This is a genomic window from Nocardia pseudobrasiliensis NBRC 108224 (assembly GCF_001613105.1).
In the GTDB taxonomy this organism is placed as follows: Bacteria; Actinomycetota; Actinomycetes; order Mycobacteriales; family Mycobacteriaceae; genus Nocardia; species Nocardia pseudobrasiliensis.
In genome coordinates this window covers 57507-115177 of the sequence record NZ_BDBS01000033.1, presented here as the reverse complement: position 1 = coordinate 115177, position 57671 = coordinate 57507, and the positions used below count along the sequence as shown (strand labels likewise).

At 67.9% G+C, this 57671-nt stretch carries 50 protein-coding genes and 1 riboswitch (1 of these 51 only partly in view); of the genes, 31 read left to right on the top strand and 19 right to left on the bottom strand.

Features of this window, described 5'->3' with window-relative positions:
* Positions 1-434, top strand: partial view of a class I SAM-dependent DNA methyltransferase gene (locus NP4_RS25630; protein ID WP_245998423.1) — the 3' portion only. 211 nt of this gene lie to the left of the window's left edge; only the last 434 of its 645 coding nucleotides appear in the window; the start codon falls outside the window, past its left edge; its stop codon occupies positions 432-434.
* A gap of 18 nt (positions 435-452) precedes the next feature.
* Positions 453-1988, top strand: coding sequence for a phytoene desaturase family protein (locus NP4_RS25625; RefSeq protein ID WP_068002818.1), 1536 nt, complete (start codon positions 453-455; stop codon positions 1986-1988).
* Positions 1989-1991: 3 nt separating this feature from the next.
* Here NP4_RS25625 and NP4_RS25620 read toward each other — a convergent pair whose 3' ends face one another.
* From NP4_RS25620 to NP4_RS25610, 3 genes are all read right to left on the bottom strand, one after another.
* Positions 1992-2771 (bottom strand): class I SAM-dependent methyltransferase, encoded by a 780-nt coding sequence (locus NP4_RS25620; protein ID WP_068002816.1) that lies wholly within the window; start codon positions 2769-2771, stop codon positions 1992-1994.
* A gap of 32 nt (positions 2772-2803) precedes the next feature.
* Positions 2804-3364 carry a dihydrofolate reductase family protein gene (locus NP4_RS25615; RefSeq protein WP_068002812.1) on the bottom strand — a complete coding sequence of 187 codons (561 nt, stop codon included), beginning with the start codon at positions 3362-3364 and terminating at the stop codon, positions 2804-2806.
* 92 nt (positions 3365-3456) lie between these two features.
* Positions 3457-4083: a DUF459 domain-containing protein gene (locus NP4_RS25610; RefSeq protein ID WP_068002809.1), complete on the bottom strand. Its 627-nt coding sequence runs from the start codon at positions 4081-4083 to the stop codon at positions 3457-3459.
* A gap of 109 nt (positions 4084-4192) precedes the next feature.
* Between NP4_RS25610 and NP4_RS25605 the strand changes: the two genes are divergently transcribed.
* From NP4_RS25605 to NP4_RS25595, 3 genes are all read left to right on the top strand, one after another.
* The gene (locus NP4_RS25605; protein ID WP_068002806.1) at positions 4193-4927 is read left to right on the top strand and encodes a 2OG-Fe(II) oxygenase; all 735 of its coding nucleotides are present in this window, start codon (positions 4193-4195) and stop codon (positions 4925-4927) included.
* Positions 4914-5651: an SDR family NAD(P)-dependent oxidoreductase gene (locus NP4_RS25600; protein ID WP_245998421.1), complete on the top strand. Its 738-nt coding sequence runs from the start codon at positions 4914-4916 to the stop codon at positions 5649-5651. The genes NP4_RS25605 and NP4_RS25600 overlap by 14 nt, the downstream gene beginning before the upstream one ends.
* A 131-nt stretch (positions 5652-5782) precedes the next feature.
* Entirely contained in the window at positions 5783-8155 is a 2373-nt protein-coding gene (locus tag NP4_RS25595) for a lysylphosphatidylglycerol synthase transmembrane domain-containing protein (protein ID WP_068002800.1), read from the top strand.
* Here NP4_RS25595 and NP4_RS25590 read toward each other — a convergent pair.
* Positions 8152-8769: a cysteine hydrolase family protein gene (locus tag NP4_RS25590; RefSeq protein WP_068002917.1), complete on the bottom strand. Its 618-nt coding sequence runs from the start codon at positions 8767-8769 to the stop codon at positions 8152-8154. The two genes, NP4_RS25595 and NP4_RS25590, sit on opposite strands and share 4 nt — an antisense overlap.
* Before the next feature lie 32 nt (positions 8770-8801).
* A complete protein-coding gene (gene fadD5, locus NP4_RS25585; RefSeq protein WP_068002794.1) occupies positions 8802-10364 on the bottom strand; it encodes a fatty-acid--CoA ligase FadD5 in 1563 nt (520 codons plus the stop codon).
* Between the two features lie 280 nt (positions 10365-10644).
* Here fadD5 and NP4_RS25580 point away from each other — a divergent pair, with 280 nt between their 5' ends.
* A complete protein-coding gene (locus tag NP4_RS25580; protein WP_068002791.1) occupies positions 10645-11619 on the top strand; it encodes an NAD(P)H-dependent flavin oxidoreductase in 975 nt (324 codons plus the stop codon).
* A gap of 52 nt (positions 11620-11671) precedes the next feature.
* A complete protein-coding gene (locus tag NP4_RS25575) occupies positions 11672-12499 on the top strand; it encodes a GNAT family N-acetyltransferase (RefSeq protein ID WP_082876222.1) in 828 nt (275 codons plus the stop codon).
* On the opposite strand, the gene NP4_RS25570 is transcribed toward NP4_RS25575, so the two are convergent.
* Positions 12489-13313 (bottom strand): EamA family transporter, encoded by an 825-nt coding sequence (locus tag NP4_RS25570; RefSeq protein ID WP_068002785.1) that lies wholly within the window; start codon positions 13311-13313, stop codon positions 12489-12491. The genes NP4_RS25575 and NP4_RS25570 overlap by 11 nt on opposite strands.
* A gap of 238 nt (positions 13314-13551) precedes the next feature.
* Positions 13552-14490, bottom strand: a complete 939-nt coding sequence (locus tag NP4_RS25565) for an MBL fold metallo-hydrolase (RefSeq protein WP_245998419.1) — start codon at positions 14488-14490, stop codon at positions 13552-13554.
* A 149-nt stretch (positions 14491-14639) separates the two neighbouring features.
* Here NP4_RS25565 and NP4_RS25560 point away from each other — a divergent pair, with 149 nt between their 5' ends.
* The 4 genes from NP4_RS25560 (at position 14640) to NP4_RS25545 (ending at position 25486) form a co-directional block, all read left to right on the top strand.
* Complete coding sequence (locus NP4_RS25560; RefSeq protein WP_068002782.1) at positions 14640-18518, top strand: SDR family NAD(P)-dependent oxidoreductase; 3879 nt, start codon at positions 14640-14642, stop codon at positions 18516-18518.
* Positions 18519-18761: 243 nt separating this feature from the next.
* Positions 18762-21368: an ATP-binding protein gene (locus tag NP4_RS25555; protein ID WP_147288066.1), complete on the top strand. Its 2607-nt coding sequence runs from the start codon at positions 18762-18764 to the stop codon at positions 21366-21368.
* Positions 21369-21403: 35 nt separating this feature from the next.
* On the top strand, positions 21404-24265 hold the full coding sequence (locus NP4_RS25550) for a tetratricopeptide repeat protein (protein ID WP_068002777.1): 2862 nt from the start codon (positions 21404-21406) through the stop codon (positions 24263-24265).
* A 51-nt stretch (positions 24266-24316) separates the two neighbouring features.
* The gene (locus tag NP4_RS25545) at positions 24317-25486 is read left to right on the top strand and encodes a cation:proton antiporter (RefSeq protein ID WP_068002774.1); all 1170 of its coding nucleotides are present in this window, start codon (positions 24317-24319) and stop codon (positions 25484-25486) included.
* Here the strand turns inward: NP4_RS25545 and NP4_RS25540 are convergent.
* From NP4_RS25540 to NP4_RS25530, 3 genes are all read right to left on the bottom strand, one after another.
* The gene (locus NP4_RS25540) at positions 25463-25849 is read right to left on the bottom strand and encodes an RNA-binding S4 domain-containing protein (protein WP_373863867.1); all 387 of its coding nucleotides are present in this window, start codon (positions 25847-25849) and stop codon (positions 25463-25465) included. The two genes, NP4_RS25545 and NP4_RS25540, sit on opposite strands and share 24 nt — an antisense overlap.
* A 50-nt stretch (positions 25850-25899) precedes the next feature.
* Positions 25900-26562, bottom strand: a complete 663-nt coding sequence (locus NP4_RS25535; protein WP_068002768.1) for a C40 family peptidase — start codon at positions 26560-26562, stop codon at positions 25900-25902.
* An 18-nt stretch (positions 26563-26580) separates the two neighbouring features.
* Positions 26581-26745: riboswitch (cyclic di-AMP (ydaO/yuaA leader) on the bottom strand.
* Between the two features lie 223 nt (positions 26746-26968).
* Entirely contained in the window at positions 26969-27232 is a 264-nt protein-coding gene (locus NP4_RS25530; RefSeq protein ID WP_068002766.1) for a hypothetical protein, read from the bottom strand.
* A gap of 154 nt (positions 27233-27386) precedes the next feature.
* Between NP4_RS25530 and NP4_RS25525 the strand changes: the two genes are divergently transcribed.
* Both NP4_RS25525 and NP4_RS25520 read left to right on the top strand, forming a co-directional pair.
* Positions 27387-28574, top strand: coding sequence for a DUF8462 domain-containing protein (locus NP4_RS25525; protein ID WP_068002764.1), 1188 nt, complete (start codon positions 27387-27389; stop codon positions 28572-28574).
* A gap of 122 nt (positions 28575-28696) precedes the next feature.
* On the top strand, positions 28697-30652 hold the full coding sequence (locus tag NP4_RS25520) for an acyl-CoA dehydrogenase family protein (protein ID WP_068002761.1): 1956 nt from the start codon (positions 28697-28699) through the stop codon (positions 30650-30652).
* A gap of 66 nt (positions 30653-30718) precedes the next feature.
* Here NP4_RS25520 and NP4_RS25515 read toward each other — a convergent pair whose 3' ends face one another.
* Positions 30719-31813 (bottom strand): epoxide hydrolase family protein, encoded by a 1095-nt coding sequence (locus NP4_RS25515; RefSeq protein WP_068002758.1) that lies wholly within the window; start codon positions 31811-31813, stop codon positions 30719-30721.
* Positions 31814-32119: 306 nt separating this feature from the next.
* On the opposite strand from NP4_RS25515, the gene NP4_RS25510 reads away from it, so the two are divergent.
* Entirely contained in the window at positions 32120-33082 is a 963-nt protein-coding gene (locus NP4_RS25510) for an alpha/beta fold hydrolase (RefSeq protein WP_068002755.1), read from the top strand.
* Between the two features lie 100 nt (positions 33083-33182).
* Entirely contained in the window at positions 33183-33473 is a 291-nt protein-coding gene (locus NP4_RS25505) for an Rv0250c family protein (RefSeq protein WP_068002911.1), read from the top strand.
* Between the two features lie 89 nt (positions 33474-33562).
* Here the strand turns inward: NP4_RS25505 and NP4_RS25500 are convergent, their stop codons facing one another.
* Entirely contained in the window at positions 33563-34750 is a 1188-nt protein-coding gene (locus tag NP4_RS25500; protein WP_082876214.1) for a thiolase family protein, read from the bottom strand.
* A gap of 345 nt (positions 34751-35095) precedes the next feature.
* Here NP4_RS25500 and sdhC point away from each other — a divergent pair, with 345 nt between their 5' ends.
* The 3 genes from sdhC to NP4_RS25485 are packed head-to-tail and all read left to right on the top strand — an operon-like array spanning position 35096 to position 38645.
* Positions 35096-35923, top strand: coding sequence for a succinate dehydrogenase subunit SdhC (gene sdhC / locus NP4_RS25495; protein WP_068002752.1), 828 nt, complete (start codon positions 35096-35098; stop codon positions 35921-35923).
* A 35-nt stretch (positions 35924-35958) separates the two neighbouring features.
* Positions 35959-37896, top strand: a complete 1938-nt coding sequence (locus NP4_RS25490; protein WP_068002749.1) for a fumarate reductase/succinate dehydrogenase flavoprotein subunit — start codon at positions 35959-35961, stop codon at positions 37894-37896.
* A gap of 2 nt (positions 37897-37898) precedes the next feature.
* Positions 37899-38645: a succinate dehydrogenase/fumarate reductase iron-sulfur subunit gene (locus NP4_RS25485; protein ID WP_068002746.1), complete on the top strand. Its 747-nt coding sequence runs from the start codon at positions 37899-37901 to the stop codon at positions 38643-38645.
* Between the two features lie 46 nt (positions 38646-38691).
* Here the strand turns inward: NP4_RS25485 and NP4_RS25480 are convergent, their stop codons facing one another.
* Positions 38692-38889: a hypothetical protein gene (locus NP4_RS25480; RefSeq protein ID WP_062504620.1), complete on the bottom strand. Its 198-nt coding sequence runs from the start codon at positions 38887-38889 to the stop codon at positions 38692-38694.
* 356 nt (positions 38890-39245) lie between these two features.
* Between NP4_RS25480 and NP4_RS25475 the strand changes: the two genes are divergently transcribed.
* The 9 genes from NP4_RS25475 (at position 39246) to NP4_RS25440 (ending at position 45848) form a co-directional block, all read left to right on the top strand.
* Positions 39246-39449, top strand: a complete 204-nt coding sequence (locus NP4_RS25475; protein WP_062504618.1) for a hypothetical protein — start codon at positions 39246-39248, stop codon at positions 39447-39449.
* The gene (locus NP4_RS25470) at positions 39446-39757 is read left to right on the top strand and encodes a hypothetical protein (protein ID WP_068002743.1); all 312 of its coding nucleotides are present in this window, start codon (positions 39446-39448) and stop codon (positions 39755-39757) included. Before NP4_RS25475 ends, NP4_RS25470 begins: the two co-directional genes overlap by 4 nt.
* Before the next feature lie 145 nt (positions 39758-39902).
* Positions 39903-40718 (top strand): DUF4190 domain-containing protein, encoded by an 816-nt coding sequence (locus NP4_RS25465; RefSeq protein ID WP_068002741.1) that lies wholly within the window; start codon positions 39903-39905, stop codon positions 40716-40718.
* Between the two features lie 10 nt (positions 40719-40728).
* Positions 40729-41481: a 3-oxoacyl-ACP reductase FabG gene (gene fabG / locus NP4_RS25460; RefSeq protein WP_068002737.1), complete on the top strand. Its 753-nt coding sequence runs from the start codon at positions 40729-40731 to the stop codon at positions 41479-41481.
* Positions 41482-41610: 129 nt separating this feature from the next.
* Positions 41611-41760, top strand: coding sequence for a hypothetical protein (locus NP4_RS41180; protein WP_156524942.1), 150 nt, complete (start codon positions 41611-41613; stop codon positions 41758-41760).
* A gap of 205 nt (positions 41761-41965) precedes the next feature.
* Entirely contained in the window at positions 41966-42856 is an 891-nt protein-coding gene (locus NP4_RS25455; protein WP_068002734.1) for a Sco1979 family transcriptional regulator, read from the top strand.
* Positions 42857-42905: 49 nt separating this feature from the next.
* Complete coding sequence (locus tag NP4_RS25450) at positions 42906-43769, top strand: carbohydrate ABC transporter permease (RefSeq protein WP_068002731.1); 864 nt, start codon at positions 42906-42908, stop codon at positions 43767-43769.
* Entirely contained in the window at positions 43759-44580 is an 822-nt protein-coding gene (locus tag NP4_RS25445; protein ID WP_068002729.1) for a carbohydrate ABC transporter permease, read from the top strand. The genes NP4_RS25450 and NP4_RS25445 overlap by 11 nt, the downstream gene beginning before the upstream one ends.
* The gene (locus NP4_RS25440; RefSeq protein ID WP_068002727.1) at positions 44577-45848 is read left to right on the top strand and encodes an extracellular solute-binding protein; all 1272 of its coding nucleotides are present in this window, start codon (positions 44577-44579) and stop codon (positions 45846-45848) included. Before NP4_RS25445 ends, NP4_RS25440 begins: the two co-directional genes overlap by 4 nt.
* A 6-nt stretch (positions 45849-45854) precedes the next feature.
* Here the strand turns inward: NP4_RS25440 and NP4_RS25435 are convergent, their stop codons facing one another.
* The 3 genes from NP4_RS25435 to NP4_RS25425 form a co-directional block, all read right to left on the bottom strand.
* Complete coding sequence (locus tag NP4_RS25435) at positions 45855-46781, bottom strand: DNA-3-methyladenine glycosylase family protein (protein WP_245998417.1); 927 nt, start codon at positions 46779-46781, stop codon at positions 45855-45857.
* Between the two features lie 261 nt (positions 46782-47042).
* Positions 47043-49901 (bottom strand): FAD-binding and (Fe-S)-binding domain-containing protein, encoded by a 2859-nt coding sequence (locus NP4_RS25430; RefSeq protein WP_068002723.1) that lies wholly within the window; start codon positions 49899-49901, stop codon positions 47043-47045.
* 15 nt (positions 49902-49916) lie between these two features.
* Positions 49917-50819 (bottom strand): NADP-dependent oxidoreductase, encoded by a 903-nt coding sequence (locus tag NP4_RS25425; protein WP_068002721.1) that lies wholly within the window; start codon positions 50817-50819, stop codon positions 49917-49919.
* 137 nt (positions 50820-50956) lie between these two features.
* Here NP4_RS25425 and NP4_RS25420 point away from each other — a divergent pair, with 137 nt between their 5' ends.
* Positions 50957-52837: an ABC transporter ATP-binding protein gene (locus tag NP4_RS25420; RefSeq protein ID WP_068002906.1), complete on the top strand. Its 1881-nt coding sequence runs from the start codon at positions 50957-50959 to the stop codon at positions 52835-52837.
* Between the two features lie 6 nt (positions 52838-52843).
* Here NP4_RS25420 and NP4_RS25415 read toward each other — a convergent pair whose 3' ends face one another.
* Complete coding sequence (locus NP4_RS25415) at positions 52844-53482, bottom strand: HD domain-containing protein (protein WP_068002718.1); 639 nt, start codon at positions 53480-53482, stop codon at positions 52844-52846.
* Positions 53483-53630: 148 nt separating this feature from the next.
* Between NP4_RS25415 and NP4_RS25410 the strand changes: the two genes are divergently transcribed.
* The 3 genes from NP4_RS25410 (at position 53631) to NP4_RS25400 (ending at position 55755) form a co-directional block, all read left to right on the top strand.
* Entirely contained in the window at positions 53631-54218 is a 588-nt protein-coding gene (locus NP4_RS25410) for a TetR/AcrR family transcriptional regulator (RefSeq protein ID WP_068002713.1), read from the top strand.
* Positions 54219-54310: 92 nt separating this feature from the next.
* Positions 54311-55513 (top strand): cytochrome P450, encoded by a 1203-nt coding sequence (locus NP4_RS25405; RefSeq protein WP_068002710.1) that lies wholly within the window; start codon positions 54311-54313, stop codon positions 55511-55513.
* Positions 55514-55524: 11 nt separating this feature from the next.
* Positions 55525-55755 carry a ferredoxin gene (locus NP4_RS25400; protein WP_068002708.1) on the top strand — a complete coding sequence of 77 codons (231 nt, stop codon included), beginning with the start codon at positions 55525-55527 and terminating at the stop codon, positions 55753-55755.
* Positions 55756-55815: 60 nt separating this feature from the next.
* Here NP4_RS25400 and NP4_RS25395 read toward each other — a convergent pair whose 3' ends face one another.
* On the bottom strand, positions 55816-57003 hold the full coding sequence (locus NP4_RS25395) for a Cmx/CmrA family chloramphenicol efflux MFS transporter (RefSeq protein WP_068002705.1): 1188 nt from the start codon (positions 57001-57003) through the stop codon (positions 55816-55818).
* 86 nt (positions 57004-57089) lie between these two features.
* Complete coding sequence (locus NP4_RS25390; protein ID WP_068002702.1) at positions 57090-57665, bottom strand: TetR/AcrR family transcriptional regulator; 576 nt, start codon at positions 57663-57665, stop codon at positions 57090-57092.
* Between the last annotated feature and the right edge of the window lie 6 nt (positions 57666-57671).

Sequence of the window (57671 nt, the reverse complement as noted above, 5' to 3'; positions counted from 1 at the left end):
CGCTGGGAGTCGAGATATCCGGCATCGATCTGTCGCCGGAAATGATCCGACTGGCTCGGACCGCCTATCCCGGATTGAGCTTCGGAGTCGCGGCCATGGAAGACCTGGACCTGCCCGACGGCTCGCTGGGTGGAATCGTGGCCTGGTACAGCATCATTCACACCCCACCGGAGCACGTGCCCGCGATCCTGTCGAAATTCGCCCGGGCTCTCACCGAGGGCGGACATCTGCTGCTGGCGTTCCAGACCGTCGACGAACCCGTCACCGTGATCGCGCGCGAGCACACGGTGGCTCGGGCGTACTGGTGGTCGGTACCCGGCCTGGAGGAGGTTCTGCGCGACAACGGCTTCAGCACCGTCGCGCGAATGGCCCGCGCGGCCGATCCGGACGAAAAGGGACCGCAGGGATATCTGCTCGCCACCAAGGCGCGCTGAACGTGGTATCCAGGGCAGATGCCAACTAGCTACGACGTCGTCATCGTCGGTGGCGGCCACAACGGACTGGTGGCGGCGACCTATCTGGCCCGCGCCGGGCGCTCGGTACTGGTCCTCGAGCGCGGATCGCACACCGGCGGCGCGGCGGTCTCGGAGCGGGTGTTCCCGGATTTCGACGCCCGGTTGTCGCGGTACTCGTATCTGGTGAGTCTGCTGCCGCGACAGCTCGTCGGGGAGTTGGGACTGCGGTTCGAGACGCGGCGGCGGCGCATATCCTCCTATACCCCCGTCGGCGAGGGCGGACTGCTGGTGGATACCGCGGACGCCGATCGCACCCGGACGAGTTTCGCGCGGCTCACCGGTTCGGACGCGGATCATCAAGCGTGGCAACGGTTCTACGCGATGACCGCCCGGCTGGCGCAGCGGGTGTTCCCGACCCTGACCGAACCGTTGCCGACCCGCGCCGAACTGTCGCGCGTCGTCGACGACGCCGTGGCGTGGGAGGCGATCTTCGAACGGCCGCTCGGCGAGACGATCGAGGCGACCTTCACCGACGACACCGTGCGCGGGGTGGTACTCACCGACGCGCTGATCGGCACCTTCACCTCGGCGCACGATCCAGAACTGCGGCAGAACCGCTGCTTCCTCTATCACGTCATCGGCGGCGGCACGGGTGACTGGGATGTGCCGGTCGGCGGCATGGGCGCGCTCACCGACGCACTCGCGGCGGCCGCTCGCACCGCGGGCGCGGAATTGGTCACCGACCGCGAGGTGACCGCGATCGAATCCGACGGCGTGCGCGCGGAGGTGCGCTACGACGGCGGCGCGGTCGGCGCGGGCCATGTCCTGGTCAATGCCGCTCCGCACGAGTTGGCCCGGCTGCTGGGCACGCCCGCGCCGGTGAAGCCCGAAGGGGCACAGCTCAAAATCAATATGCTGCTGCGGCGGCTGCCCCGGTTGCGCGATGCGGTGGATCCGCGCGAGGCCTTCGCGGGCACCTTCCATATCGGCGAGGGTTACGACGCGCTGGAGCGGGCCTATCGCGAGGCCGCGACCGGTGCGCCGCCGAGCGCACCACCGTCGGAGATCTACTGCCACACCCTCACCGATCCCTCGATCCTGTCCCCCGAACTCGCCGCGCAGGGCATGCACACCCTGACCCTGTTCGGTTTACACACTCCCGCAAGACTTTTCGCCGATGACCCGAACAGAGCTCGGGACAGGCTCGTGGAATCCACTCTCGCCCAATTGGATTCGGTGCTGGCCGAACCGATCAGCGAATGCCTCGCGGTCACCCCCGACGGCCGCCCCTGCCTGGAGGCCAAATCGCCGATCGATCTGGAGCACGAACTCGGCCTGCCCGGCGGGCATATCTTCCATCGCGATCTGAGCTTCCCGTTCCGCACCGATGACGATCCGACCCCGGCCGCGCGCTGGGGTGTACGCACCGAGTACGCGAATGTCTTCCTGTGCGGCGCGGGCGCGGTGCGCGGCGGCGGTGTCAGCGGAATCGCCGGGCACAATGCGGCGATGGCGGTGCTGGAGTCGCGCTGAGGGTCAGCGCCGAACGGCGCGAATGACCGAGGCGCGCAACGGCAGTTCGAACTCCCCGTTGCCGGTTTCCGGCCGGGCGTGCAGGAATTCGGAGATCCGGCCGAGCACCTCGGCCCGCTCGGCGGGCGTGATCACCAGGGTGTGCGAATGAGTTCCGATCGTCGCCGTGAGGTCGTCGGCGGTCTGCCGCTGGGAGTGCCGGAATTCGGCGCGCTCGAACGGCTCGAACCGGGGATGCGCGGGCAGGCGATCGTCGTCCGTGGGCGGGGCCGAGGCGTGCGACCAGGCCACCCGGCGCAGCTGGACGACCCAGTCGACGCTCGGATCATCGCCGTTCGACAGCGCGGCCAGGACACCGCCGGGCCGCAGCACCCGCGCGATCTCCGGGAACGCGCGCTCCTGATCGAACCAGTGGAAGGCTTGCCCGACCAGTACCGCGTCGACCGAATCATCCGGCAGCGGAATGGTTTCCGCGCTCCCGTCGAGTGCGGGCAGATCCGGATGATGCCGAGCGAATTCGGCGCGCATCGCCGCATCCGGTTCCACCGCGATCACCCGCGCACCCGCCGCGACCAGTCCGGAGGTGAGCTTGCCGGTGCCCGCCCCGAGATCGACGACCTCGGGATTCACCGTGCCGCCCAACGGCTCCAGTGCCCAGCGGATCGCCGCGAGCGGATAGTCGGGCCGATATCTGGCGTAGTCGGCGGCGCTGGGCCCGAACGAACTCGCTCGCCGGGCTTTCAACTCGGGATCGCCGCCATGCCAACCACTCGGGTGCGTCACCGACCCATGCTAGCCAGGCGACCCCGCCCGGTTCAGCCGAAATTCGGCCGGGTGACGGTATTCGAGCTCACCCGGTAGGTCGCGAGCACCACACCGTTGTCCAGCATCTCGGATTCGGCCACGGTCAGGGTCGCCTCGGCCTCGGTGGTATTGAACAGCCGCAGTCCGCTGCCCAGCAGTACCGGATAGATCACCAGGCGGTATTCGTCGACCAGTTCGTGCGCGCGCAGATGGTCGACGAGCGTGCCGGATCCGGCGACCAGCAGATTCGCCTCCGAGCGCAGTTTCGCGATACTCGCGGCGACATCGCCCTCGATACGCTGGGCATTCCAGTCCAGCTCGGTCAGTGTCGTGGTCGCCACATGTTTGGGCATGGTGTTCATCTTGTCTTTGAACTCACCCGTCTCCGGGTGATCCGGCCAGGACGCCGCGAACATCTCGTAGGTCGAGCGGCCCAGCAGCAGCGCGTCGGCATCCTGGAGTTCGGCGAATTTGTACTCGCCGATCCGGTCGTTCCAGAACGGGGCCGTCCAGGCCGGGTCCTGAATGAATCCGTCGAGCGAAACGAATTCGGCGACAACGATCTTCCCCATGAGCGAACCTCTTTTCCGTACTGCGATCAACCAACTCGCCGATACAGACGAGACAGCACACGGTAACTAATCGGTCGCCATATCGGCGCAGGTCAGCCAACCACCGGCAGGCCGGATCCGGGTTCGGACAGCCACAGCAGCCACAGCGGGACGATCATTGCGGCGAATTCCTCGTAACCCGCGGCGCTGGGATGGAAGCCGTCACCCGCGCGTACCTCGCGCATCCAGATCTCGCTCTGCCGCAGCGGCTGGTGGACCCGGACGTACGGAATCTCCTCGGCTTCGCAGACTTCGGTGAAATGCGCGTCCAGCTTCTCGATGCGGGCGTTCTGTTCGGCGTCGTCGACCGGCGGCGGGGCCACCACCATCGTCTCCCAGCGCCGGTCCTTGGCGCGTCGCAGGATCGCGGTCAGATCCGCGATGGACTGTTCGGTGGGCACCCGCGCCTTGCCCGCGTCGATCAGGGTGTCGTTGATGCCGAAGGAGAACACCACGCGCGCATCGGTGCTCTCGGGTAGCCGCTGTTCGCATTCGGGCTCCCAACGCGCCGCGATATCGGCGGAGGTCTGTCCGCGCACCCCGAGGTTGTAATAGGTCACCGGCCGACCGGCATTGGCCGCCCGCGCGGCCAATCGTCCCGCCCAGCCCAGATATTCGCGGTCACCATGTCCCGCCACCAGCGAGTCACCTACGAAGCAGATTCGGACATCTCGGCTCACCGTGTGATGGTTGCATGATCAAGCAAGTCCGCACGGTGAAATCGTCGCTACCGGTCGGTCGCCCACTACCCAATAAGATCTCCCGTGGCTTGTTCGGGAGGGAGTTGGCATGGAAACCGAGGGGTTGCCGGGGTGGTTCACCGATCTACTGGCCCATCGGCGATGGATCCGGCGGACTCGTCCCTTCCCCCACATCTACGTCCGCGATGTCTTCGTCCCGCAATTCCATCGGCTGCTGACCGAGCAGTTCGAGCGGGCGCACGCGGACAGCGCCACCGACGTACCGCTGACCGCACTGCCCGACGGTCCGCTGGCATTGTTCCTGTCGCGTCCCTGGCACGATCTGATCACCCGGGTGAGCGGGGTCGAGACCTGCGGTGATGTCGAGGTTTCGCTACATCGCCACGCCGCGAACAGCCCGCGTGGGCGGCCGCGTCACGATCTGTCGCCCGCCTGGTTCCCGGCGCGATCGCCCGCGCCCGGTGCGATCGGCCTGCCCGATCCCGCGATCGAACCCCGCACCGGCGCACGGCCGGACGGGATGGACGCCCGCGAGCTGGTGCGCGCGGTGGCGGTGCTGTTTTATCTCGGCAATCCGCCGTGGCGACCCGGCGACGGCGGAGAGACCGGGCTGTTCGCCGAGAGCGGCGGCCGGGATCCGCGTCCGGCGGTGATCGTTCCGCCGCTGAACAATTCGATGCTCGTCTTCGAATGCACCCCGCGGTCGTGGCACAGCTTCCTGGGCGCCAACGCCGCCGCGCGCACCAGCGTCGCGATGTGGCTGCATCAGCCGCGTGAACAGGCGGCGCGTCGCTGGGGAGGAGATCGCATTGCCGAATGGTGACCGACGGGTGTGCCTGCTGACCGGGGCGGGCGGAACGCTGGGCGACGCCTTCTGCCGGGCCTATCGCGACCGCTACGACATCGTGGCCGTATGCCGGACCCGGGTGCCGGCCGTGCCCTCGCAGGAGGAATGGTTCATCGATCCGCTCGCGCCGGATGAATCGTTGCCGGAGAACGACTTCCGGGTATTCGTGGTGCGCGCCGATCTGACCCGTGCCGGTGAGGCGGAACGGGTCGTGGATCTGGCGCTGGCCCGTTACGGCGCGGTGGATCTTCTGGTCAACGCCGCCGCGCACGCCCGAATGCTGCCGCGCGGGGTGGTCGACGGCGAGGCGGCGCTGGCGGAATTCGATCCGCATTTCGCGCTGAACGTCGGTGTGCCGCTGCGGCTGGCGACCCGGCTGGCCCAGCGCTGCTGGCTGCACGCCGACCGCGACAATCGCGAGCGCAATCGCAATATCGTGAACATATCCAGCGTCTCGGGCTCGCGGGTGTATCAGGGTGGGCAGGCGATCTACTCCGCCTCCAAGGCCGCACTGGACCAGCTGACCCGGCATCTGGCCGCCGAATTCGCCGAATTCGGGGTGCGGGTGAACGCGGTCGCGCCCAATTCCTTTCCGGATTCGGTACCCACCGAACAGGTGGCGGCGGCGATCGCCGAACTCGACGCGGGACCACGGACCGGCGCGGTGTACGGCGTCGGAGCGATCGAGCAGCCGGGGTGAGGGCATCTACCACGCGCGGCGCACGGCCGCGACGGCGTGTTGCCGTCGGGGCGCTCGAGGCACTCCTGCATACTCACACCCGAGCCGACCCCGGGACCGACGCCGCTCCCTCGATCCGAAAGCGATACGACATGCGAGTCGACGGACGGGAAATTCCCGTCTCCGGCAGCCTGCTGCAGCCGAGGATCCGGCGCACCAGCGATATTCTGCGCGTGGTGCTGTCGGCCCTGCTGGTCGCGCTGGTCGTCGCGGGCTCGCTGATCACCCGGCCGCGCTGGGAGGCGCTGGAGAAATCGGTCTCCGGCATTCTCGTGATCCTCACCCCCGAGCAGTCCAATATCGTCTATCTGCTCTACAGCACCGCGATCTGCGCCCTGCCCTTCGCGATCCTCGTCCGCCTGATCTTCCGGTGGCAGTGGAAACTGCTCGCCGGTTATCTGGCCGCGGGACTGCTCGCGGTACTGGGACTTTCGATCACCGGCACCGGAATCTCCGCACCGCAATGGCATCTGGCGGTGCCCAAACAGCTCGACACCTTCCTGTCGCAATTCCTCGACGATCCGCGGTGGATCGCCATGCTGACCGCGATGCTCACCGTCGCCAGTCCCTGGCTGCCCGCCTCCTGGCGGCGCTGGTGGTGGGCGCTGCTGGGCGCGTTCGTGCCGCTGCATCTGTTCGTGAGTTTGGTGGTGCCCTCGCGGGCGATGTTCGGACTGGCCATGGGCTGGCTGGTCGGCGCGGTGATCGTGCTGCTGGTCGGCACGCCCGCACTGGAGGTGCCGCTGGACGCCGCGGTGCGGGTGCTGGCCGTACGCGGTTATACGGTCACCGGTTTCACCGTGATCCGCCCGGCCGGACCGGGTCCGCTGCTGCTGTCGGCCGAGGCCGGACCGCACCATCAGCTGGTCGTGGAGATGTACGGCCAGAATCAACGCAGTTGGGGCATGCTGCGACAGTTGCGGCGCTGGTTGACCTTCCGCAGCAGTGAGCGGCCCGCGGCCTTCGCCTCCATGCGCCGCGCGGTGGAACATCGCGCGCTGATGGGTATCGCCATCGGCGATCTGGGCCTGGCGAGCAATAAACCGCTCACCGTCGCCGCGCTCGATCGCGGATGGACCCTCTACGCGCACACCAAACCCCGCGGCTCGGCGCTATCGACCACCGACAACGAGGTGGTGCTCGCCAATGTCTTCCGGGCCCTGCAGAACATGCACCGCTCCCAGATCTCACACGGCGATCTGCACGCCGAGGAGATTCGCGTCGCCGACGGGCGAATCCTGTTCGGCGGGTTCATGTGGGCCGAATTCGGGGCCTACGAATCGCGCTTCTCCACCGATATCGCGCAGCTGCTGCTGACCGCCGGCGCGCTGTTCGGCGCGGAGACCGCGGTGCGCACGGCTATCGCGGTCCTGGGCGAGCAGTCGGTGCTCAATGCCTCGCGACGCCTGACGAAATCGGCCATGTCCTCCTCGGTGCGCAAGTCCGTGCCCGACGCGGGCGCGCTGATGAAGGCGGTGCGCGCGGAGGTGCTGCATCAGACCGACGCCGATCGCATCGAATCCGCGCGCATCACCCGCTTCTCGCGCAATCAGATCATTCAGCTGGTGCTGCTGATCGGCCTGGTCTACGTGGCCTATCCCTATATCAGCCAGGTGCCGACCTTCATCACCGAACTGCGCACGGCCAATTGGTGGTGGGGTCTGCTCGGGCTCGCGGTATCGGTGGGCACCTATCTGGGCGCGGCCATGGCGCTGTGGGGCTGCACCTCCGAGGCCGTGAACTTCCCCCGGCTGCTGCTGGCCCAGGTGGCCAACACCTTCGCCGCCACCACCACGCCCGCGGGCGTCGGCGGTCTCGCGTTGAATGTGCGCTTCCTGCAGCGGAACGGGCTCGGCGCGGTGCGCGCCACCGCGGCGGTCGCGCTGCAGCAGGCGGTGCAGGTGATCACCCACGTGGTGCTGCTGGTGTTCTTCAGTGTGGCCGCGGGCGTTTCGACGAATCTCGCGCATATCGTCCCCAGCGCCACCGTGCTGTATCTGGTGGCCGGTGCGCTGCTGGGCCTGCTGGGCGTGGCCATGTTCGTACCGCAGGTACGGCGCTGGCTGCGCACCGAGGTGCGCCCCCAGCTGGCCGAGGTCGTGAACGAACTGCGATCGCTGGGCCGCAGCCCGAGTCGACTGGCCATGATCGTGGGCGGCTGCGCGGCCATCACGCTCGGCGCGGCCGGGGCGCTGTGGGCCAGTATCGAGGCCTTCGGCGGCAGTACGACATTCGTGACGGTCACCGTGGTCACCATGATCGGCGGCACGCTCGCCTCGGCGGCGCCGACACCCGGCGGCGTCGGCGCCGTGGAGGCCGCGCTGATCGGTGGTCTGGCCGCCTTCGGCGTGCCCGCGGCCATCGGCGTGCCCGCGGTTCTGCTCTATCGCGTGCTGACCTGCTGGCTGCCGGTGTTCTGCGGCTGGTGGATCATGCGCTGGCTCACCCGCAACGATCTGATCTAGGGCCGCACCGCACCCGGTTCGGGCAGGACCTGCTCGACGGAAACGCTACCGGCGGTGGCCAATTCGAGATTCGCCAGCGAGGCGATATGCGCCTCGACGGTCGCGGCCGTGACGCAGTCGGCGACGACATGGACGACGAAGCCGAGATCGGTGGCGTGGCGGGCGGTCTGCTCGACGGTGAGATTGGTCGCCACGCCGGTGATGAGCAGCGTGGTCACCCCGCGCGCGGCCAGCCAGCCCGCCAGCGCGTTACCGGCCAGGCCGGACAGTTTCTGATTGTCGAATACCGCGCCGACGGTGATCTGATCGCGCATCTCCGGAATGATCTGCGCGCCCGGCGCCTCCGGCCGGAATTCGGTCTGCGCCGCGGCCACCGACCGCATGAAACCGGTGTTGCGCACCAGCTCTCCCTCGCCCACCGGCACGGTGAACCGGGTGAACAGCACCGGAATCCCCGCCGCCAGGGCGGCCTGATGGAACCCCCGGGCGCGCTCGATCACCCCGCTGGCCTCGACGGGTCCGGCAAGCATTGGCCCGAAGAACCCCTCCGGCTTGACGATATTGACCTGCCAATGCAGGGCCAGGACGGCGGTACGGGCGTGATCGAGCAACATGAATTCCATACTGCCCGATCGATCGCGACCGCCTAGTCCGAATACTCCTTGCGCAGTTGGACTTTCACAACCTTGCCGCTGGCGTTGCGGGGCAGTTCGGCGACGACGACCAAATCCTTGGGGTGTTTGTAGCGGGCCAGATTCTCGTTCAGATACGGTTCGAGCTCGGCGAGGGTGAGTTCGGCGTCGGGATCGACCAGCGCGACGACCGCCACCGGTACCTCGCCCCACTTCTCGTGCGCACGCCCGATGACCGCGGCCTCGCGAATTCCGGGATGGCCGAACAGCACGTTCTCGACCTCGGCGCAGTAGATGTTCTCACCGCCGGAGATGATCATGTCCTTCTTGCGGTCCACCACCCAGACGAAACCCTCCTCGTCCTGGCGCACCAGATCTCCGGAGTGGAACCAGCCGCCCGCGAACGCGTCGGCCGTGGCCTGAGGTTTGTTCCAGTAGCCCTGCATGAGAGTCGGTCCGCGATAGACGATCTCGCCGATCTCGCCGGGGGCCACATCGTTCATCTCGTCGTCGACGATGCGCGTCTGGATGGTCGGGATGGGCCTACCGACCGAGCCGAGTTTGCGCAGCGCGTCGCGCCCCTCGAGCACGCAGGTGATCGGCGACATCTCGGTCTGGCCGAAGACCGCGACATTCTCCGCGTCCGGAAAACAGTCGGCCATGGCCCGCAGCACGGTGTCCGAGGCGGGCGCGGCGCCCCAACTGAGTACGCGCAGCGCCAGTTTGCGCTGTTTGACGGTCGGCTCATCGCAGATCAGCTGCCACTGCGCGGGTACGCAGAACGCCGAGGTCGCCTGTTCCGCCTCGACCGCGTCGAGGAATTCGGTGGCGTCGAACGCGCCGAGCGGATGCAGTACGGTTTTGCAGCCGAGCAGGAATGCCGGTGCGAGACTGCCCAATCCGGCGATGTGGAACAGCGGTGAGGTGCAGAAGCCGATCGCGTCCGGGGTCAGATTCAGTGCCCGCAGGCAGGTCAGGGCCTGGGCGTACATATTGCCGTGCGACAGCACCGCACCCTTGGGGCTACCGGTGGTGCCCGAGGTGTACATGATCAGGCACGGCGTGTCCTCCGGAATGTCCAGTGGCGCCGGGGTTTCGCCGTCCTCGGCCAGGGCGTCGTCGTAACCGAGCGTCTGCTCGTCGCTGCTCGCGCCGATCACGACGCAGAGCCCGAGCGCCGGGGACTGTGCGAGCGCGCCGAGCGCCAGCGGCCGCAGCGCGGTGTCGGTGACGATCGCCTTCGCGCCGGAGTCGGCGACGATATAGGCCAGCTCGGGCGGGGTCAGCCGGAAGTTCACCGGGACCGCGATCGCGCCGAGCGCGTTGATGCCGAAGACGGCCTCGAGATATTCGGTGTGGTTCAGCGCGAGGATGAGCACCCGATCGCCGAATCCGACCCCGCGCCGAGCGAGCGCGGCGGCGAAGCGCAGCGAGCGCTCGTGCAGTTGCCGCCAGGTGGTGTCGCGCCCGCGGAACCGCACGGCCACCGCGTCGGGACGCATGAGCGCATGGGTGGCCAGCTGATTGTTCCAGTGGTTGCGCCGCGACCGAATCGGTTCGTCGAGCACCTGCGTCATCTGAACTCCTCTCGAACGCAGGTGAGAATATCAACTAACTTTTCACCGTGACAAGGGTTACAGAGAAGGATTGGGCAAATTCTTCTCATTTGATCATTTCGCAGCTCAGGTCCACTTACGGGAGCGTAGGGGAATCGCTATCGATCCGACCGATTTACGCCATGGTTGAAGCGATCAGCAAACTGTGACTTACATGGAGGTTGTCGCCGCGGAGACCGCCGTGCCACTATCGACGGCAACGAGGCGCAGGCGCGTCCGCGCAGGCAGGAGGACAACACAGATGTTGCGGACCAGGTTCACCGAACTGTTCGGGGTCGAGCATCCGATCGTGCAGGGCGGCATGATGTGGGTCGGTCGGGCCGAGCTGGTCGCGGCCGTCGCCAATGCGGGCGGCCTGGGCTTCATCACCGCCCTCACCCAGCCCACCCCCGACGATCTGCGCCGCGAGATCGAGCGCGCCCGCGAGCTGACCGATAAGCCGTTCGGCGTGAACGTCACCATCCTGCCGTCGATCAATCCGCCGCCGTACGAGGAGTACGTCCGGGCGATCATCGAGTCCGGCGTGAAGATCGTCGAGACCGCGGGCAGCAACCCGGAGCCCTTCCTTCCTTATTACAAGGAGGCCGGGATCAAGGTGCTGCACAAGTGCACCAGCGTCCGGCACGCGCTCAAGGCGCAGAAGATCGGCGTCGACGGCGTGAGCATCGACGGCTTCGAATGCGCCGGTCACCCGGGCGAGGACGATGTGCCCGGCCTGATCCTGATCCCCGCGGCCGCCAAGGCGCTGACCATCCCGATCATCGCCTCCGGCGGTATCGCCGACGCGCGCGGCCTGGTCGCGGCGCTGGCGCTGGGCGCGGACGGGGTGAATATGGGAACCCGCTTCATGTGCACCCAGGAGTCGGCGATCCACCAGAAGGTCAAGGAACAGATCGTCGCCCATTCCGAGCGCGACACCCAGCTGATCTTCCGCACCCTGCACAACACCGCGCGGGTGGCCAACAACGAGATCAGCCGCAAGGTCGTCGAGATCGAGCGGGCCGGCGGCGCCACCTTCGACGATGTGCGCGATCTGGTCGCGGGCGCGCGCGGCCGCCGGGTGTTCGAGGAGGGCGATCTGGATGCGGGCATCTGGAGCGCCGGGCAGGTCCAGGGCCTGATCGACGACATTCCGACCTGCGCGGAACTGATCTCGCGCATGGTCTCCGAGGCCGAGGCGCTGATCAACCAGCGGCTCGCCTCGTTCGTGGCCTGAACATACGGAATTCGCTGGACAGGGCCGATATAACTGCCTTGTGACCGAATCGCTGTTCTGCGGTACCGAGTTGGCCGCGCGGATCGAGCGCGCCGAGGCGGAGCTGATCACCTCGAGCGCCGCGCGGGCCCGCGACAGCCGGCCCGGCGACGGCGGTTTCGTGCGGCCGATCGCCGGTGGCGCGGCCTGTTACGGCGGGCCCGGCTCACCACTGAACAAGGTGGTGGGCCTGGGTTTCGGCGAGTCGGTCTCGTTCGCGGAGCTGGACGAGATCGAACAGACCTATGCCGCACGGCAATCGCCCGTACAGGTCGAACTGGCTCATCTCGGCGATCCCGGCCTGGCCACCCTGCTCACCGAGCGGGGCTATCGGCTGGCCTGGTTCGAGAACATCCTGGGCCGGACCATCGAATCCGGCTACACCCGAGAAGCCGCGCCCGATATCGAGATTCGGCTCAGCGGCGACGAGGAGTTCGACACCTGGCTCGACGCGGTGGTCGACGGTTTCGCACATCCGGACGAGCAGGGTATGGCCTCCCCGGAGGAGTTCACGCGCGAGGTGCTCGCCACGGTCATGCGGGATATGACCGAGGCGAGCGGCGTGCTCCGCTATCTCGCCCGGCGCGGCGGAGCGGCGGCCGGTGGCGCGAGTATGCGGACCTGCGACGGCATCGCCCAGCTCACCGGCGCCGCGACCGTGCCAGCACATCGCCGCCACGGCGTGCAGACCGCGCTGCTGTCGGCGCGTTTGGCCGATGCGGCGCGGGCGGATTGCGAACTGGCCGTGATCACCACGATGCCCGGCTCCAAATCCCAGCAGAACGCCCAGCGCAGCGGTTTCCAGTTGCTCTACACCCGGGCCGTGCTCGTCAAAGCATGACCGCGATACCGGCGAATACCGCACAGGTCGCCAAAACCCGTGCGGCGCCGAAACTTTCCTTGAACCAGATGGTGCCGATCAGCGCGCCGATGATGATGCTGGTCTCGCGCAGCGCCGCGACATCGGCCAGCGCGCCGCGGGTCTGGGCCCACAGCACCAGCCCGTAGGCGAGTACGGCCATCGCGCCGCCGAGCAGGCCGATATGCCAGATCGGGCGGCTGCGCACCCACATCCCGCGGCCCCGCACCACGGTGGCGAACGCGACGATGGTGACCTGTTCGAGCAGCATCAACCAGCCGATGTAGCCGAGCGTGCTCTCGGCCCGCCGCACACCGACGCCATCGATGGTCGTGTACGCGGCGATCATCAGTCCGGTGCCGACCGCGGCCGCGATCGTGGCCGGGCGGCTCGGGTTTTCGCGATATCCCCAGAACACCAGGGAGGCCAGGCCCGCCGAGATCAGCAGCACGCCGCAGAGTTGGCGGGCGCTGGGCGTCTCACCGATCAGCGTGGCCGCGAGCACGGTGACCACGAGCGGGGAGGTGCCCCGGGCCAGCGGATAGGTCTGACTCAGATCGCCGAGCCGGTAGGAGGTCATCAGCAGCGCGTTGTAGGCCAGATGCACCACCACCGACGCGATCAGATACGGCCACGCGGCCGCGGCGGGCGGATCGGCCAGGAATACCAGCGGGGTGACGCAGATCAGTCCGCCCAGACTGATGATCGCGACCGAGGTGGTCTTATCGGGAATCCAGTGCGCGATCGCGTTCCAGCTCGCGTGCAGCAATGCGGCCAACAGTGTCGCGACGATCATCGAAAACTCCTCGAGGACATGCCGATAGAAGTCCTCGAGGCTTTTATCCCGTCAGATGTCGACGCCTCCGGGTGGCTACCGGATCCGCCGTGGTGTAGCTCGGTCCAGTCCGCCCGGATCTGGTTGTTTTGGGGACCCGGCTCATGGGAGCCGGGCGCGACCCGGGCGCGGAACCCTATACACAATCCACGTACCGAACCCGACAGTAGTCGCGAGTCGTGGGACCCGCCAGTCGGTTTCAGGCCCGCGAGGCGACCGCGGCGAAGTCGTGGCTGGCGATGACCTCGATACCGTCCGGCAGGGCGTGCAGGCGCTGAATGGTTTCGAAGGCGCGATCGCGATCGGCGTCGAACAGCTGCCCCGGCAGCGGCGCCTTCTCGCGAACGAGCCGAATCTGCAGCGTGTTCCAGACCGAATCGCCCGCCAGCAACACCCGAGTGCCGTCGTCGACCGCGAGCAGCACGCCGACGCTGCCGGGGGTGTGCCCGGCCAGATCCACCAGCACCACCGCGCCGTCGCCGAAGACGTCGTGGCTGCGCGGGAAGGTGAGCACCGGCGGGCCGTCGAGCTCCACATGGCCGATCGCGCGGTCGCGCAGCGGGGCGCGCACGACGCCGTAGGGCGCCTCCGCTCCGGTCATCGCCCATTCGTATTCGATTGCCGGAACGCGCAATTCGAGCGAATCCGGCAATTCGAGCAGGCCGGACACATGATCCCAGTGCAGATGGGTGGCCAGCGCGAAATCGATGTCCTCGCCGGTCAGATCGCGAGCCGCGAGCGCGTCGGCCAGGCCCAGCACCGGTTTCTTCGGCGCGACCAGCACGCGCACCGGCAGCGGCATACCCGGCAGCACCCGATCGTGCACGCCCGCGCACAGCGCCGGATCTACCAGGAATCGGGCCTGCGGATGTTCGACCAGGAAGGCGCCCATGGCCATCCGGGTCTCGCCCAGGCTGCGCGCGCCCTCGGCGATGATCGTGGTGGGTGCGGACAGGCGGCCCTGCATCAGCGCGGTGAAACGAACGGTATTGCGCGCCTGCGGAATCGCGGCGACCGTCAGGTCCGCCAGAAATGTCCGATCCGGTTGGCGGGGACGCAATAGCTTGGCGGGTGTGGCGGCGAGCGCGGCACAGCAGCGGGCGAGGGTGATCAGCGTGCCGGGCCGTCCATCGGTCACGTCTGTCCGTTTCGATGACACAGCGCAACCGTAGGGCATCCACCGGCACACCGAAAGGACTTCTCCGCGGGGCGCGGACTCGGCATAATCGCTGGGGGTTACCCGACTGTCGGCGCTTGTCGCCGGAGGCAGCGAGGGAGAACGCAGCGATGATCGAGCCCGCGCCAGCGCCGCCGGTATCGATCATCGGCATCGGCTGCCGGATGCCCGGCGTGGCGGGGGTGCGGCGACTCTGGGGGATGTTGCTCGAGGGTGGGTCGGCCGCTCTGCTGGAGTCCGAATTCGATCACGACTGGTTCGGGATCGATCCGGATACCGCCGCGGCGATGGATCCGCGCGAACGGCTCAGCCTGACCGTGGCGATCGAGGCCCTCGACGATGCCGGAATCGGCTATCGCGCCCGCGGCTCGCCCGCCGCGGTACTCGTCGGGGCGGGCGGGTCGAACATGATCGCCAATCGGGTGTCGCAGGTGCTGGATCTGCGCGGCCCGAGTCTCGTACTGGACAGCGCCGGTTCGTCGTCGCTGGCCGCGGTCGACCTGGCCGTGCGCCTGCTGTCCGACGGGACGGTGCCGTGGGCGCTCGTCGGCGGGGTCGACGCGCATGCGGGCACGGTCGTGGTGCTGCAGCGCACCGCCGACGCGCGGCGGGAGGGGAACCGAGTGTATGCCGAAATACTCGGCACCGCAGTCGGTTCGGACGGTCGATCGGAACGGGACGGGTCGGCGCGACGACGGGTGATCCGCACGGCCTGGGAGCGGGCGGGGCTCGATCCGCATGCGGCAGGTTACTTCGAATGTCACGGCGGCGCGGCGACTTCCGGCGATTCGGTGGAGATCGACGCCCTCGCCGCAGTGCTGCGGTCCGGCGGCGCGCCCGCGGCGAAGATCTGGGTGGGATCGGTGACGGCCGATCTCGGACCGCTCGACGCGGCGGCGGGCGTGACCGGGCTGGCCAAGGCGGCGCTGTGCATTCAGCGGGGAATCATCGCGCCTGCCAGCATTTTTCGGCAGCGCAGCGCGGCGTTGCGACTCGACGAGCGAGGGCTGCGGGCGCCGACGGAGCCGATCGGCTGGCAGGAGATCGCGACGGCGCGGCGGGTAGCCGGGATCGGTTCGGTCGGGGTCGGCGGCACCACCGCGCACGCGGTGCTGCGCGGTGCGACCGAGGAGCCGGATCGCGGCGGGGATCCGCCGGTGGTGATCGCGCTGAGTGGGGCCGATGAGGGCAGGGTGCGCGAGTTGGCCGGGGTATGGGCGGATGCGCTGCTGGCGGAGCATCCGCCACTGCGCGACTTCTCCTCGGCGGCAGGGCGTTTGCTGCCGGAGCGGGTGCGGGCGGCCGTTGTCGCGAACAACCACGCCGTCGCTGTGGCGCGGCTGCGGGGGCTCGCGCGCGGTCATATGAGCGACGGGGATCGGCGGGTGGTGTTCGGGCCCGAGGCCACGCGGCGCGATGGTGGTGTGCTGCTGCTGTTTCCGGGACGCGGGGGTGAGCACGCGCGGATGGGACGGGCGCTGGCGGCTCGGTATCCGGTCTTCGCGCGGGCGGTGGCCGAGGCCACCGATGCGGTGGTGCGAGCGGGTGGGCCGCGGGTATGGACGCCGCGGCACGGATTCGACACGCGGGCGCAGGCGATATTCGTCTTTCAGCTGGCGATGGCGGAGTTGGTGCGGGCCTTCGGAATTCGAGCCGACGGAGTGATCGGAACCGGCGCCGGTGAGATCGCGGCGGCGGTGGTGAGCGAGGCGATTTCGCTGCGGGACGGGGCGCGGCTGGCGGTGGCGCGGGCGGAATTCGAGCGGGGGCGGCTGCGGGCGGTGTTGTTGGAGACCACTCTCGATGAGGTCGGGCGGCTGGTGGAGCCGATGCGCGGGGAGGTCGTTGTCGCGGCGGTGCACGGGCCGGATGCGGTGGTGATCGCGGGTCCGACGCGGCGGTTGGATGCGGTGGTGCGGCGGGCGCGGCGGCGGGGTGTGGTCGCGCGGGCCGTCTCCGATGATCTCGTGTCGATCGGCACGGTTGATGTTTCGCCGCTGGACGGGTGGGGATCCGCTGAGCCGCGGGTGCCCATGTATTCGACGACGCGGCGGGGCGAGGTGATCGGCGAGGCGGGGCCCGGGGTGGCGTACTGGGTCGAGAATGCCGGTGGTCCGGTGCATTTGGATGCGGCACTGGAGGCCGCCGCGGCGGACGGTATGACCACCGTCCTGGAGATGGCTCCGGATGCGGTGCTGTCCGAGGTGGTGCGCGAGTATCCGGACTTTCGGGATTCGGCGTTCGCCATGGCCGGGCGGGAGGATGAGGCGGCGGCGTTTCTGGGTGGAGTCGCACGGTTGTATCTCGAAGGGCGGGGAGTGGATTGGGCGGCGCAGGGGGCGTTTTCGGGTCAGATCTGTGAACGGTATTGGCGTAAGCCGGATTTCGACGCGGAAGCGCGATCGGATTCGGATTTCGAGACCGCGGGTCGTTCTCCATCGGCCGGTGATGCTGTCGAATGGCATTCTGGTGCAACGGCTTACGGCCCCACGGTGGCCACCGCGCTCGACTGGGCGGAGTCGGTGTTGCGGACCGAGAACTGGATTCGGGTCGAGCCGCCGCTCGGTGAGTCCGTGCTGCCGAACCGGGCGCTGGTCATCGGCGAGTCGCCATTGGCCGTCGGGCTCACGCGGGTGCTGGATCGCAGACTTCCCACGCAGCGGGTGGCGCGTGAATTCGACGGCGTACTGGCGCGATTGCGGGAACCGACCGCGGTGGTGGTCATCTGGTCCGGCCGCGACGAGGATCCGGCGACGGCGGTGGCGCGGGCCGTCGACCTGCTGACCCGGCTGCGGGAGTGTCCGGCGGTGGTGGCGTCGACGGTGGTCCTGCGCGACCATGCCGATCTCGCCCAGAACGGCGTCGCCGGGGTGGTCCGGGCCCTGCGGCGGGCTGCGACGCCGCACCGACTGCTGTGGTCCCCCGGCGACGACGCGCGGTCCGTCGCCGCGGCAGTGCTCACTTACGATGCGGCCGAAGAACTCTCGATCGACGGATCCATCCTCACCGCCCGCCGCTTCCGGCCCGTACCCGCTACCGCGCAGCCCCGGACGATCTCGCCGGACGGCACCTACGTGGTGACCGGCGGCCTCGGCACACTGGGCGCGGTGGCGGCCCGCTGGCTGCTGCACGCGGGCGCCCGCGACGTGGTCGTCCTCACCCGCACGCCGCGCCCACTCCCCCCACTGCTGGACGGCCTCGACGACCGAATCGTGGTGGCCCGCTGCGACGTCGCCGATCGAGCCGACCTGGCCAGCGCACTCGAAGACATCCGCGCATGCGGTTCCACCATCCGCGGCCTCATCCACGCCGCGGGCGCGGGAGCCACCACGGCCCCCTTCCTCCCCCACCTGTTCGCCCCCACGGTACGAGCCGCCACCGACCTCCTCACCCTGACCACAGCCGACCCCATCGACTTCACCCTCCTGTTCACCACCACCTCCGACGACATTCCCCGATCCGCCATAACCGCCACCCTCGACACCCTCGCCCGCGCCCACCCCCGCACCACCACAATCACCTGGGGCGCTTGGCAATCCGCCCCCTCCCCCGACACCACACCCCTCGACGCTGCCCGAGCCACCGCCATCCTCACCCAATCCCTGACCCACCAATCCCCCACCCTCCTGGCCCTCGACCCAACCCCTCCACCTCGCTCCGCTCGGCGAAGGGATAGTGGGGACCCGCCCACTCGACAAGGAAACGGGTCGATCACGCCCACCCGCCGACGGGGCGAAGCGACCAGGCCCGCTGGAAGAGAAAACGATGCGCTCCCACCCCCTCAGCGATGGGTCAGCGCAACCTCATCTGCTCGGCAAGAGGGGGAGGGGACTTCGGGCACTCGGCTAGGGGGTGAGGCGATCGCTTCTACTCGGCATGGGGACGGGGCGATCACGGCCGCTCGGCCTGGGGGTGAGGCGATTTCGGACGGCGGGGGTGGGGGAGGGGTGGGTTCGTCGGGTGGGGGGTTGGGGTGGGTGGGTTCATAGGATGGGGGTATGGGTAGGGCGGCAGAGGGTGAAGTCGGGTCGGCTCGTGGGGTTTTCGCTGATCGGCTGGGGGAGCTGTTCGTGGCGGCGGGGAAGCCTACGTTGGAGCAGGTTGTTCGGGGGACTTCGGAGCGGATGCGGGGGGCTCGGGGGGTGGGGGCGCGGCCGGGGGTTTCGGCGCAGCGGATCAGTGACTGGCGGACGGGGCGGAATGTGCCGCATACGTTCGATGCGGTTGCGCCCGTGTTGGTTACGTTGTTCGGGTTGGTCAAGGGGCAGCGGAAGTCGGTGCGGGGGGATCTGGTCGATCGGCGGGCGTGGGAGCGGTTGTGGGCCGCTGCGGTCGCGGAGGCCCCGGGTGAGGCGGCGCGACCGGTCGCGACCATGGCCCTGCCCCGGGATGTGGATACGTTGGTGGGACGCACGCAGCAGTTGGATCGCATTGTTCGGGCGGCCGAGTCGGGGCGGGTGGTATCGATCCACGCGATCGATGGGATGCCGGGAGTCGGCAAGACCGCGTTGGCGATTCGCGCGGCCCACGAAATGGCGGCCCGATTTCCCGACGGGCAGTACTTCGTACCACTGCACGCGCACACCCCGGGACAGTCGGTCGCGGATCCGTCCGAAGTGCTCGCGGGGCTGCTGACCGATCTGGGGATGGATCCCCGTATCCTGCCGGACACCCTGGAGGGGCGGCGCGACCTGTGGCGGGATCGGCTGGCGGACAAGCGGGTTCTGCTGGTACTCGACGATGCCGCCGGGCCCGAGCAGATCGAACCACTCCTGCCCACCGGCGCCGAATGCGTGACACTGGTGACCAGTCGCCGTCGCCTGGTCGCCCTCGACGGCGCGGCTCCGCTCGCCCTCGACGTCCTCGATCCCGATTCCGCGGCAACCCTTTTCGCCGCCCTCTCGCACCGCGACGACATCGGTGCCGCGGATCGAGCGGCCGTGGATCACCTGGTGGCCCTGTGCGGGCACCTGCCGCTGGCCATTGTGCTGCTGGCCGGACAGCTGGCCCACCATCCGGCCTGGAGCGTCGCCGATCTCGCCGCGATGTTCACCGCCGCGACCGACCGACTGGCCGAACTCGAGACCTCGGATCGGGCGGTGCGCGCGGCGTTCGAGCTGTCCTACCGGGACCTGTCGATCCAACAGCAGATCGTATTCGGGCTACTGGGTCTGCATCCGGGGAGCGAGTTCGATCTGTGGGCGGTGGCGGCGCTGGCCGACCTCCCGCTCGACACCGCGCGACGGCATCTGACGGCCCTGTACACCGACCACCTGATCGACGAAATCGGCCCCGGCCGTTACCGATTACACGATCTGCTCCGCGAATTCGCCCGCACCCTCGCCGCCGTCGCATCCGCCGAGGACAATGCGCGAGCGGCGAATCGCCTGCTGGACTACTACCGCCACACCGCCGCGAACGCGGACCGCTGGCTGGCCCGCCACACCCGGCCCGTCGACCACACCGCCCGCATCGAAACGAAAAGTGGTGTCGCGACACAGGATTTCGACGATCAGATGCGGGCGCTGACCTGGCTGCGCACCGAACGGGCGAATCTGCTGGCCTGCCTGGAATACGCCGTCGACCACGCACCCGAGGGAGCGGCCGCCTCGACCGCGGTGCTGGCCGGGCTGCTGGAACGGGACGGACCGTGGCCGCTGGCGGCGCATCTGCATCGCCGGGCGGCCGAGATCGCCAGCCGACTCGGCGACCAACTCGGAAAGGCCAACGCCCTCAACGATCTCGGGCACGTCCTGTGGATCGTCGACGATTACGAGCAGGCCGCCGACTGGCATGTGCAGGCCCTGGACCTCTACCGCGGCCTCGGCAACGACCTCGGACAGGCGCACGCCCTCATCCACCTCGGTGTCGTGCACCGGCTCACCGGCGATCACGAGCGAGCCGCCACCCTGTTCCAGCAGGCCCTGGCCCGCTATCGCGATCTGGGCAACCGCCGCGGGGAAGCCAACGCCCTCGGCAATCTCGGCATCCTGCGCGGTCACGCCGGAGACCTCGAACAGGCCATCGATCTGCTGCGCCAGGCCCTGAGCGGCTACCGCGAGGTGACCGATCAGCACGGGGAGGCCTACGTCGTCAACAACCTCGGGCGCATGTACCAGCGCACCGGAGATTACGAACAGGCCGCCGAATTCCACGAACAGGCTCTCGACCGCTACCGCGACATCGGCAACCGCCTCGGGGAGGCCAACGCCCTCAACAATCTCGGATACGTGCGGCGCGATACCGGCGATTACGGCCACGCCACGGAGCTGTTCCAGCAGTCGCTGCGAATCTATCGCGAACTCGGCGACCGCCGCGGCGAGGCGCAGGCCCTCACCGCCCTCGGATATGTGCACCGCGAATCCGGGGATCACGACCTGGCCGCCGAACTGCTGCGGCAGGCCCTGGCCCTGAACCGAGCGCTGGGCAACCGTCACGACGAGGCCGACACCCTCGGCAATCTCGGCATCCTGCACGAACGAACCGGCGACCAGCAGCAAGCCGCCGACCTGCATCGACAGGCCCTGGCCCACTATCGCGACATCGGCGATCGACTCGGCCAGGCCGAGGAACTCAACGGCCTCGGTCGGGTACTGCTCGCCACCGGAGATCCGGATCGCGGCCTGACCGTCTTCACCGACGCGCTCGCCGTCGCCGGAATCGGCGAATACCCGCTCGAACAGGCCCGCGCCCTCGACGGCGCCGCGCGCTGCCGCGCCGAACTGGGCGACACCCCGGCCGCGGTGACCGATCTGAGCGCCGCCGTCGAAATCTACCGCCGCCTCGGCGTCCCCGAAACCGAGTCCGCCATCGCCTATCTGGCGGCCCTGACCGACTGATACCCGCCGCGGTCGAAGTTCATAGGATAGGCGATATGAAGAGGGCGACTCCGCGACAGAATGACGAATCGTATTCGGCGCGAGGGGTTTTCGCCTCCCAACTCGGTGAGCTGTTCGAGGCGGCCGGGAAGCCGACCCTGGAGCAGGTGGTTCGGGCCACCACGCAAAGAATGCGAGCCAGCCTCGGGCCGAGCGGAAAACAGACCGTGACAGCGCAGCGGATCAGCGATTGGCGATCCGGGCGCAACCTGCCCCACACGTTCGAGTCGGTGGCGCCGGTGCTGGTCACATTGTTCGCGTTGACCAAAGATCAGCGTGGTCGCATTCGCAAGGATCTGATAGATCAGCGAGCGTGGGAACGGCTGTGGACCTCGGCAATCGCCGAACCGCCCAGGGAATCACCCCGGCCGGTCGCGACCATGGCCCTACCTCGCGACCTGGACACGCTGGTAGGGCGCGACGATCAGTTGCGGCGCATCGTGCGGGCGACGGAATCGGAGCGCGTGGTGTCGATTCACGCGATCGACGGCATGCCGGGCGTCGGCAAGACCGCGTTGGCGATTCGCGCCGCCCACGAACTGGCATCGCGATTCCCGGACGGCCAGTACTTCGTGCATCTGCACGCGCACACCCCGGGACAGCGGGCCGCGGACCCGTCCGAGGTGCTGGCAGGGCTGCTCACCGATCTGGGGATGGACCCCCGCAGCCTGCCGGACACATTGGTGGGGCGGCGGAACCTGTGGCGGGATCGGCTGGCGGACAGGCGAGTTCTACTCGTGCTCGACGATGCCGCCGGTCCGGAGCAGATCGAACCACTGCTGCCCACCGGCAGCGGATGCGTGACCGTGGTGACCAGTCGCCGCCGTCTGGTCGCCCTCGACGGCGCGGCGCCTCTTGCCCTCGATGTGCTCGATCCCGATTCCGCGGCAAGTCTTTTCGCGACTCTTTCGCATCGCGACATCACCGGTGACACTGATCGCGCGGCGGTGAATCACCTTGTGGCACTGTGCGGGTACCTGCCGTTGGCGATTGTGCTACTGGCGGGACGGCTGGCCCATCACCCGGCGTGGAGCATTGCCGATCTCGCCGAGATGTTCGCTGCCGCGACCGATCGACTCGCCGAGCTCGAAACCTCGGATCGAGCTGTACAGGCGGCATTCGAGCTGTCGTATCGGGATCTGCCGGCCGGGCAGCAGGGCGTATTCGGGCTGCTGGGCTTGCATCCGGGGACCGAATTCGATCTGTGGGCGGTGGCGGCGCTGGCCGATCTTACCCTCGATACCGCGCGACGACACTTGGAGGCTCTTTACACCGACCATCTGATCGACGAGGTCCGGCCGGGCCGCTACCGGTTGCACGATCTGTTGCGCGAGTACGCCCGCACCGTCGCCGCATCCGCCCCGGCCGCCGACAACACGCGAGCAACGAGGCGTTTGCTGGATTTCTATCAGCGGACGGCCGCCCTCGCGGATCGGTGGCTGGCCCGTCGCACTCGGCCCGCCGACGAACGCGCCGCACTCGCCGATGAAGCGGGTAACGAGGTCGCGGTACGCGAATTCGACAGCCAGATCGACGCTTTGGCGTGGATGCGCACCGAGCGCGCCACCCTGCTGGCCTGCTTGGACCTGATGGCTGACCTCGATCCGGCGCGAATGGTTACCACGACCGCCGTACTGGCAGGGCTTCTGGATCGAGACGGACCGTGGCCATTGGCAAGAAGGTTGCATCGCCGTGCCGCCGACACCGCCGGCCGCATCCACGACTTTCTCGGACAGGCCAACGCCCTCACCAACCTGGGTATCGTGCATTGGGCAACGGGCGAATACGAGCAGGCAATACGGCTGCATCAGCAAGCCCTGGGCCACTACCGCGACCTCGGCAATCCGCTCGGCGAGGCCAATGCCCTCACCAATCTCGGCATCGTGCATCACCATACGGGAGATTTCGCGACAGCAGCCGATCTGCTGAAACAGGCCCTCGGACACTACCGGGACCTGCCCGACCGCCTCGGCGAGGCCAACGCTTTTACCAATCTGGCCCGCGCCCATGGCGCAACCGGCGACTACAAGTACGCGGCCGAACTGTATCAGCAGGCCTTGAACCACTACCGCGACTTGGCCGACCGGCTCGGCGAGGCCATCGCCCTCATCAATCTCGGCTTCCTACACTGGGAAACCGGCGATTACGAAAACGCGGCCGAACTGCACGAGCGGGCTCTGAGCCACTACCGCGACCTCGGCAACCGCCTCGGCGAAGGCGACGCCCTGAACAACCTCGGCCTCCTGCACTGGACTACCGGGAATTATCAGCACGCCGCCGAACTGCTGGAGCAGGCCCTCATCCTGAACCGAGACATCGGCCATCGTCGCGGCGAAGCTCATGCCCTCACCACGCTCGGTCAAGTACACAGGGAGATGGGAGATTACCGGCAGGCGACCGAATTGCTGGAACAGGCGCTTGCCGTGAACCGAAACACCGGCAATCGCCTCGATGAAGGCGATGTCCTCGGCAACCTCGGCATGCTGCACGAACGAACCGAGAATTTCGCGCGAGCCGCCGACCTCCATCGACAAGCGCTGACCGTCTATCGCGACGTCGGCAGCCGTCTCGGCGAAGCCGAAGCACTCAACGGCATCGCGCGGGTACTGCTGGCGACGAACGACCCGGAAAAAGCCTTGGCGTCCTTCACAAGTGCTCTCTGCCTGGCTCGCGAGATCGGACATCATTTCGAACAAGCCAGAGCCCTGGATGGCGCCGCCCGCAGCCGGGCCGCCCTCGGCGATATCGCGACCGCGATGACCGATATGACTGCCGCCGTGGAGATCTACCGCCGCCTCGGCGTTCCGGACGCCGAGCCCGCGGCCGCATATCTGGCGACCTTGACGGACCGACCCTGATAGCGCGTGTCTGCGCACGGGTGGCGCGGTCGCGGGTCGATGATGGCTCGAATGGACTTCTCGACACTCGCGCTGGTCTTCGCGCTGGGACTGGTCGGACCGCTGCTGGCGTGGCGGGCGGCGTGGCATGTGCCGGTTGTGCTGGGGGAGCTTGTCGCGGGGATCATGTTCGGGCGCACGGGTTTCGGACTGTTACACCCGGACGATCCGACCTTCGCGTTTCTGTCCGATATGGGGTTCGCGCTGGTGATGTTCGTGGCGGGGACGCATGTGCCGGTGCGGGATCCGGCCGTGCGGTCGGCGCTGGGGGTCGGTGCGTTGCGGGCGGTGGCGGTGGGTGTGTTCGCAGCGGCGGCCGGATTCACCGTGGCGGACTGGTTCGATATGGGGCACGGGGCAATGTATTCGGTGCTCATCGCGTCCTCGTCGGCGGCGCTGGTGCTGCCGATCATCGATTCGACCGGGCTGCGGGGGAAGTCGGTGCTCGCGCTGACGGCACAGGTGGCCGTCGCCGATACCGCATGCGTCGTGGCCCTGCCGCTGGTCATCGAGTCCGGCGCGGCCGGGCGCGCGGCCGTCGGCGCGCTCGCCGTCACGGCGGCCGGAGTGGCGGTGTTCTTCCTGCTGCGCTATCTGGAACGATCCGGGCTGCGCAAGCGCGCGCACGAGGAGTCCGAGCGTCGCCAGTTCGCCCTCGAGCTGCGAATCAGTCTGGCGGTGCTGTTCGGACTGGCCGCACTGGCCACCCGCACGCATGTCTCGATCATGTTGGCGGGCTTCGCGACCGGGCTGGCGGTCGCCGGAGTGGGCGAGCCGCGGCGGGTGGCCAAGCAGCTGTTCGCGATCACCGACGGTTTCTTCGCGCCGCTGTTCTTCGTCTGGTTGGGCGCGCGGCTGAATCTGCGTGATTTCGGCGCGCATCCGCGGCTGATCGCACTCGGGATCGCGCTGGGTCTGGCGGCGGTGCTGGCACATGTCCTGATGCGACTGCTCGGCCAGCCGATCGGGCTCGGTGCGCTGGCGGCCGCGCAGATCGGGGTGCCGGTGGCGGCGGTGACGGTCGGCACGCAATTGGGTGTGCTGCTGCCGGGCGAGGCATCGGCGCTCATGCTCGGCGCGCTGGTGACCATCGCGACGGCGGCGGTCGGCGCGGGCATCACCGCTCGGCACACACCCGGCGGCCCGGAGACCAACGGTTCAGTCGGACGAGCGGCCGAGTAGCCGATCCGTTTCGCGCCGTTCACGTTTGGTGGGACGGCCGCTGCCGCGATCGCGCCGGGGCATCGACGCGAGGACTTCCTTGGGCGGAGGCGGCGGACTCCGATCGATGAGGCACTGCGCGGCGATCGCGGCACCGACCCGCTTGGTGACGAGTCGTTCGACGATGACGATGCGTTCGAGTCCGTTGACCCGCACCCGCACCTCGTCACCCGGCTTGATCTGATGTGCCGCCTTGACCGCGACGCCATTGACCCGCACATGACCGGCGCGGCACGCCGTGGCGGCCGCAGAGCGGGTTTTGAACAGCCGAACAGCCCAGGTCCAGGAGTCGACCCGGGCTGAGACTGGTTGTGAGATCTCCAGTTCCACTCCTCATGCTCGGCCGCGCTGGGCGGCCGAGCATGAGGGGAAACTCAGACGGCGACCCGGCGCGCGGTGACGACGTCGTCAGGGTTCAGGTGAGCGAAGCTGACAACCTCACCGCTCTGCGGCGCCTGCACGATCTTGCCGTCACCAGCGTACATAACGACGTGGCCGCCACCGTTGGTGACAATGATGTCGCCCGGGGCGAGCTGCGAGATGGGAACCGGTGCACCGACGTGCTCCATCTCGAAGCTGGTGCGCGGCAGCTTGATTCCGGCCTGCTTGTAGGCCCATTGCACCAGACCGGAGCAGTCGAAGGCCTGCGGGCCCGAGGCGCCCCACACGTACTCCGCGCCGAGCTTGGTCTTGGCGGCGTCGAGGGCGATATCGCCCGCGGTCTGCTGCTGCTGGAAGCTGGGCAGACTCGGCAGTCCGGGCGCGGCCTGGCCGGGGGCGGCCATGGACTGCGGCGCCAGCGCCTGCTGCACCTGCTTGATGTCATTGGTGTGATCGGCGAGCGTCTGGTTCAACGCGCCGGCCTGCTGATCGTCCAGCGGGACATCGAAATTGCCCACGCCTGGGACGGTGATGGTCGCGGCGTTCGCCGAGATTGCCGGAATCGCACCGGTCGTGGCTGCCACCGCACCGAATACGAGCGCGCCCTTGACCGAATTCGGCAGCCGGGATTCGCGCTGCAAGCTGTGTTTACCCACCGAGCTGAGTCTCCTGTTTCTTCCTGCCCACACCGCCGACCGAGTTAGCTGACGGGTTCGGGCCGGGAAGTTCGGCCCTACCCCAACGACCTTGCGGCCGAGAGGGATTCACCCCAACACACCTGGGTCCCCGGTTCGATGTTCGAGCTGCCCACTCGACCACCGATTAGGCGGATGACTCCACGGGCCGCCTCTCCGATGAAGCGACAGACTCCGTTGAAGTCACGAGAAGATTACGGCTACGCCGCGCCGATGTCCACCGGTGCGGCACAAGTGTTTAGACCGAACTAACATCCGGGCCGGGTGGACTGGGATTTCACGAGCTCGGGCGGTGGGTAACGACCCGGTCTCGGAGCAGTCTCCGGTGTTATCGAACCGAAAGGCAGGCACGTTACGGGGCTGGACGTCAGTTCTCGGAGCCGTCGCGGTCGTCCAGCGCCCGTTCCAGCTCCGCGATCCGCCGGTGCGCGTCGGCGAGGCCGACCTCCAGCTGACCCAGCGCCATCACGAGCGGACCGACGGCGAGATCGGCCACCAGCTGCGGATCGTCGTAGCCGCGTTCGATGGCCACCAGAATGTTGTTGCGGATGCGCGCGGCAACCGGAGCCTCGGCCGGGACGTTCCAGGACTCGACCACCTCGGCCACGGTCGGAATGGACTCCTCGGACATAAGCCTCTCCCTGCACTGGGAAACCCTTCGCGAACAGCACCCAGCGTAGGTGCCCGCCAAGACCTTTCGCCCCCGTATGCGGCGCGATAGCTGTTTCTAGGACATACCGTAGATATCGTCAGATTTTGGTGTGCACGCGCTACGGTGTACGGGCATGGACCCCGTGCGCAACCCGTACGCCCCCGGCGCCGGCCAGCGGCCGCCCGAACTCGCCGGACGCGACAGGCAGTTGGACGCCTTCGACATCGTGCTGGAGCGCGTCTCGCGGGAGCGGCCGGAACGCAGTGTGGTGCTCACCGGACTGCGCGGCGTCGGAAAGACCGTACTGCTCAACCAGCTTCGCTCGGCCGCCCGCAACAGAGGTTGGGGCACCGGCAAACTGGAGGCGCGCCCGGATCAGGAGCTGCGGCGGCCGCTGGCATCGGCCCTGCACATGGCCGTGCGGCAGATCGCGGTGGCGCATCGCAATCCGGAGATGGTCGACGATTTCCTGGGCATCCTCAAGGCCTTCGCGCTGCGCTCCACCGCCGACAAGGGCATGCGCGAGCGCTGGCAGCCGGGTATCGACGTCCCGGCGGTGACAGGCCGGGCCGATTCGGGCGATATCGAGATCGATCTGGTGGAGCTGCTCATGGAGGCGGCCCAGGTGGCCCGTGAAATCGGCGTGGGGATCGCGATTTTCATCGATGAGATGCAGGATCTCGGCGCGGCCGATGTGTCGGCGATCTGCGGGGCCTGCCACGAACTGAGTCAGGAGGGTTCGCCGTTGATCGTGGTCGGCGCGGGCCTGCCGCATCTGCCCGCGGTGCTGTCGGCGTCGAAGAGTTATTCGGAGCGACTGTTCAGTTATCACAAGATAGATCGACTCGACCGACCGGCGGCCGACCACGCGCTGATCGCGCCGGCCGAGCGGGAGCAGGTGAAATTCACCGAGGCCGCACTGGACGCGCTGTACCGCAAGGCCGATGGCTATCCCTATTTCGTCCAGGCCTACGGCAAGGCCACCTGGGACATCGCGGCGCAGAGCCCGATCGGGGCCGAGGATGTGGAACTGGCCGCACCGGCCGCGGAGGAGGAGCTGGCGGTCGGCTTCTTCGGTTCCCGCTACGAGCGAGCGACCCCGGCCGAGCGAGAGTACATGCGCGCCATGGCCGATCTGTCCGGCGACGACGGACCGGTGGCGACGGCGGCGGTCGCGAAGGAGCTGGGGCGCAAACCCGCCTCGCTGTCGCCCGCCCGCGACGGACTGATCAAGAAGGGGCTCATCTACTCCGCCGAGCGCGGGACCATCGGATTCACCGTGCCGCACTTCGGACGCTACCTCCGAAGTGTGAATGAATGAATACCCTTGTCTATCAAGATCATTAGAGACGTTTATATTTCCCTACCCTCGAACCCCTACCGGCGGGTAACCAAGACTCCTACACTCGAATGTGATTCTGATCACGTCCGAGGAGGACAATCATGGCGACCACCGCGAAAGTCGACGCCACGGAGGAGCAGGCCCGCGCGCTCGTCGAGGAATCCCGCGAAACCACCTGGGCCAAGCCGTCGTTCGCGAAGGAGATGTTTCTCGGTCGCTTCCGGCTCGACCTGATCCATCCCTATCCACAACCCTCGGTCGAGGACGCCGCCAAGACCGACGCGTATCTGCGGCGGCTGCGGGCCTATCTGGAAACGATCGACGGCGGCGTGATCGAGGCGACGTCGAGGATTCCCGACGAATACGTCAAGGGGCTGGCCGAACTCGGCTGCTTCGGTCTGAAGATTCCGGAAGAGTACGGCGGACAAGGTCTTTCGCAGGTCGGCTACAACAAGGCGCTGATGCTGGTCGGCTCGGTGCACGGCAGTCTGGGCGTGCTGCTGTCGGCGCATCAGTCGATCGGCGTCCCCGAACCGCTGAAGCTGGCGGGCACGCCCGAGCAGAAGCGCGAATTCCTGCCACGCTGCGCGAAGGGCGCGGTCAGCGCGTTCCTGCTCACCGAACCCGATGTCGGCTCCGATCCGGCGCGCATGGCCTCCACCGCCACGCCGACCGACGACGGCGAGGCCTACGAACTAAACGGCGTGAAGCTGTGGACCACCAATGGCGTTGTCGCCGAACTGCTCGTGGTGATGGCCCGGGTGCCCAAGAGCGAGGGCCATCGCGGCGGCATCTCGGCGTTCATCGTCGAGGCCGATTCGCCGGGTATCACCGTCGAGCGCCGCAATGCCTTCATGGGTCTGCGCGGAATCGAGAACGGCGTCACCCGTCTGCACAATGTCCGCGTTCCCAAACGCAATCTGGTCGGCCGCGAGGGTGACGGCCTCAAGATCGCGCTCACCACGCTCAACGCCGGGCGGCTCGCGATCCCCGCGATGTGCACCGCGGCGGCCAAGTGGTCACTGAAGATCGCCAGTGAATGGTCGGCCACCCGCGTGCAGTGGGGCCGACCGGTCGGTGAGCACGCGGCCGTCGGGTCGAAGCTGTCGTTCATCGCCGCCACCACCTTCGCGCTGGAGGCCGCGCTGGATCTGTCGGGCACCATGTGCGACGAGGACCGCAACGATATTCGCATCGAGGCGGCGCTGGCGAAGCTGTGGGCCTCGGAGATGAGCTGCACGATCGCCGACGAGCTGGTGCAGATCCGCGGCGGGCGCGGGTACGAGACCGCGGCGTCGCTGGCCGCCCGCGGCGAACGCGCCGTCGGCGCCGAACAATTGGTGCGCGATCTGCGCATCAACCGGATCTTCGAGGGTTCCAGCGAGATCATGCGGCTGCTGATCGCCCGCGAGATGGCCGATGCGCATATGGCCGCCGCCGGGGCGCTGGTCGATCGCAATGCCGAGTTCAAGGCCAAGGCCAAGGCGGCGGTCGGTGCGAGCGGTTTCTACGCCAAATGGTTCCCGCAGTTGGCGGTCGGTGCGGGTACCGTGCCCGCGACCTATGGCGAATTCGGGCCGCTGGCACGGCATTTGCGGTTCGTGGAGCGGATGTCGCGCAAACAGGCCCGGTCGCTGATGTACGCGATGGCGCGCTGGCAGGCGAAACTGGAGTACCGGCAGGGCTTCCTGGGTCGCGTCGTCGATATCGGCGCGGAGCTGTTCGCGATGTCGGCGGCCTGTGTGCGAGCGCAGTCGCTGCGGGCGGCGGGCGCCCCCGAGGCCCCGGCCGCCGAACAGCTGGCCGACATTTTCTGCAAGCAGGCCCGGCTGCGCATCGAGCGACTGTTCGACGCGCTGTGGGACAACACCGACGACGCCGATTCCGCGCTGACCCGCGAGGTTCTCGACGGTCACTTCCGCTGGCTGCAGGAGGGCATCCTCGATCCAAGCGAGGGCACCGGGCCGTGGATCGCCGAATGGCAGTTCGGCCCGTCGACCGAAGAGAATCTGTTGAACCCGTTCCTGCCCTCGACGCGGTCGGGCGCGGGAACATAGAACTCCGGACGCCGAACCCGGAAAGCCGCCTGCCCGCACGTCTTTCGCGGGCAGGCGGTCGGCTTTTCATCGCGCGAAGAAGGTGCGCAGATCGGCGGCGTAGGCCGCGGGCCGATCCATGGCGATGAAATGGTGCCCGGCCGGGTTGCCGGTGGGCCAGTGCGTGATCTTCGCGGTGCGTTCGGCCAGGCGGCGGATGCCCGGATCGCCGCTGTAGACACCGGTCGCGACCGTGGCCGAGCCGGTGGGCCAGGCGCTTTCACTGGTTTCGTAGTAGGACCACGACGAGGTGGCGAAGGTCCGGGTGAACCAGTACACGCTCAGATTGGTCAGCAGGGCGTCGCGATCGATCGACTCGTCGAGTGCGCCCGCGGCGCTGAAGTCGTGGAATTTCTGCAGCATCCAGGCCAGCGCGGCGGTGGGCGAGTCGTTCCAGCCGTAACCGAAAGTCTGTGGGGCGCTGCGCAACAGCGCGTGGTGGTCCACGCCGTGCATCCAGTCCGCCGACATCAGCGCCTGATAGGCCGCGCGCTCGGCTTCGGTCAGCTCCGGTACGTCCGCGGCGGTCGGGAAGCCGAGGCCCGCGGTGATATACAGCCCCACAACATGTTCGGGCGCGGCCTTCGCCATCGCCTCCGCCACGTAGGAGCCCAGATCGCCGCCCTGCACCCCGTAGCGGTCGTAGCCGAGGCGGGCCATCAGTTCGACCCACATCCGCGCGACCCGGTCCACGCCGAATCCGGTTTCGCGCGGGGCGTCGGAGAATGCGTAACCCGGTACCGAGGGCACGACGACGTGGAATGTCTTCGTCAAATGCGCGATCAGTTGGGTGAATTCGACGAAGGAGTTGGGCCAGCCGTGGTTGAGCACGAGCGGCAGCGCATCGGGATCGGTCGAGCGGATGTGCAGGAAATGCACGTACAGGCCGTCGATTTCGGTCAGGTACTGCGAAAACTCGTTGAGCCGTGCCTGCTGTGCGGGCCAGTCGAAATCCTCACCCCAGTAGCGCGCCCAGTCGCGGACCTCCGCCTCGGGCACGCCGCGACTGCGCCCGGGTCCGGGAAGCTGTGTACCCCAGCGGGTTTCGGTCAGTCGGCGGCGGAGGTCGTCGAGTTCGGACTGCGGGATGTCGATGCGGAAGGGGCGGATCGCTGTGCTCATGGAAATGACGATATTCAGTATGTAGGACAGTTTCGGTCCTATACTTCGATCTCCCTTTATTCATATATCTAGGACTGAGACTAGATATAGGCAGATAAAGGTGAGCATGTTCGACCATCGAGCTATATACATCTTTCTAGTGCAGATCCTAGATTCACCAATACTTTCCTGACAAACTTCACCCGACCATGCGGTCTATACCCGGCACCGGTTCCGCAACGTGTCCATAACGCCAGGTTCGAGCGGTTAACGCGCCGGAAATATCTATCGACAACCGGGCAAGAGCGGACTCTCCAGGAGCACGTAATGTCCACGATCGCCCTCCGCGCGGCCGACTACGACGGCCGCCGTGTCACCGTCATCGCCGACGACGGCACCGCGCTGGCCGTCCGCGAATTCGGCTCGCCCGCCGCGACGCCGACCGTGGTGTTCGTCCACGGACACTGTCTGCGCACCGAATCCTGGTCCTTCGTCCGCGACGAGCTGCTGCGGCAATGGGGTCCGGAGACCCGCATGGTCTTCTACGACCACCGCGGTCACGGCGAATCCGGGGCCGCCGATCCGGCCACCTACACGATCGATCAGCTCGGGCACGATCTCGACGCCGTGCTGCGCACCGTGGTGCCCACCGGACCCGTTGTGCTGGTGGGGCATTCGATGGGCGCGATGGTCGTACTGGCCTTCGCCCGGCTGTTCCCCGAGGCGATCGGCGGGCGCGTGATCGGCATCGGCCTGCTGGCCGGGGCGGCCGGTGGGATCACCACGGTCGGACTGGCCCGCTTCCTCAATCGGCACACCGTCGGCTCGCTGCGCTTGGCCGTGCGGCGGGCGCCGCGGATGATGCAGGCCTCGAAGCGGTTGAGCAGGCGCATCTTCGAACCGATGATGCGCGAGGCGAGCTTCGGCGCTCGGCGGGTGAGCCCGCGCATGGTGGCCGTGGCCACCACCATGCTCAACGACACGCCACTGCTGACCATGGCCTGCTTCCTGGATTCGCTGATTCGCTTCGACGAGACCGCCACGCTGGCGCTACTGGCCGATCTGCCCGCCCTGGTGTTGGCCGGCTCGGCCGACATCATGATCCCGTTCGCGCATTCGGTCGTGCTGGCCTCGCAATTGACCGGGGCCGAACTGGTGCGGCTCGACGGCGCCGGGCACAGCGTCATCCTGGAACGCACCGAGGAGGTCGCCCTCGCCATCGCGGCGCTGGTGGAACGCGCGATCTCGACCGTGGGCGGACACGACGCCGAATTCGCGGTCGCGGGCTGAATTCCATCCGAACGCTTTTCATACGGCCGAATCGCCGATCTTCGCGTACTGTGTTGTAGATCACCTTGTGTGGTCGATCACACGGCTCGAGGAGGTTTCGATGACCCGCAGCGAGATTGCCGAACTGCGCTTCGCAGTCGGCCAGCTCCGGCAGTGCATCGGCGCACTGCGTACCAACTACGGCGACGCCAATACGGTCCGGCGCCTGGAGAACGACCTCGAACGACTCGCCATAGATGCCGAGGAATTCGAGCAGTCCCCGCCCCCGGAGGTCTCCGACCGCCGCAGGCAGGACGTCATCTACGTCCCCGACGCCAAGTCCGATGAGGCCGCCTGGATGGGCGCCCAGGACGAGGGCCTCGGCTTCCACTCCCGCCCCCGCACCAAATAGCGCAACCGACCAAGCGCGCCGGGACCGTGTGACCCGGCGCGCCCTTTCGCGCGCGCGATGGAAAGAGTAGATCGCAGGACCCTGCTACTTCACGCGCGGTGGCGGCCCAGGCGGCGTGTGCGGGAGGTGTGGAAGCGGGCGCCTCGTGGGGTGGTGGTTGTGGGATCGGAATGGGCGGATTCGAAGAGGGCGGCCAGGGCTGTGTCGGGGCTCAGGGGGGTGACGGCCAGGCCGTGGGTGGCGGCGCGGCGGAACAGTTCGTGCAGGAGTGTGGTGGTGATGCGTAGGCCGGTGGCGGCTATGGGGTCGCCCAGGGCTATCGAGCCGCCGTTGACGTTGACGTTGTCGACGGGGTGGTCGAGGTGGCGGAGTAGGGCCAGGACGTCCACGGCGGTTTTCTCATCGATTTCCATCAGGTCCATGTCGCTCGGGTGGAATCCGTTGCGGGACAGCAGCTTCGAGACGGCGGCCGCGGCGGTGGGGGTGCGCTCGGGTGTAGCGCAGGACGAGGCGGCCCAATCCGTCAGGTAGGCGAGGGGTTCCAGGCCCAGGTCGGACAGGCGGTCCTCGGATACCACCAGGCAGGCCGCCGCGCCCGCGCCGTGCACGCCGAGTGCGCCGGGGGTCAGGACGCCGTCGGGCCACAGCGGGCTCAGCTCGGTCAGCCCGCGGGTGGTCATATCCTCCCGCACGGTCTCGTCGTGCTCCACCAATCGCGGTGTAGCGCAATCCCATTCGGATCGGGTCGCGCCGATCACCTTGACGGGGGCGATTTCCGAGGCGAATGTCCCCTGCCGCCAGGCGCGGGCGGCCTTGCGATGGCTGCGCAGGGCGAATTCGTCGGCCTCGGCGCGGGTGATGCCGTAGCGGCGCGCGAGCTGTTCGACATCGGCCAGATCGGGCGGAATCGCCGCGTCCTCGGCGGCCGAACCGCGGTCGACGGCCGCCGCGACGACCACCTCGGCCGCGCCGGTGCGCACCATCATCGCCGCGGTGATCAACGCGTAAAGCCCGCTGCCGCACCGGCGTTCGAGATCGAATCCGGGCGTGACCCCGGCCAGTCCGGCCGCCCGCGCGGCCAGGCGGGCCAGCCGCGGATCTCCCGTCACCGCCCCGGCCAGCACCACATCGTCGACCCGCGCGCCGTCCAGCCCGGAGCGTTCGACGGCGGCGGCGATCGCGGTGGCGGCCAGGCGCTGCGCGGTCATGGCCGACAAACCGCCGCCCGCGAACCCGCCGGGCGTTCGCACCGGCGCGACGATCGCTGCCCTGTTCATCACCGCTCCTTCCCCCGCGGGGTCCCCGGACAGCGCATCACAGAGTTGTTGCTGGTGTGTGACGGCACCAGGGGCGGGAAGCCGAGTGAATATGACCGAATTGCCGCTGCTGACCGAATCGCACTGGGATTCACAACAGTTCGTGAGGTTTGCTTACGGTTCACTGTCGCGGAGGCCGCGCGGGAAGATCAGAAAATGTGGCGCAAATCATAAGCGTCCAGGCGGGTCGATATTCCCGGGACCCGGCGCGGGTCATAGCTCGTGTGTCGTAAGGTGCTCAGCATCACATCCGATGCCGGAGGTAACGATGACGTTCCACGGGGTAGATCAGCGAGGCATCCAGCAGTGAGCGCACCGACACGGGCAGCTGAATCGGGCACAGGAGTCTTCAGTGCGAGCCGCGCGGCGATCTCCGCGCGAACTCTGCGCACCGACCGATGGTGGGTTCCGCCACTGGCCACCGTGGTCGGCCTGGGCGCGTTCGTCATCTACGCCACAGTGAGAGCCTTTGTGCGCACGGCGTATTGGGTGCCGGACTACCACTATCTGACGCCGTTCTATTCACCCTGCGTGAGCACCTCCTGCGCGGAGGGCTCCAGCCACCTCGGCCACTGGGTCGGCGCACTGCCGATGTGGATCCCGCTCGGCTTCGTGGTGCTGCCGTTCCTGCTGTTGTTCCGGCTGACCTGCTACTACTACCGCAAGGCCTACTACCGCGCGGTGTGGTTCTCCCCGCCGGCCTGCGCGGTGGCCGAACCGCACGCCAAATACACCGGCGAGACCCGGCTTCCGCTGATCATCCAGAACGTCCACCGCTACTTCTTCTACGTGGCGATGATCGTCTCGGTGATCAACACCTACGACGCGATCGTCGCCTTCCACGGCAAGACGGGCGGATTCGGATTCGGCCTCGGCAATATCGTGCTGTGGGTGAATGTCCTTCTGCTGTGGGCATATACGCTCTCCTGCCACTCCTGCCGGCATATCGCGGGCGGACGGCTCAAGCATTTCTCCGCACATCCGGTCCGCTACTGGTTCTGGACCCAGGTGTCCAAGCTCAACACCCGGCACATGCTGCTGGCCTGGACCACCCTCGGAACGCTGGTGCTCACCGACTTCTACGTGATGCTCGTGGCCAGCGGAACCATCTCGGACCCGCGCTTCGTGAATTGACCTAATTTCCCACTCTCCCAGGAGTATTCGGTTCCATGCCTGAAGTCGAACGGCACAAGTACGACGTCGTCGTGATCGGTGCCGGTGGCGCCGGACTGCGTGCGGTGATCGAGGCCCGCGAGCACGGCCACTCGGTCGCGGTGGTGTGCAAATCGCTGTTCGGCAAGGCGCACACCGTGATGGCCGAGGGCGGCTGCGCGGCGTCCATGGGCAACGCCAACGAGAAGGACAGCTGGCAGACCCATTTCAAGGACACCATGCGCGGCGGCAAATTCCTCAACAACTGGCGGATGGCCGAACTGCACGCGCAGGAGGCGCCCGACCGGGTGTGGGAGTTGGAAACCTATGGCGCGCTGTTCGATCGGACTGCCGACGGACGCATCAGCCAGCGCAATTTCGGCGGCCACACCTACCCCCGGCTCGCGCACGTCGGCGACCGGACCGGACTCGAGATCATCCGGACCATGCAGCAGAAGATCGTCTCGCTGCAACAGGAGGACTACGCGGCCACCGGCGACTACGAATCGCGCATCAAGGTGTTCGCCGAATGCACGATCTCCGATCTGCTCACCGACGATGCCGGCCGCATCGCGGGCGCGTTCGGCTACTGGCGCGAATCGGGCCGGTTCATCCTGTTCGAGACGCCCGCGGTGGTGCTGGCGACGGGCGGAATCGGCAAGTCCTACAAGGTGACCTCGAACTCCTGGGAGTACACCGGCGACGGCCACGCGCTCGCCCTGCGGGCCGGGGCCTCGCTGATCAATATGGAGTTCCTGCAGTTCCATCCGACCGGAATGGTCTGGCCGCCCAGCGTCAAGGGCATCCTCGTCACCGAGGGTGTGCGCGGCGACGGCGGGGTGCTGAAGAACGCCGACGGCAAGCGGTTCATGTTCGACTACATTCCCTCGGTCTTCAAGGGGCAGTACGCGGAGACCGAGGAGGAGGCCGATCAGTGGTTGCGCGACAACGATTCCGCGCGCCGCACCCCCGATCTGCTCCCCCGCGACGAGGTGGCCCGCGCCATCAACGAGGAGGTGAAGGCGGGCCGCGGCACCCCGCACGGCGGCGTTTATCTCGATATCGCCTCGCGCCTGCCCGCCGCGGAGATCATGCGGCGGCTGCCGTCGATGCATCACCAGTTCAAAGAGCTCGCCGATGTGGACATCACGAAGGAGCCGATGGAGGTCGGGCCGACCTGTCATTACGTGATGGGCGGCATCGAGGTCGATCCCGACACCGGCGCCGCGACCGTGCCCGGCCTGTTCGCGGCGGGTGAATGTTCCGGCGGTATGCACGGTTCCAACCGCCTCGGCGGCAATTCGCTGTCGGATCTGCTGGTATTCGGCCGCCGAGCCGGACTGGGCGCGGCCTCCTATGTCGAGCGACTCGGCGACGAGCGCCCCGCGATCGCCGAGGCCGATATCACCGCGGCCGCGAAAACCGCGCTGGAACCGTTCGATCCGCCCGCCGAGGGTACGGGCGAGAATCCCTACACCCTGCACACCGATCTGCAGCAGACGATGAACGACCTGGTCGGCATCATCCGCAAGGAACACGAGCTGAAGCAGGCCATCGAGCGGCTGGCGGAACTGCGCGACCGCTTCGACACGGTGACCGTCGAGGGGCACCGGCAGTTCAATCCCGGCTGGCACCTCGCCCTCGATCTGCGCAATATGCTGCTGGTCAGCGAATGCGTCGCGCAGGCGGCGCTGTTGCGCACCGAGAGCCGCGGCGGGCACACCCGCGATGATCATCCGCAGATGGATCCGAACTGGCGCAACAAATTGCTGGTCTGCCGGGTGGATCCGGACGGAGTCGGCCAGACCGTACCCGCGGTGACGGTCACGCCGGAGGATCAGACGCCCATGCGATCGGATCTGCTCGCCCTGTTCGAACTCGGCGAGCTCGAAAAGTACTACACCTCCGCAGAGACCGCCGGACATCCGTCGGCTGCAGCGAAAGGGGATGCGTAGCAATGGCTTACGACGCCCGATTCCGAGTCTGGCGCGGCGACGACAACGGCGGCGCCCTGCAGGACTACACCGTGGCGGTGAACGAGGGCGAGGTCGTCCTCGACATCATCCACCGGCTGCAGGCCACCCAGGCGCCGGATCTGGCGGTGCGGTGGAACTGCAAGGCCGGTAAGTGCGGATCATGTTCGGCCGAGGTCAACGGCCGCCCGCGGTTGCTGTGTATGACACGGATGTCGACCTTCACCGAGGACGAGGTGGTGACGGTGACGCCCATGCGCACCTTCCCGGTCGTCCGCGATCTGGTGACCGATGTGTCGTTCAACTACGAAAAGGCCCGCGAGATACCGTCTTTCACGCCGCCGGCGGATCTGAAGCCGGGCGAGTACCGGATGAAACAGCAGGATGTCGAGCGCTCGCAGGAGTTCCGCAAGTGCATCGAATGTTTCCTGTGCCAGAACACCTGTCACGTCGTGCGCGATCACGAGGACAACAAGAACGCCTTCGCCGGGCCGCGCTATCTCATGCGGGTCGCCGAGCTCGAAATGCATCCGCTCGATGTCGCCGATCGCCGCGAAATGGCCCAGGAGGACTTCGGTCTCGGCTTCTGCAACATCACCAAGTGCTGCACCGAGGTCTGCCCGGAACATATCAAGATCACCGATAACGCGCTGATCCCGTTGAAGGAACGCGTGGTCGATCGCAAGTACGACCCGATCGTCTGGTTGGGCAACAAGCTGTTTCGTCGGTAGCGATGAATGTGGGGGCGGCCCGACTCCGCCCCCACCGCCGTACCGGTCAGAGCATCGACACCACACCGATCGCGACCACCGCGACCAGCATTCCGAACAGCAGAGCCGATACGACGGCTCCGGTCAATATGTATATGCCCGCCGCGGAGACCGCGAACAGCAGTCCCACGATCAGTCGTTCGACCCAATCACCGGGTAGCAGCTTGCGGTCCCGGGGAGAGGCGTTTCTCAGCCCACGGTCCACGAATGATGGTGTACCCGTCCTTAGCTCTGGCAAACATTCATTCGATACGAAAGTGTCGTCGAGTCGTGATGAGACGAGACGAGATGGTGTGTGCCACCGGCGATCTTGATTCCCGGCGTACCGATACGGGACGCTGCTGAAAATTTGCCGGAATTCGGCTCCGATCTCACGGAAATCCACCCGCCGCCGGGTCGGCTGAGGGATGCTAGGAGTGTGCCCGGAGCAGTAAGACGCTCGGTCCCTTCGCACTCCTGAACACTGCCGGGCGCGTTCAGGATCCGCTCGCAGGAACGAGGAGTCATGGCTGTTGTGCGTTGTGCGTCGCCGCTGTTCGGACGGAGGTCGGGGGTGGCGGCATGCAGCTGACCAACCTTCACCTACCCGTCGCCGGACTGCTGCGCTGCGGGGTCGATCCCGGGGTCATGACGGTCGAACAGGCCCATGCCGCAATGCAATTGCACCTGGAGTGCGCGGTCGACACCTGTAAGGTGCGCCGGCGCGCCCGTGCGGTGCTGGTGGAGCAGGGCCGCTGCGTGCTGGACGAACGGGCACTGCCGTGACCGCGCTGGTGAACACCGGCGGCGGCCGGAAGGTGGTGCAGCTGTTCGGACCTCGCCCGCGGACCGCACGGCACGCGGCCATACATCGGCACGCCGCCGGACGCCATGCGCGAACCCGCGCCGCATCGGTGCGCCCGCTGTATCTGGTTCGTCCGGGTTCGACGCGGCACGCGGCGGCGCCGGCGGTTCGCACGCGCCGCCCGCATACCGAACTGGATCGATACGATCGCTTCCTGCTGTGGGGTGCCGGGTGGTTGCTGCGCCTGCGAATCGCACTCATCGGCGAGAATCCGGTCGACTGGTACTGATACGGGTACCAAAAAAGCAAGATCGAATTCCGTGACCCCCACCGGAAGGGGTTGCGGGCGCGGCTGGGGCCCCTATTCTTCTTCGATATCGGGGCGGGTCCGTGTGTTCCAGGTTCCTGCACGAGTGCGACGTGAGAGGAACCGTATGGCCAGGAAGCGACAGCCCGAGGTCGAACGCTGGCCGGAGGAATCCGACGACGAACGGTGGCCGGTGGCCGAACCCGACGAGGACCGATGGGAAGCGGCGCAGAACCGCCGCCGCATGGCCGAATCCGACGACGAGCGTTGGGATGTCGCGCGCACCCGCCGCCAACCGATCGAACCGGAAGAGGAGCGCTGGGAGACGCCGAGTCGGCGGCGTACCGGACGCTTACGCGTGGAGGTGCCGCCCATTGTCAATCCCTATGCGATCGTCGCGCTCGTCGCGGCCCTGCTCGGCCTGTTCCCGGTGGCGATCGTCTTCGGCTTCATCTCCTTCTCCCACCCGCGCGGGCGCGCAATGGCGTTGTTCGCCTTGATGATCGGCATCGCCGAGGCGGTCGCTCTCGCGGGGGTGGTCGTACTGACCGGCGTGACGCTGCCCCGCCCCGCACTGCGCAGCGATCCCGCCCCGGCCGCCACCACGATCGTAACCGTCGCGAGCCCACCGCCCACCGCGAGCGCGCCCACCTTCGCCGCGCCCGCCACCACCACCGGCGCATCGGTTCAGCCCACCGCGGTCACCAAGGGCGAGGTGTGCACCGAGACGCAGGCCGGACTCATCGGGACCACCGCCGACGGCACGACCCTGCTGTGCCTGCGCGGGGGCAGCGGCTACCGGTGGAACGGCCCCTATTCGGTGTCCACGGCCGTGTACAGCGGTGGCACCAAATGCAATCCGGCCACCGACAAGACCGCCCGCACCGCCGACGGTCACGCTCTGGTGTGCGAGCGCAACACCTGGACGCTCTGGGTCGAATAGGCTCTGCGCCATGGCAGACAGAGTCGCAGTGGTTTCCGGAGCGGCCCGCGGTATCGGCGCGGCCATCGCACGACGGCTCGCCGCCGACGGGCTGAAGGTCGGCGTACTCGATCTCGACGCGGCCGCCTGTGCCGACACCGTGGACGCGATCACCGCCGACGGCGGCACGGCCGTGGCGCTGGGTGCGGACGTGTCGAAGGAGGATTCCGTCGCCGCGGCGATCGAACAGCTCGCCGGTGCGTTCGGCGGCCCGACCGTGGTGGTCAACAATGCCGGAATCCTGCGCGACAACCTGATCTTCAAGATGAGCGTCGACGATTGGGACGCGGTCATGAACGTCCATCTGCGCGGCGCGTTCCTGCTCACCCGGGCGGCGCAGAAATACATGGTCGAGGCCGAATGGGGCCGGGTGGTCAATATGTCGAGCACCTCGGCGCTGGGCAACCGCGGCCAGGTCAACTATTCCGCCGCCAAGGCGGGTATGCAGGGCTTCACCAAGACCCTCGCCCTGGAATTGGGCAAATTCGGCGTCACCGCCAATGCCATCGCTCCGGGCTTCATCGTCACCGATATGACCGCCGCGACGGCCGAACGCGTCGGCGTGCCGTTCGAGGAGTTCCAGAAGGCCGCGGCCACACAGATTCCCGTTCAACGCGTCGGGCGGCCCGAGGATATCGCCCACACCGCCTCGTTCCTGGTGAGCGAGGGCGCGGGTTTCGTATCCGGACAGGTCATCTACGTCGCGGGCGGCCCGCGGGACTGAACCATCGAAAGCGCATACGGACGAAACCGACCGGTGTAACATTCTGCCCAGTCTGAACCATATGGTCGGTTCCTTGCTTTTCCAGCGCAATGTCACCAACTCGAGGAGATTGACATGGTTGGATCAGTAATGTCAGCCCTGTTCGACCTCACCAACATTGCGAGCGCGGTCATCGCATCGACCGTGATGCCGGGTGTCGGATCCCTGCTCGACCTGGGTTATGTCCCGTTCGCGATCCTGATGGGCATAGGCGCCAACGCCATGACGATGGGGTCCTGACCGATACCGACTCCGATCTCTGTCCGATCTGGGACGGCTGTGGCTTCGAATATGCCGTGGCCGGTTACATCCACTTCGAAAGATTGGACGGAGGATCGTGATGCGCTCGGGCGTTCACGGGATAATATTGGTGTTCGGTGCGGTGTGTTTGCAGACGCGCGCGCACGAGTACCGGGGTGATCGTCGAGCATCGGAGTAGGGCCTCATGATTCCAGAACCGGTCCGTCCCGACCTACTTGCCGAGTCGCGCATAGCCGAGCTCGGTCCCACAGCGCTGCGCATCGCGATCGGTGGCCAACTGCGAAAGTTGCGCCAGGACCTCGGCATCACCCGTGAGGCCGCCGGTGACCACATCCGCGGCTCCCATGTGAAAATCAGTCGTCTCGAACTCGGCCGCACCGGTTTCAAGAAGCGCGACATCGAGGATCTGCTCACCCTCTACAAGGTCACCGATCCGGATCAGCGCGCGTCCTTCCTGGAACTGGTACGCAAGGCGAACGAGCCGGGCTGGTGGCATCAGTACAGCGATCTGCTCCCGTCTTGGTTCGAGACCTATCTCGGTCTGGAGGGCGCGGCGAAGTCGATCAGAACCTTTGAGGGCCAACTGGTTCCGGGTCTGCTGCAGACCGAGGACTACGCCCGCGCGGTGGTCGCGCTCAATCAGGACAACACCGCCGCCATGCGCCGGGTCGAACTGCGCCGCAAACGTCAGGAGATCCTCGACATCCCGGGTGGACCGGCGATGTGGGCGGTGCTGGACGAGGCGGTGCTGCGCCGGCCTATCGGCGGCCGCGAGGTGCTGCGCGAACAGCTGCAACATCTGGTGAAGATGTCCAACCACCCGAAGGTGACCATTCAGATCCTGCCGTATCTGGCGGGTGGCCATGCGGCAGCGGGCAGTTCGTTCACCATGCTGCGCTTCGCCGACCCCGAGGTGCCCGACGTCGTCTACCTGGAGCAGTTGACCAGCGCGCTGTATCTGGACCGGCGCGCCGATCTCGAGCTCTACCGCGTGGTGATGGAGCGCCTCGTGGTGCAGGCCGAGACGCCGGAGAAGTCGCGGGCCATCCTGTTGGAGACGGCCGAGAAGCTGTAATCGTGGCGCGGCGCGCCGGTCGGGTCGATCGGCGGTAGCGTCGCTGATCATGAATCGCCGGGCTCGTCGTGCGGGAACGAGCTATCTACTGCTGCTGCCGAGCCTGATCGGGGTCGGCGGATTTCTGCTGATCCCGATCGTCGTGGTGGCGTGGCTGAGCCTGCACAGCTGGAATCTGCTGGGGCCCATGCGGTTCGTGGGCTTGCGGAACTGGTGTTCGGTCCTGAGCGATCCGGAGTTCGGACATGCGCTGCTGGTGACGCTCGCGCTGACCGCGCTGGTGGTCCCGGCGCAGACAGCGCTGGGGTTCGTGGTCGCGATGCTGGTGGCGCGGCGACGCGGCGGTTCGGTGTTGCGGGTGCTGTACGCGCTGCCGTGGATGTGCGCGCCGGTGGCGGTGGGTGTGGTGTGGCAGTGGATGTTCGCGCCGACCGGGGGCGCGCTCGACGCGATTGTCGGGCGGCGCATCGAGTGGCTCTCCGATCCGGTACTGGCGCTGCCGTCGGTGGCGGCGGTGAGCATCTGGTCGAATGTGGGTTACGTGGCACTGTTCTTCGTCGCGGGCCTGCGAGCGATACCGCGGGAGATCTTCGACGCGGGCGCGTTGGACGGGGCCACCGGCTGGCTGCGCATCCGCTGGCTCACCCTGCCGCTGCTGCGCCCGACGCTGTTCTTCGTTCTCGTCACCGGGATGCTGGCGGCCTTCCAGACCTTCGACACCGTCTACGCGCTCACCAGGGGCGGGCCGGCCGGACGCACGGATGTGGTTGCGATGCGGATGTTCTCCGAGGCGTTCGACGCGGCGCGGCCGGGACGGGCGGCGGTGATGGCGCTGGTGGTCTTCGCGGTGCTGTTCGCGATCACGGTGGTGCAGCATCGATATTTCCGGGATCGGACGGCCGATGCGGACTGATGTGGCGCGCGGCGCGCTCGCCTATCTGGCGCTGCTGGCGGGTGCGGTGCTCGCGGTCGCGCCGTTGGCGCTGAGCGCGCTCACGGCGGTGAAGACGCCGGAGCGGTTCGCGTCGGAATCGCCGCTGGCGTGGCCGGATCCGGTGACGGGCGAGAATTTCCGCACGGTGCTGGATCAGGGGCTCGGGCGGGCGCTGGCGGTGACGGCGCTGATGACCGCGTGCATCACCCTCGGGCAGGTGGTGTTCTCGGTGCTGGCCGCATACGCCTTCGCGCGCACCGAATTTCCCGGGCGCGACGCGCTGTTCTGGGTGTACCTGGCCACCATGATGGTGCCGCCCATGGTCACGCTGATTCCGCTGTATCTGCTGTTCGCGAAGCTGGGATGGCTGAACACCTTCTGGGCGCTGGTATTGCCGTTCGTGTTCGGCTCGCCCTACGCGATCTTCCTGCTGCGCCAGTACTTTCGCGGCATACCGGAGGAATTGATCGGGGCCGCGCGACTGGACGGGGCCTCGACCCTCGATGTCATCGTGCACGTGGTGGTTCCGATGAGTCGCCCGATTCTCGCCACGCTGACCGTGATCACCGTCGTCTCGCAGTGGAACAACTTCATGTGGCCGCTGGTCGCGAGCAGCGGCCGGACCTGGCAGGTGCTGACCGTGGCGACGGCGAATCTGCAGACCGAGTACAACGCGCGCTGGACCCTGGTGACGGCCGCGACCACCCTGGCGATCGCGCCGCTGATCGTGCTGTTCGTGGTGTTCCAGCGGCAGGTGCTGCGGTCGATCTCCTGGACGGGGTTGAAATGAAGTCCTCGACACGGGCCGTCCTGGGTCTGGCACTGTCGGCGGTGGTTCTGATCGCCGCGGCGCTGTGGTTGGGACGGACCGACGAGGGATCCGGGCAGACGCTGTTACGACTGCGAATCTGGGACGAGAGCTTCGTCCCGGCCTATCGCGCATCGCTGGACGCCTTCGAGCGGGCCAATCCCGATGTGCGGGTGCGGATCACGGTCGTGCCGTGGGGGTCGTATCCGGAGAAGTTGCGCCTGGACGTGGCGGGCGGTGCGGCCGACGATCTGTTCTGGACCAATGCCTACGAGGATTATGCCGATGCTTCGCGGCTGTTCGATATCGGCGCTCTGCTCGGCCCGCGGGCCGCGGCGGCCTGGGATCCGGGGGCGGTCGCGCAGTACACCCGCGCCGGAAAGCTCTGGGCGGTACCGCAATTCGTGGACGGCGGGACCGCCGTCTACTACAACCGGGATCTGCTCGCGGCCGCGGGCGTCGATCCGGCCGAGCTGGCGGATCTGCGGTGGAGTCCGGGCGCGGACGATACGTTGCGGCCGCTGCTGCGTCGGCTCGCCGCGGTGGCGCCGTGGCCGTACAACGCGGCCCACGATCTGCAGTCCATCGAGCTGCCGTATCTGGGTTCGGCCGGCGGGCGATTCCAGGACGGCGATCGGTTCGTATTCGACGACGCGCACGGCGTGACCGCCTACGGCTATCTGACCCGGCTCGTCGCCGATCGGCTGGCCCCCTCGGCGGCCGATACCAATACCAGCCGGGATTTCGCGAGAACGGCGTTCCTGCAGGGGAAGATGGCACTGTTCCAGTCGGGGACCTACAACCTGGCCACGATCGCCGAACAGGCCGCCTTCGGCTGGGGTGTCGCGATGCTACCGCGCGGACCGGCGGGCCGGGTCAGCACCGACAATGCCATCGGGGTCGCGGGCAATGCCGCCACGCGCCATCCCGATGCGGTCCGCCGGGTACTCGGCTGGCTGGGCAGCGCCGAGGGCAATCGGTATCTCGGCGAGGGCGGGGCGAGCATTCCCGCGGTCGTGGCCGATCAGCGGGTGTATCGAGAGTACTGGGCGCGCAGGGGGATCGAGGTGGCTCCGTTCTTCGATGTCGTCGACGGGCCGCGAATCGGATCCGGCGGCGGGCCCGGCTTTCCGGCGGCGTTGAAGGCCATGGATCCGATCCTCGGTGAGATGTTCCTGGGCCGAATTCCGGTGCCCGAGGCACTGTCTCGAGCCCGCGCCGCCGCGGACCGAGCCGCGGGACGGCAGTGAGGGCGCTCAGATCCGGCTGATGTCCACCAGCGGGGTACGCGGGCCGAATTTGGGTTTGCGGGCCTGGCCGGAGATCTCCAGCAGGCGGACCACGCGATAGCGGTGCGGGCGCAGCGGTTCGAGATATTCGACCATGGCGTCGTCGTCGATCGGATGGCCGAGCAGGGTCCAGCCGACGATGGCCGCCAAATGGAAATCGCCGACCGACAACGCATCCGGATCGCCGAAGGCGCGCTGGGCGATCTCGGCGGCGGTCCAGATTCCGATGCCCGGGACCGCGCACAGGCGGCGGGCGGCCTCGGCATGGCCCATGGTGGCGGCCTGTTCCAGCTTGTCGGCCATGCGCGCGGCCAGCACGATGGTGCGGGCGCGCTGCGGATCGACATTGGCGCGGTGGTAGGTCCAGGACGGGATGTGCCGCCAGGTCTCGGCATCGGGCGGTACGCGCATCGGTCCGGGAACCGGTCCCGGCGCGGGTTCGCCGAACTGCCACACCAGCTTTCGCCACGACGCGCGAGCGGAGATGGTGTGTACGCGCTGTTCCAGCACCGCGGGGACCAGGCTTTCGAAAACCAGTCCGGTGCGCAGCATGCGCAGGCCCGGGAAGCGGCGGTGCGCCTCGGCGATCTTGGGATGGGTGGGCGCGAATTCGGTGATGTCCTCGTCCAGACACAGCATGTGGTCCAGCCGGTCGAGGAATTCCGCGGCGCCGGGACCCCAGGCCCGCGCGACCGCGCCGCACGGCCCGGATTGGGTCAAGCGGTAGGTGACCGGGCCGGTCGGCATGCGCGAGACCTGCCAGTGCGCACCGTCGGCGGTGACGCGGTGACAGGGGTCGCCGGTTCCGCGACGCAGCGGAGCGACGGTGTGCGCGAGATCGATCGGGCGGTCGGCCGTCACCGTGCGCAGCAGGCCGTCGATCTCGGTTGTCACCGGGTCATTGTGCCGCATCGTGAGAATGGCAACTGCGAATAGCCCGGATCGGCGGCGGCCGCTACGTTGTAACGGAACGATCACATACGGCGATTTCTCATTCGATCGGCCTCATCGGCAATTGATGGGCATCCGCCGCGACGGAGGTTTTCCATGCTTACCAATATTCTGAACTGGCTGCTCAACGCGTGGGGTGGGGTGAGCGCGGGCAGCTCGGGCTACCAGATCCCGCCGGGCACCCTGCCGTTCGGCAGCTGACCCTCAACGGCCCAGCAGTAGCTGGGCCAGATGTCCGCCCGCCCGGTTGCCCAATTGGGCGGCCTGGGTGCGGCAGGAGAATCCGTCCGCCAGGAAGGTCGTGTCGTCCCCGGCCGCGCGCAAGGCGGGCAGTAGACCGTTTTCGGCGACGGCCACGGATATCTCGTAATGTCCGGCCTGCATGCCGAAATTCCCAGCAAGTCCACAGCATCCAGTGACCTCGGTCACTTTCGCGCCCGTCTGTCGCAGAATTCGGAGATCGGCCTCGAAACCGAGTACGGCGTGCTGATGGCAGTGCGGCTGGACGAGTACCGTCCGCCCGGACAGGTCCGGCGGTCGCCAGGTCGGATCGGCCTCCAGGAATTCCGCCAGCGTGCGCACGGCCCTCGCCGTCCGCGGCGCCCGCGGATCCTCGGGCAGCAGTTCCAGCAGATCCGATCGCAATACCGCAGTACAGGACGGCTCCAGTCCAACCACCACGCCACCCGCGGCGATATGTTCCTCGAGCGCGGACAGCGTGGCGCGCAGACGTTTTCGCGCGCCGTCGAGCTGGCCGGTGCTGATCCAGGTGAGGCCGCAGCACACGCGTCGTTCCGGGATGCTCACCGCATAGCCCAGCGATTCGATGAGTTCGGCCGCGGCCCAGGCGATATCGGGATCGAACGCGTCGGTGAACGTATCGATCCACAGCATGACGGCCGGTCGAGCGCCTCCCGATGCGGGCGAGGACTCCGCGGCGGAATTCGGTCGCGTCGCGCCTACGGAGCCGAGCGCGGCGGTGCCGCCGGGTGAATCCGGTCGCGGGGTGTGGCGGCGGGCGCGCCAATGGGCTCGGAAGCTCTTGTCCGCCAAGGTCGGAACCTGGCGGCGCGGATCGACGCCCGCGGCGCGCAGGCCCAGGCGACGGAGGGCCCCGGATGCGGCGAGGGCGTTGGCGAGTCGCGGGATTCGGGTCGCGGCCGCCAGCCAGCGGGGGAGTTGGCCCAGGGCGTAGTGGTCACGCGGGCGGGGGCGGTGCCGGTAGCGGCGGTACAGGGTTTCGGATTTGTAGGTGGCCATATCCACGCCGGCCGGGCAGTCGGAGGCGCAGGCCTTGCAGGACAGGCAGAGATCCAGGGATTCGGAGACGGCGGGGGAACGCCAGTCCAGCGCGCCACGCACGGCCTCCTGGAGAACTCGGGCGCGGCCGCGGGTGCTGTCCTTCTCGTCGGCGGTGGCCAGATAGGACGGGCACATGAAACCGCCGGTCGCGCGAGTGTCGGCGCGGCACTTACCGATTCCGACGCAGCGGTGCACGGCCGTGGCGATATCGCCGTCGGCGGGATAGGCGAAACCTCCGGCGGGCCGGGTCGGCGGTACGCCCACCAGTCGCAGATCGGCATCGAGGGGACGCGGGCGCACCAGCACTCCCGGATTGAGCACGTCGTCGGGATCGAACAGGCCCTTGAACTCCGCGAAGGCGGCCAGCGCCCGCGGGGAGTACATGCGCGCCAGCAGTTCCGAGCGGGCCCGGCCGTCGCCGTGCTCGCCCGACAGCGAACCGCCGTGGCGGACAACCAGATCCGCGGCATCGGTGAGGAATTCCCGGAACCGTCGCGGCGCGTCGGCGATCGGCAGATCCAGCCGGACATGTATGCAGCCGTCGCCGATATGCCCGTAGAGCAGGCCGTCCACCCGGTGCGCGCGCATGAGTTCGTCGAAGTCGCGCAGATACGGACCCAGCTTCTCCGGCGGCACCGCGGCGTCCTCCCAGCCCGGCCAGGCCGGTTTGCCGTCGGGGGTCCGCCCGGCCAGTCCCGCGCCGTCGGCGCGAATCCGCCACAGCCGCGCGGCCGCCGCCGGATCGGCGACGATGCGGCTGTCGAGCGCGTTCACGCCGCGACACAACAGTTCCGCCCGCTCGTGCGCGAGTTCGGCGCTGTCGGCGGCGAGCTCCACGAACAACCAGCCACCGCCGGTGGGCAATTCGGGAACCGCGCGGCCGTGGGCGCGCACCACATCCACCAGCCGGGCGTCGATACCCTCGACCGCGGTCGGCGAGCGGGCCATGACCGCGGCGATATCGTCGGCGGCCGTGGGCATATCGGGATAGCCGAGGACCACCAGCAGGGTCGCGGCGGGCAGCGGGACCAGGTCGACGGTCGCCTCCAGCAGCAGGCCGCAGGTACCCTCCGCGCCGACGAGGGCCCGGGCGGCCGACGAACCCCGCTCGGGCAGTAGATGTTCCAGTCCGTAACCGGAGGCCTGACGATCGAAACGGCCCAGATCGGTGCGGATCAGGGCGAGGTTGCGCTGGGTGAATTCGGATAGGCCCGGCACCGATGTCAAACCCGCGCCCAGGACGCGTTCGCTGCCGACGCCGTCGAGAATCCTCAGTTCACGCACGGTATCGGAGGTCCGCCCCCAGGCCACCGCGCGCGGTCCGCAGGCATTGTTGCCGATCATGCCGCCCAGGGTGCAGCGGTTCTGCGTCGAGGGATCCGGGCCGAAGCGCAATCCGTGCGGTGCGGCCGCCTGTTGCAACTGGCTCAGCACAACACCGGGTTGCACTCGGGCACAGCGCTTTTCGGGATCGATCTCCAGCACCTCGTTCAGATGGCGACTGAAGTCGAGCACCAGACCGGGACCGATCGCATTGCCCGCCACCGAGGTTCCCGCGCCGCGCGCGGTGACCGGCAGGCCCGCGGCACGGGCCCATTCCAGCGCGGCCGCGATATCGGCCGTGCCGCGCGGGAAGACCACCGCCGCCGGGCGGACCCGATAGTTGGAGGCATCGGAGGAATACTCCGCGCGCCGCCGCTCGTCGGTGTCCACCTCGCCGTCGATCGCGGCGCGCAGCCCCCGCACCCACGAATCGGTCATGACGCCACCCCCGAATCAGCCGACCATGAGGACGATCTTGCCCAGGCCGTGCCCGTCGCGGCTCTGCGCCTGCGCGGCGGCGGCCTCGGCCAGCGGATATGTGCGCGCCGGACCGGGCAGCCGGAATTCGCCTTCGGCCACCAGCCGCGCCACCCGCTCGACGATATCGAGGGCCGGGCCGCCCGCGCGGGAGTAGAACGGCACGCCCTTCTCCGCCGCCGCGCCGTCGGCGATGGTCACGATGCGCTCGACGCCGCCGCGCAATTCGATTGCGGCATCGAGGAATCCGTGGCCCGCGCAGTCGAAGATCGCGTCGACGCCCGCCGGGGCCAGGGCGCGCACGCGCTCCACGACGCCCTCGCCGTAGGTGGTCGCGGAGGCGCCCAGTTCGCGCACGATCTCTTGATTGCGCGCCGAGGCCGTGCCGATCACCTGTGCGCCCGCGGCCCGGGCGAGTTGTACGGCCATCGCGCCGACCGCGCCCGAGGCGCCATTGACGAGGACGGTGTCTCCGGCGGTGACCTTCAGGGCGGCCAATCCGCCCGAGGCCGTATTCGCCGCGACCGGAACCGCGACCGCATCGGGGAACGACAGTGTCGCGGGCTTGGGAGCCAACTGCGTGGCCAGCGTGTATTCGGCATAACCGGCGTTGTCGAGGGCCCAGCCGATCACCTCGTCGCCCACCCGCCAGCGCGCCTCGGGGCCCGCGGCATCCACCACTCCGGCGATCTCGAAGCCCGTGCCCGCCGGGAACTCGAGGGGCCCGAACGCACCCTCGCGTCGCTTCCAATCCGCGGGATTGACCCCCGCCACCCGCACCGCGACCCGCACCTGGGCTCCGGTGGGTTCGGGCACGGGGACTTCGACCAGCTGCAGTACCTCGGGTCCGCCGAAACGCTCGAATCGAATGGCCTTCACGACAGCCGACTCTACGGGCTCCACGCGCCGGATCGTTCGCTGTCCGCGAACGACGGTAAGGCTTGCTCTCAACCATTGTTGAGGTCTTAGTGTCGGTGGCCCGGGGTTGGATGAGCCGGGAGCGGAAGGAGCGATGGATGAGCATCGAATCGGTGGCGTGGAGTCAGCTGTATCGGCAGGCGCACGCGCCGCAGGAGCGGCGCAAGTTGAGCCGGGCCACGGCCGCGCGCATGCTGCGCTTCGCGCGCCCGCACCGGCTGCCTCTGATCGGATTCCTGCTGTTCAGCGTGCTGTCGGCAATTCTGGCGGTGGCCAATCCCGTCCTGGCCGGGCGGGTGGTCGACGATATCGTCGGACATGCCGCGCCCGGATCGGTGGTGGGTCTTGCCGTGATCATCGGCGCGGTCGCGGTACTCGACGCCGCGCTGGGCATCGTCATTCGCTGGCTGTCCTCGCGCATCGGTGAGGGACTGATCCTGGACCTGCGCACCGCGGTGTTCGATCACGTGCAGAAGATGCCGATCGCGTTCTTCACCCGCACCCGCACCGGCGCGCTGGTCAGCCGTTTGAACAGCGATGTCATCGGGGCGCAGCGGGCCTTCAGCACCACGCTGTCCGGCGTGGTCACCAATATCGTCACCCTCGTGCTCACGGTCGGGGTGATGGTGCGACTGTCCTGGCAGATCACCCTGCTGGCCCTGGTGCTGCTGCCGCTGTTCATGCTGCCCGCGCGGCGTATGGGTCAGCGGATCGCCGGAATCCAGCGCGAGGCCGCCCAGCTCAATGCCGCGATGAGCACCCAGATGACCGAACGCTTCTCAGCACCCGGCGCGACGCTGGTCAAACTGTTCGGGCGACCGCAGCAGGAGTCGGCCGAATTCGCGCTGCGGGCCGGGCGGGTGCGCGATATCGGCGTGCGCACGGCCATGCTGCAGACCGTCTTCGTGACCGCGCTGACGCTGGTGTCGGCGCTGGCCATCGCGCTGGTGTACGGACTGGGCGGCTGGTACGCACTGCGCGGTGAGCTGGATGCCGGTGCGGTGGTGGCGCTTTCGCTGCTGCTGACCCGCCTCTACTCCCCGCTGACCGCCCTGGCCAGCGCGCGGGTCGACATCATGTCGGCACTGGTCAGCTTCGAGCGGGTCTTCGAGATCCTGGATCTGAAGCCGCTGATCGAGGATGCGCCGGAGGCGAAATCCGTTCCGGAGGGCCCGGTTTCGGTGGAATTCGACAATGTGCACTTCGCCTACCCCTCGGCCGACAAGGTGTCGCTCGCCTCGCTCGAGGATGTCGCTACCCTGGACACGCGCGGCGGAGTCGAAGTACTGCACGGCATCTCGCTGCGCGCCGAACCCGGTCAGATGATCGCCCTGGTCGGTTCTTCCGGGGCCGGGAAATCCACCATCGCCCAGCTGATCTCGCGCCTGTACGACGTGGACTCCGGCGCCGTCCGCCTCGGCGGGACCGATGTGCGCGAGCTGACCGGACGCTCGATTCAGGACACGGTCGGCCTGGTCACCCAGGACGGTCATCTCTTTCACGACACCATTCGCGCGAATCTGCTGCTGGCCCGGCCCGAGGCCGGGGAGGCCGAGATGTGGGATGCGCTGCGGCGCGCCCGGTTACACGATCTGGTGGCCTCCCTGCCCGACGGCCTGGACACCATGGTCGGCGAGCGCGGCTACCGGCTGTCCGGCGGCGAACGCCAGCGCCTCACCATCGCGCGCCTGCTGCTCAAGCAGCCGCGCGTGGTGATTCTGGACGAGGCGACGGCCTCGCTGGACTCGACCTCCGAGGCCGCGGTCCAGGCGGCACTGGACGAGGCGCTGGACGGGCGGACCGCACTGGTCATCGCGCATCGGCTGGCGACCGTGCGGGGCGCGGATCAGATCCTGGTCATCGAGGACGGCCGGGTGGTCGAACGCGGTACCCACACCCAGCTGCTCGCGGCGGGCGGGCGCTACACCGATCTTTACCGCACCCAGTTCGCCGACGACACCGAACACGTTGCGGCGTAGGGTCGCTCACTCCGGCCAGGCGCTGTCGCGAATGAGCTCGACGAAGTCCCGCCGCCGGAACGACGGGTCGAAATGGGCCAGCACATCGTCGTTCATGGTGCCGAAGGTGGTGTCGGGACGATCGACCATGCCCCGATGGAACGCGCGCAGGATGCGGTTCTTGAAATCGGGACGCGGATGCGCGGCCACCACCTCGGCACGCTGGGCCGCGGTGATCTCGTCGAGGTCGAGTCCGAGGACATCGGTCTCGACCCCGAGGGTCACCACGGCCACCTCCGGCTCGAGGTGCAGCGGCACCTCCGGGGTGGTGTGCAGCGCGATGGCCAGCCAGACCGCGCGGGCCTGCCGTTCGGGGCGGCCGTGTTCGAGCAGGAACCGCCGCGCGGCCTCGGCGCCGTCGAGTTCGAAGCGGCGGTTCGCGGTGGCGTAGGCCGGGGTGAGGCCGAGATCGTGGAAAAGCCCACCGACATAGGCAAGTTCGAGATCGACCGGCAGTCCCCGCGCGGCCGCCTTCAGCGCACCCCACAGGAATACGCGCCGGGAGTGATGGAAGATCGTCTCATCGGCGACCGTTCGGACCAGCGCCGTCGCCTCCCGGGCGACCGGCGTATCGGGAATCGCGATTCCCGCGATGATCTCGGACATCGGAACCTCCGTATCGAAACAGCTGGCGTGGTCGTTCCACTCTCGCCGCCGCGAACGGCCCGCCCCACCCCACTCGGTGACGAGTACCCCACAGATCCGGCCGTTTGCCCCTACGCTGCTGGGGCAGGAATTCGGTAGCGGAGGACAGATGGCCGGGGCTCAGGGGCGTAAGCGGGATTCGGGGGCTACTCGGGCGGCGATTCTGGGCGCGGCACAGGAGTTGTTCGCGGAACGGGGATACGAACGGGCGACCGTACGCGATATCGCGGGACGGGCGGGGGTGAATCAGGCGCTGCTGTTCCGCTACTTCGGCAACAAGGACGAACTGTTCCGGGCCGCGATCGCCGACCGGGGACGGCAGGTGCTCGAGGAAGGTCAGGCGCGAGGGTTGCTGGGGCGCTTACTGTCTCGGGTACTCGAGCCGACCGATCCCACCATGCCCGGACATTGGTTACAGGCGGCGCTGCGGTCCAGCGGACACGACGAGGGCGCGGCCGCCATCCGCGAGGAGCTGGGCGACGAATACGTGCGCGCGCTGGCCGAACTCACCGACGGATCCGATCGGGAACTGCGCGCTGATCTGGTGCTGGCCTGGTTGCTGGGCATCGCGCTGATCCGTTCGGTCCATCAGCGCGAACCGCTGGCCAGCGCCGATCCGGCCGACGTTGCCCGGCATGTGCTGCGGGCCGCGCAGGTACTGCTGCCCGAGTTGGATACGAATTTCCCACCGGCATAACGCGTTTCATCCATTGACGGGCGGTGTGACCGCGCTTACATTGAGTTGTAAGCATTTGCTTACAAGATATCGGCGTCGGTGAGGAAACCCCCATGACCGTGAATACCGAAGCGCGCCAATACCCCTTCGGCGCACCCGTCCGCCTCGACATACATCCGCTGTACGCGAAACTGCGCCGCGAGGAACCGATCTCGCGGGTGAAACTGCCCTTCGGCGGCGAGGGCTGGCTGGTCACCCGCTACGAGGACGTCAAACAGGTGCTCGCGGATCCGCGGTTCAGCCGCGCGAGTACGGTCGACCGCGAGGACATCCCGCGCATGACACCGGCTCCGCCGCGGCCCAATTCGCTGCTGAGCATGGATCCGCCCGAACACAGCAGGCTGCGTCGACTGGTCGCGAAGGCGTTCACCGGACGTCGCGTCGAACAGCTGCGACCACATGTGCAGCAGATCGTGGACGGACTGCTCGACGATCTCGAGCACGCGCCCCGCCCCGCCGATCTGGTGCAGCGTCTGGCGCTGCCGCTGCCGGTCACGGTCATCTGCGAAATGCTCGGCGTGCCGACCGAGGACCAGCACCGCTTCCGCGACTTCTCCGACGCCGTGCTGTCCACCACCGCCTACACCCGCGAGCAGATCGACGCCGCCCGGGTGGAATTGGAGCGTTACCTGGCCGAACTGATCGCCGAGCGCCGTGAGCGGCCGACCGACGATCTGCTGGGCGCCCTGGTATCCGCCCGCGACAACGAGGATCGGCTCAGCGAGGACGAGCTGGTCAATATGGGTATCGGCATTCTGGTGGCGGGTCACGAGACCACGGCCAATCAGATCGCCAACTTCACCTATCTGCTGCTCACCATGCCCGAACAGTGGAAGTTCCTGTGCGACAACCTCGATGCGGTGCCCGGTGCGGTCGAGGAGCTGCTGCGGTTCGTGCAGTTGGGCTCCGGCGGCGGGTCGGCGCGGGTGGCCACCGAGGATATCGAGCTGTCCGGCACCACCGTGCGCACCGGGGAATCGGTCTTCATCAATATCCAGGCCGCCAATCGCGACGAGTCGGTCTTCACCGATCCCGAGATCCTGGATCTGACCCGGGAGCACAACCCGCACTTGGCCTTCGGCCACGGCGTGCACCACTGTCTGGGCGCTCAGCTGGCCCGCGTGGAACTGCAGGTGGCCCTGGCCTCGCTGCTGCGCCGGTTCCCGACGCTACGGCTGGGCGTGCCGAGCGAGGAGGTGCCGTGGAAGGTCGGGCTGCTGGTGCGCGGTCCGAAGCGACTGCCGGTGAGTTGGTGAGGTAAAGCCTTATGCCCGAACAGAAATGGCGGCTCACGGTCGATCGGGAAACCTGTATCGGATCCGGTATGTGCGTCGGCACCGCACCGGACCACTTCACCCTCGTCGACGGCCACTCCACCCCGGCCGCCGAACTCGTGGCCCCCGATGACACGGTGGTCGACGCCGCCGAATACTGCCCCGTGGAGGCGATTCTGATCCGCGCGGCCGATTCCGACGAGATCATCGCGCCGAAGATGTGAAGCCGACCGGCCCGCGGCCGCCGAGATGAGGGGGCGATCGCGGGCCGGGTAAAGCACGATTCAGTTGGTGACCTCGGCCAATCGTGATGCGAGAACAATGGTTTCACTACACTGGGTCAGCAGCCGCGACCAGCCGACCAGGCTCAGCGCCGCGAGGCCGAGGGCGGCGCTGATCCAGGCGATCGCCGGGTAGCCCAACCCCGCGCCGAGGGCGAGGCCGCCCAGCCATGGGCCCAGGGTGATGCCGATATTGAACGAGACGACATTGCCCGCGGGTCCGAGGGTCGTGGCGGCCGGGGCCAGGGTGTAGATGCGGCTGTTGGAGACCGGGTTGGTGCCGAAACCGAAGGCGCCCAGCAGGAATACCAGACCGGCCACCGGGACGATATGCGCCGCCGACAGGGCCAGCAGGGCCGAGGTGACGGTCAGGCCGGTGATGCCGACGACCAGGGTGCGCATCGGATACGCGTCGGCCGTGCGGCCGCCCAGTCCGATGCCGAGGAATGCGCCGATGCCGTAGACGGCGAGCAGGACCGGCACCCAGCCGGGGGCCACCCGGGTGGTCTCGATCAGCAGCGCGCCGAGGTAGCCGAAGGTAGCCATGAGACCGGCGATGGCCAGGGTGGTGATGCCGTACAGCAGCGCCACCTGACCGGAGGCCATGGCGCGCAATTCCTTTCGCAGCTCCGGCGTGGTGGCCGGGCGGCTGTCGGGCACCCGCAGCAGCACGCCGACCATGGCGATCGCGCACAGTATGGTCACCGCCCAGAACGCGGCCCGCCAGCCCAGATGCTGGCCGATGAAGGTGCCCGCGGGCAGGCCGACGATGGTGGCCACTGTCAGTCCGCCCGCGACGATGCTCATGGCCCGGCCGCGCTCGTTGTCCGCCACCATGGTGACCGCGGCCGCCGCGCCCACCGACCAGAATCCGGCGTAGACGAACGCCGCGATCACTCGGGTCGCGAACAGCACCCGATAGTCCGAGGTGAGGACCGCGGCCACATGGGCGAGGATGAACACGGCGAGGAAGGCGATCAGCGCGGTACGCCGGGACCAGCGCATGGTGGCGACCGCGAGAATCGGTGCGCCGAACAGCATTCCGAGGGCGAAGGCCGAGATCAACAGGCCCGCCTGGGGAATCGAGACCCCGAGATCGCTGGACATGTCCGGAAGCAGACCCGCGGCGATCAGTTCCGAGGCGCCCTGGGCGAATATGGACAGCCCCAGGATGTAGACGGCTGAAGGCATCGGGAACCCTTCTCGTTTTGGATCATTTGGTTCAAAATCAGCGTATGCGAAAGTCTTGGGAGCGAAGAGGTTTCAGCGCGGCCGGATCAGCCCAGGGAATCCAGCGCGACCTCGGCGATCGACTCGAGCACCGCCCGGTCGGCCCCGCCGCGGGCGACCACCCGCATACCGCTCACGGTGGCGGTCACGAATTGCGCGAGTTCGGCCGCGGGCCTGGACGTCGCGATCTCACCGGCGCGCTGCCCCGCCGCGATCGTCGCGGTGAGGGCGGCCAGGCGCAGATCCATATCGGCGCGCAGCATTCGCGCGACCTCGCCGTCGCGCGGACCGAGTTCGACCATCGAATTCACCACCAGACAGCCCAGCGGATCCTCGTCCGGCGATTCGATGACGTTCCACAGCACCCGGCGCACCCGATCCTTGGCCGAACCGGGTGCGTCGAGCATCGCGAAGGTCGCCTCGTTCTTGACGTCCATGTACCGGCGCAGCGCGCGCTGGAACAGATCGTGCTTACTGCTGAAGGTGTTGTAGATGCTGCTGCGTCCCAGGCCGGTCGCGGCGCAGAGGTCCTGCGTCGAGGTGCCCTCGTAACCGGCCGACCAGAACGCCCGCATCGCGGCGTCGACCGCGCGCTGTTCGTCGAACTGCTTGGGGCGTGCCATATCACG

What these genes read in the sequence shown, in the direction of transcription:
- NP4_RS25595 (WP_068002800.1), top strand. Translation starts at nt 5,783, where the DNA reads ATGCGAGTCGACGGACGGGAAATTCCCGTCTCCGGCAGCCTGCTGCAG.
- NP4_RS25400 (WP_068002708.1), top strand. Translation starts at nt 55,525, where the DNA reads ATGCCCGAACAGAAATGGCGGCTCACGGTCGATCGGGAAACCTGTATC.
- NP4_RS25405 (WP_068002710.1), top strand. Translation starts at nt 54,311, where the DNA reads ATGACCGTGAATACCGAAGCGCGCCAATACCCCTTCGGCGCACCCGTC.
- NP4_RS25455 (WP_068002734.1), top strand. Translation starts at nt 41,966, where the DNA reads ATGATTCCAGAACCGGTCCGTCCCGACCTACTTGCCGAGTCGCGCATA.
- NP4_RS25440 (WP_068002727.1), top strand. Translation starts at nt 44,577, where the DNA reads ATGAAGTCCTCGACACGGGCCGTCCTGGGTCTGGCACTGTCGGCGGTG.
- NP4_RS25560 (WP_068002782.1), top strand. Translation starts at nt 14,640, where the DNA reads ATGATCGAGCCCGCGCCAGCGCCGCCGGTATCGATCATCGGCATCGGC.
- NP4_RS25465 (WP_068002741.1), top strand. Translation starts at nt 39,903, where the DNA reads ATGGCCAGGAAGCGACAGCCCGAGGTCGAACGCTGGCCGGAGGAATCC.
- NP4_RS25625 (WP_068002818.1), top strand. Translation starts at nt 453, where the DNA reads ATGCCAACTAGCTACGACGTCGTCATCGTCGGTGGCGGCCACAACGGA.
- NP4_RS25520 (WP_068002761.1), top strand. Translation starts at nt 28,697, where the DNA reads ATGGCGACCACCGCGAAAGTCGACGCCACGGAGGAGCAGGCCCGCGCG.
- NP4_RS25550 (WP_068002777.1), top strand. Translation starts at nt 21,404, where the DNA reads ATGAAGAGGGCGACTCCGCGACAGAATGACGAATCGTATTCGGCGCGA.
- fadD5 (WP_068002794.1), bottom strand. Translation starts at nt 10,364, where the DNA reads ATGACGCAGGTGCTCGACGAACCGATTCGGTCGCGGCGCAACCACTGG.
- NP4_RS25445 (WP_068002729.1), top strand. Translation starts at nt 43,759, where the DNA reads ATGCGGACTGATGTGGCGCGCGGCGCGCTCGCCTATCTGGCGCTGCTG.
- NP4_RS25545 (WP_068002774.1), top strand. Translation starts at nt 24,317, where the DNA reads ATGGACTTCTCGACACTCGCGCTGGTCTTCGCGCTGGGACTGGTCGGA.
- NP4_RS25390 (WP_068002702.1), bottom strand. Translation starts at nt 57,665, where the DNA reads ATGGCACGCCCCAAGCAGTTCGACGAACAGCGCGCGGTCGACGCCGCG.
- fabG (WP_068002737.1), top strand. Translation starts at nt 40,729, where the DNA reads ATGGCAGACAGAGTCGCAGTGGTTTCCGGAGCGGCCCGCGGTATCGGC.
- NP4_RS25505 (WP_068002911.1), top strand. Translation starts at nt 33,183, where the DNA reads ATGACCCGCAGCGAGATTGCCGAACTGCGCTTCGCAGTCGGCCAGCTC.
- NP4_RS25395 (WP_068002705.1), bottom strand. Translation starts at nt 57,003, where the DNA reads ATGCCTTCAGCCGTCTACATCCTGGGGCTGTCCATATTCGCCCAGGGC.
- NP4_RS41180 (WP_156524942.1), top strand. Translation starts at nt 41,611, where the DNA reads ATGTCAGCCCTGTTCGACCTCACCAACATTGCGAGCGCGGTCATCGCA.
- NP4_RS25525 (WP_068002764.1), top strand. Translation starts at nt 27,387, where the DNA reads ATGGACCCCGTGCGCAACCCGTACGCCCCCGGCGCCGGCCAGCGGCCG.
- NP4_RS25450 (WP_068002731.1), top strand. Translation starts at nt 42,906, where the DNA reads ATGAATCGCCGGGCTCGTCGTGCGGGAACGAGCTATCTACTGCTGCTG.
- NP4_RS25490 (WP_068002749.1), top strand. Translation starts at nt 35,959, where the DNA reads ATGCCTGAAGTCGAACGGCACAAGTACGACGTCGTCGTGATCGGTGCC.
- NP4_RS25515 (WP_068002758.1), bottom strand. Translation starts at nt 31,813, where the DNA reads ATGAGCACAGCGATCCGCCCCTTCCGCATCGACATCCCGCAGTCCGAA.
- NP4_RS25430 (WP_068002723.1), bottom strand. Translation starts at nt 49,901, where the DNA reads ATGACCGATTCGTGGGTGCGGGGGCTGCGCGCCGCGATCGACGGCGAG.
- NP4_RS25485 (WP_068002746.1), top strand. Translation starts at nt 37,899, where the DNA reads ATGGCTTACGACGCCCGATTCCGAGTCTGGCGCGGCGACGACAACGGC.
- NP4_RS25580 (WP_068002791.1), top strand. Translation starts at nt 10,645, where the DNA reads ATGTTGCGGACCAGGTTCACCGAACTGTTCGGGGTCGAGCATCCGATC.
- NP4_RS25605 (WP_068002806.1), top strand. Translation starts at nt 4,193, where the DNA reads ATGGAAACCGAGGGGTTGCCGGGGTGGTTCACCGATCTACTGGCCCAT.
- NP4_RS25410 (WP_068002713.1), top strand. Translation starts at nt 53,631, where the DNA reads ATGGCCGGGGCTCAGGGGCGTAAGCGGGATTCGGGGGCTACTCGGGCG.
- NP4_RS25420 (WP_068002906.1), top strand. Translation starts at nt 50,957, where the DNA reads ATGAGCATCGAATCGGTGGCGTGGAGTCAGCTGTATCGGCAGGCGCAC.
- NP4_RS25530 (WP_068002766.1), bottom strand. Translation starts at nt 27,232, where the DNA reads ATGTCCGAGGAGTCCATTCCGACCGTGGCCGAGGTGGTCGAGTCCTGG.
- NP4_RS25415 (WP_068002718.1), bottom strand. Translation starts at nt 53,482, where the DNA reads ATGTCCGAGATCATCGCGGGAATCGCGATTCCCGATACGCCGGTCGCC.
- NP4_RS25590 (WP_068002917.1), bottom strand. Translation starts at nt 8,769, where the DNA reads ATGTTGCTCGATCACGCCCGTACCGCCGTCCTGGCCCTGCATTGGCAG.
- NP4_RS25510 (WP_068002755.1), top strand. Translation starts at nt 32,120, where the DNA reads ATGTCCACGATCGCCCTCCGCGCGGCCGACTACGACGGCCGCCGTGTC.
- NP4_RS25500 (WP_082876214.1), bottom strand. Translation starts at nt 34,750, where the DNA reads ATGAACAGGGCAGCGATCGTCGCGCCGGTGCGAACGCCCGGCGGGTTC.
- NP4_RS25475 (WP_062504618.1), top strand. Translation starts at nt 39,246, where the DNA reads ATGCAGCTGACCAACCTTCACCTACCCGTCGCCGGACTGCTGCGCTGC.
- NP4_RS25570 (WP_068002785.1), bottom strand. Translation starts at nt 13,313, where the DNA reads ATGATCGTCGCGACACTGTTGGCCGCATTGCTGCACGCGAGCTGGAAC.
- NP4_RS25615 (WP_068002812.1), bottom strand. Translation starts at nt 3,364, where the DNA reads ATGGGGAAGATCGTTGTCGCCGAATTCGTTTCGCTCGACGGATTCATT.